This window comes from Massilia sp. TSP1-1-2, assembly GCF_049896185.1.
Taxonomy (GTDB): domain Bacteria; phylum Pseudomonadota; class Gammaproteobacteria; order Burkholderiales; family Burkholderiaceae_D; genus Telluria_A.
Genome location: NZ_JAFCTU010000021.1, coordinates 1 through 56,319 on the forward strand (window position 1 = coordinate 1; position 56,319 = coordinate 56,319).

The window sequence follows — 56,319 nt, forward strand, 5'->3', positions numbered from 1 at the left end:
TGATTTCCCCTCCATATGACAAGGATACATGCATATATATAATAAGTCTTATTATTTATGACGCACTACACTAGGTCGGCAATGTATGGCGCGGCAGGCTGATGGTAAAAACGCAGCCTTGCTGCGGCACATTGCGCACGCTCAGCTCGCCGCCGTTGGCGGCAATGCCCTGCTTGGCGATCGTCAGCCCTAGGCCGACGCCGGTGCGGTCTGTGCCGGATTGGGAAAAGGGCAGGAACATGGTCTCGGCCTCGCCGGGAGCCAGGCCGCCGCAATGGTCCGCCACATCAATATGGATGTGCTCGCCCGACGCATAGGCTGTCAGCTGCACTTCGGAACCGGGTTTGGTGAACTTGAAGGCATTTTGCAGCAGGTTCGCCACGGCAGCGAACAGCACATCGCGCGCCCCGCCCAGGGCCAGGTCGGCATCAACTTGCTGCGAGCGCAAGGTGCACCCGCTGGCAGACGCCGACAGCGACGCGGCCGCGTGGAGTTCGGCGATAAAGTTCGCAAGCGAAAACGCGCCCAGGGCGAGATGGTCCTGGTAATCGGTGCGCACTTCTTCCAGCGAACTTGCAATCAATTTTTCAAGGCTGCTCAGACTGCGTTCGAGGATCGATCCGGTCGCCCCTGCAAGGCCTAGCTGGCCAGCCCTGGCGGCGGCAAACGCGAGCGATGCGGTGCCGAGCAAGTTTCTGACTTCATGCGCGAAAAATCCCATTTTTTTGCCGGACTCCAAGGCATGGGCCTGGGCAGCAAGGGCGTCACGCTGAAAGCTGAACTCGGTGACAGCGTCGCAGATGGCGTTGTCCAGGCAGCGGTTGAGCGTACGAAATTCGTCGACATGGAACGGCACGCCGCGCTCCACGGCCAGGTCGGTGATGGCCTGGCACAGGTCGCCGTAGTCGTGCACGACCTGGTCGACCGTGAGTCCAAGCTCCAGCAAGTCCTTTCCATGCTGGGCAGCCGACACGCTGACCTCCGACAAGGCTGTGCCGCCGCCGGCCGGGCCGGAGACGCGGCGGCTGTCAAGCGGGCGCTGCGTTTGCTCGATCTGCAAAGTACGGATCAGCTGGTCCAGGAACATGGGAATGCCATCCCTGAGCTGGGTTTCGCTGGCCGAGCGGCCAACCCGCTGGCCAACCTTGACCCGGCAGCGCTGCGCCAGCTCTTCGCGGTTGTTGGACAGGAAATCGTGCATCATGCGGGCCTCCTTTGCTCAAGCCCATTGTTGAGCCATACCGCAGAAATGCGTAGCAATCTAAACGATAAATAAGTCTAGCACGACATTTCCTGTTGTAAAACATACAGTTAGTGGCAATAAGGCGAATACCAGATGACGGTCAATGCGCGCGGCCGCGTCAGCCTTGCCACTGCCAGTTCAGAATCGCCGGCATGTCGATGCCGTGCACGGTGATATGACTGCGGTGGGCGGCCAATTGTTCCTCGACAAACAGGCGCGCCTGCGCTTTAAACGGCGCCAGCAGCGGCGTGTGTTCGACCACGGCGGCGTACAGGCGGAAACGGTCGACCCGATTGAGCACCACCATGTCGAATGGCGTCGTGGTCGTGCCTTCTTCCTGGAAACCGTGTACGTGGAAGTTGTCGTGGTTGGCGCGCCGGTAAGTGAGACGGTGGATCAGTGCGGGGTAGCCGTGATAGGCGAACACGACCGGTTTGTCGACCGTAAACAGGTCGTTGAATGCCCGCTCGTCCAGGCCGTGCGGATGGGCGTGCGGCGGTTGCAGCGTCATCAGGTCGACGACGTTCACGAAGCGCAGCTTCAGTTCGGGAAAGTGCGCGCGCAGCAGTTGCACGGCGGCCAGCGCTTCGAGCGTGGGCACGTCGCCGGCGCAGGCGAGCACGGCGTGCGCGTTGTCGTCGCAGTCGTTGCTGGCCCATTCCCACACGCCCGCGCCGGCGTTGCAGTGGGCGATGGCCGCCTCGATGTCCAGCCACTGCGCTTCGGGCTGCTTGCCGGCGACAATCACGTTGATGCGGTTGCGGCTGCGCAGGCAATGGTCGGTGACGGCCAAGAGCGTATTCGCGTCCGGCGGCAAATACACGCGCACGATGTGCGCTTTCTTGTTGAGCACATGGTCGATGAAGCCGGGGTCCTGGTGGCTCGAACCGTTGTGGTCCTGGCGCCAGACGTGCGACGAGAGCAGGTAGTTGAGCGAGGCGACCGGCGCGCGCCAGGCAATCTCGCCGGCCGCCTTGAGCCACTTCGCATGCTGGTTGAACATCGCGTCGATGATGTGGATGAACGCTTCGTAGCACGAAAACATGCCATGCCGCCCGCTGAGCAGGTAGCCCTCCAGCCAGCCTTCGCACTGGTGTTCGCTGAGCATTTCCATCACCCGGCCATCGGGCGCGAGGTGCTCGTCGCCGTCGATGATGGCGCCGGTAAAGCAGCGCGCGCTGACCTCAAACACCGCGTCCCAGCGGTTCGAGGCCGCTTCGTCCGGACTGAGGAGCCGGAAGTTGTGCAGGTTCAGGCGCATCACCTCGCGCAGGAATTTCCCTTGCACGCGCGTCGATTCGGCCACCGTCATGCCCGGCGCTGGCACGGCAACGGCGTGCGCGCGCAGGTCCGGCATGGTCAGGTCGCGCAGCAGTTTGCCGCCGTTGGCGTGGGGGGTTGCGCTCATGCGGCGCGCGCCGGCCGGGGCCAAGGCGCGCAGCGCGGGCAGCAGGCGGCCTGCTTCGTCAAACAGCGTCTCGGGCCGGTAGCTTGCCATCCATTGCGCCAGGATCTCCAGGTGCCCCGGTTTGTCCATCTGCCCCATCGGCACCTGGTGCGCGCGGAAGGTGCCGGCGCTCGGCTTGCCGTCAATCTCAAGCGGGCCGGTCCAGCCCTTGGGCGAGCGCAGCACGATCATCGGCCAGCGAGGCCGTCCGCTAAAACCGTCCGTGCGCGCCGCCTGCTGGATGGCGTGGATGCGCGCGGTGACGGTGTCGAGCGTGTCGGCCATCAGGCGGTGCATGGTAGCCGGATCGTCCCCTTCCACGAAGAACGGCTCGTAGCCGTAACCGGTCATCAGGGCGGCCAGTTCGTCGCGCGGGATGCGCGCCAGGATGGTGGGGCTGGCGATCTTGTAGCCGTTCAGGTGCAGGATCGGCAGCACGGCGCCGTCGTGCACCGGGTTGAGAAATTTGTTCGAGTGCCAGCTGGTGGCCATGGGGCCGGTTTCCGCTTCACCGTCGCCGATCACGCAGGCGACGATCAAGTCCGGGTTGTCGAACGCGGCGCCGTAGGCGTGCGAGAGCGCGTAACCGAGTTCGCCGCCTTCGTGGATCGAGCCTGGCGTGTCTGGCGCCACGTGGCTGGGAATCCCGCCGGGGAACGAGAACTGGCGAAACAGTCGCTGCATGCCGGCGCCGTCTTGCGCAATGCCTGGATAGACTTCGCTGTAAGTGCCGTCCAGGTAGGCGTTGGCGACCATGCCGGGCCCGCCGTGGCCCGGACCGGCGACATACAGCACCGACAGGTCGTGCCGGCAAATGGCGCGGTTCAGGTGCACATAAATGAAGTTCAAACCGGGCGTGGTTCCCCAGTGCCCCAGCAAGCGCGGCTTGATGTGTTCGGGCCGAAGCGGCTCGCGCAGCAGCGGGTTGGCCAGCAGGTAAATCTGGCCCACCGACAGGTAGTTGGCGGCGCGCCACCAGCCATCCATGGCTTGCAGCGTTGCGTCGGAGGTGGTGTCAGTCATGCCGTGCTCCCTTGATGTGGCGCTGCCAGCAGCAGGCGTGCTTCCTCGGCCAGCATCCATTGTTCGTCGGTGCGCATGACGCGCACCAGCACCTGGCTCTGGCCGCCTGAAATGACGGGGCGGTGGGCATTGTTGTGGTCCGGGTCGAGCACGATCCCCAAGTGGTGGAGGCGTGCGCAAATGCGCGCGCGCACTTCGGCGCTGTGTTCGCCCACGCCGCCGGCAAAGACCAGCGTGGCGACGCCGTCGAGCGCGCCGGCCATCGCGCAAATGGCCTTGCGCGTCTGGTAGACGAATAGTTCGACCGCGTCGGCGCAGCCGGTCTCAAGGCCCTGGTGTTCCAGCAGCACTTGCAGGTCGGCGCTGCGGCCCGAGACCCCGAGCAAGCCCGATTCATGGTTGAGCATGTGGTGGAACTGGGCTTCGCTCATTGGTTCTTGGCGCATGCAATGGCGCGCCAGGCCGGGATCGATGTCGCCGGAGCGCGTGCCCATCGGGATGCCGCCGGCCGGCGTCAAGCCCATGGTGGTGTCGCAACTGGCGCCATGTTCGACCGCGGTGACGCTCGCGCCCCCGCCCAGGTGCGCCAGGATGAGCTTGCCGTTGGCCGCGTCCGGCCCGTCCAGGCGCGCCAGTTCGCGCATCATCCATGCACACGACAAGCCGTGGTAGCCGTGGCGGCGCACCCCGGCCGCGCTGAACCGGTGCGGGATGGCGAGCGTGCTGGCCGCCGCCGGCATGCAGGCGTGAAAGCTGCTGTCGAAGCAGGCGACGTGGGTGGCGTCGGGAAAGCGCCGGCGCAGCGTTTCGATCAGGTGTACTTCTTGCGGCAAGTGTTCGGGCTCGTCGCGCACGGCGTCATGCAATTGGCCCAGCAGGGCCGCGTCGATTTCCCGGGTGCTGCTGTGCGCTGCGCCATGCACGATGCGGTGGGCGACGGCGCGCAGGCTGCCTGGCGCGATCCGTTCGCCCAGCCAGTCGAGCAGGACGTTGACGGCGGTGACGCGTTCGGGAATCGGGAAGTGGCGCGTGACGGTGTCGGCCGGGTCACCCTGTACGCGCAAGCAAGCCTGCTTGCCGCCGATGCCGTCGATGCTGCCGGCAAACACCAGGTGCAGCGCCGGCTCGGCGCGGTACAGGGCAAATTTGATGCTGGATGAACCCGCGTTGATGGCGAGGTAATGCGATGCGGTGCTGGCCATATAGTCTCCGTTGCGCTAGTTGCGCTAGTTGCGCTAGTTGCGTTACATGATGGGATGGTCCGATCGCGCGGTGTTGGCTTGCACCACGCTCACGCGCGCCTGGCGCAGGTTCTCGAACACCCTGATGCGCCCCTTCAGGGGCCACCAGTCGTACAAAAAAATTTGCACCGGGCGCCACATGGCCACCCAGCCGATGATGGTCAAGCTTTCATGGGCAATTCTCGCGCTCTGGCCGGGAAGAACGCTGGCCAGCGCCTCGGCCAGCAGCAGGCAGGCGATGACGAACACCAGGCCCACGGCCAGGCTCAGGCGGCCCAGGCGCAGCAGTTGCCGCAGTTCGCCGCGCACCAGCTCAATCTTATAGGCGTAATGGTTGTGGACGGCGCCCGCCACCAGTTCCCGGGCGTCGCCGGTTTCCGGCAACTGCTCGACATGGATGGTCAGGTGCAGGCATCTGTCATGCGGCAGCGACAGGGCCCAGTTTTCGATGAATACTTCGCATGCGCGGTCGAGGTCCTTGTTGAGAAAAGGCGTCGGGTCGAGCGAATTGAACAGCTGGCGCAGTTCGCGCACGCGCAATTCCAGCGTCTCGGTCGGGTGCGCGCCATGCATCTCAAGGCGCCCCAAGCGCCTGCGCCAACTTGTCGTCGCGCTGGTAGATATCGTTGGCGAACAGGGCGCGTCCGCTACGGTCGGTGGCCGCGGTGGCATAAAACAGCACCACCGGAATGGTCTGGCCCAAACGCACGGTGCGGTTGGGGCCGGGCGCCATGGCCGTCGCGATGGCCGCAGGCGACCACTGGGCCTGGTCGGCCAGCACGAAGGCGGCCAGCTCGGCCGGACGCTCGACCCGGATGCAGCCGTGGCTCAAGTCGCGCCGCACCTTGCCGAACAATTCCTGGGCCGACGTGGAGTGCAGGTAAATGTTCATCGTGTTGGGCATGGCGAACTTGACGGCGCCCAGGGCATTTTGCGGGCCCGGGCGCTGGCGCACGCGCACGGCGCCGCTGCGCAGCGCGGCCGCCGAGGCGCCGCCCTGCACCTGCCCGTTGGGGGCAACCAGTTCCATGTTGTTTTGCCTGAGGTAGCCCGGATTGCGCGCTAGCTTGGGTGCAATTTCGGCCACGGCTATACTGCGCGGTACGTTCCAGTAGGGATTGAATTCAAGGTAGCTCATCTGCCCGATGAATAGCGGCGTCTGGGTGCGCGCGGCCTTGCCCACGATCACGCGCATCTCGAGCGGCTCGCCAATGTCGGCGGCGCTGGTGTCGAACGCCCACAGGCGGTAAGCGGCGACGTTGACGACGATGACGCGGCCCGGGCGCAGCGGCGGCAGCCAGCGCATCCGTTCGAGCGTGAGCGCGAGCTGGCGCACGCGATGGCTGAGCGGCACCTTGAGCGCTGCGATGGTGTCGCGGCCCGGCTGCCCCGTTTCATCCAGGCCGTGGCGGGCCTGGAAGTGCTTGATGGCGGTGGCCAGATCGTCGCTGTAGCGGTCGGGTTCAGTGGCCGCATCGCTCCCGTCCAGGTCGCCCAGCAACTGCAGGCGCTGGCGTAGCAAGCCCAGGCCCGGGTAGCGCGATCTCGCGACCAGCTTGCCGTTGGCGGGCAAGGCCGGCGGCGACCAGGCGCCGGTTTGCCCGGCCTGCGCGGCCAGGGTGCGGTACTGCTGCAGCGTGGCCTGGATGCGCTTGTACTGCGGCAAGGCGGACGCTGCGGCACTGACCGCTTCGCTCAGGCGCTGTTCTGCCAGCGCCTGGCGCAAGTACGCGACAGCGTCGAAGCGCGCTGCCCCCGCCGGCGGTGTGGGTACCCGCACATCCGGCTTGACGCGTCCGCCATGCAGGTCGGAGATGAATTGCAGCATGGCCTGGCTGAGCGCGTGGTCAAAAGCGTCGGCGTCGGCCGGGTTGCGCGACGCATAGCGGGCGGCCAGCGCATCGACGTCGTAGTAGGCGCCGTCCAGGCCATGCTCGCTCGCCGTGCGCAGCAAGTCCAGCGCCAGAGCGGCCTGGCCGCTGGCGCTCCACAACAGCGCCGGCTGCTCGCCGTTGTACAGGCGGGGCAGCAACAGCGCGGCATCGACGGCGGGCGTGCCCCGGGGCGCGGCCAAGGCGCAGGGCAGGGCTAGTGCAAGCAGCGCGACGGCCGCCGCCAGGCGCAGGGTAAATGGGCGGCTCATGCAGTCCAAGGGCGCGCGGCCAGACCCGTCGGGGCAAAGAAAATGGGAGAAATCATGTGGTGCTCCAGGGTGGCGATCAGGCTGGCGCCGACGGAATCGGCAAATAGCCATGCTAGGTGGCGAGGTCCTATAAATCGTTGATCCACATCAAAACGCGCGGAATCGGCTACTCTAGGTGCACTAGGTCAATTTTGATGCGCATCAACGTTATGTCACTGCTGTGTTCGTAGACTGGCCCTTTTTAATGCCCTCGCTTCATCAGGAACCACGTGAAATTCAAGGATTATTACCAGACCATGGGCGTTGAGCGCACCGCCAGCGCCGACGACATCAAGCAGGCGTATCGCAAGCTGGCCCGCCAGTTCCACCCGGATGTGTCCAAGGATGCTTTAGGCAAGGAGAAATTCCAGGAGATCGGCGAGGCATATGCCGTGCTCAAGGACCCGGAAAAGCGCGCAGCCTATGACCAGTTCGGCAAAGCGCCAGCGGGCGCCGGCATGTCGCCCCCGCCCGGCTGGCAACGCAACAGGAATCCGAACGGAGCCGGCTTTGACGACCTCGATCTGGGCGACCTGTTTGCCGACTTTGGCCGCGCCGGCAGAGGCGGCGCGCGGCGCAGGCCGTCTGCCGCGCGCGGGCAGGATATCGACATCACCGCCACTGTCTCGCTTGAGCAGATCCATGGCGCCGGTGAAATTGAAGTGCGCGCCAACCTGCCCGAAGTCGATGCGCAAGGCGCACCGCGCCGCGTCAGCCGCACGTTTCGCATTTCGGTGCCGCCCGGCGCGGCCGATGGGCAGCGACTGCGCCTGGCGGGCAAGGGCGGTCCCGGCCAGCACGGCGGCCCGGCCGGTGATTTGTATGTGGTCTTGGCGGTGGAGCCGCACCCGCTGTACCGCGTCAGCGGGCGCGATCTGTACATGGATCTGGCGCTGGCGCCGTGGGAAGCGGTACTGGGCGCCGCAATCCGGGTCCCCACGCTCGACGGTCCGGTGGAGCTGAACGTAAAAGCCGGCTCCAGCGGCGGGCAGCAATTGCGCCTGGCCGGGCGCGGCTTGCGCGCCGCCGACGGCAGCGCCGGTGCGCTGCATGCCGTGATCGTGATCAAGGTGCCAACGGTCGTGAGCGACGCCGAGCGCGCCCTGTACCGGCAATTGGCCGATGCATCGGACTTTCAGCCGCGCGCGCGCGCCGCATGAGGCGCGGACAAGTCACTGTGCAGCTAAGGCATGCCAGGCGCGGCGTCAAGCCAGCCGCCGCGAAAGCCGGCGCGCCGCAAGCCTGAACCGATGTAGGGACAAGCGCGCATCAGGCGCCAGGGCAGGCCGCTGCGGTAGTTTTCAATCATCAGCAAGACCGGCCCCTGGTCGATGCCGAAGTGCCAGGGCGACACCCAGCCGTGCGGCATGGCTTTGCTGCGGAAGGTCGCGTTGAACGTGGTTTTATAGCCATAGCGGCAATGCAGCGCCGGCGTGCGCGCGAACTGCGCGATGGTCGGCAACACGATTTCGGGGGCGAAGGGGAGCGCGGCGATCACCGCCCATGGCGCGATGGTCCCGTCATCCGGGCCGTGCGGCACGCCGCGCGCGACATAGTCGAAGAACCGGCGCTTGACGCCATCGATGACCCGGGTCGCCGGGCCGGGCCCGTCGCTGGCGGTAATGCCCCAGCAGGTTTGGCCGTAGCCGATCAAGCGCTGCGGATTGTCGATCGCGTAGCGTTGCTGGACCAGCGTGGCGCGGCGGCTGTTTTCAAAGTAATCGATGCCGTGAGCGCGCATGAACTGGTCATCGATGCCCCGAAAGTCAATCCAGACATGCGAGAGCTGGTGCGTGAACAGCGACCCGGACTGCAGGTAGGGCACGCCGTAGCAGTGGTCCCAATGGTAGAACGCGCACCATGCCTGGTAGCTGGCAGAAGGCAGCGGGAAGGTGGGTGAACCCAGGCCCAGGATATACAGCAGCAGCGCTTCGTTGTAGCCGGTCCAGCGGTGCTTGAGAAAGCCGCGGCCGCTCTTCCAGCCCATCGTGACGGTGTCGCCCCTGTTTTGCGCCCACTGCCAGTCGGCGCGCCGGTACAGTGCGTCGGCCAGCGTGCAAAGTTCCTGCTCGTCTGCGTCGGGCCGATTGAAATAGCACGCCGCGCCCAGCGCGCCGGCCAGCAGGAATGCGCTGTCGATGGTCGACAGTTCGCACGTACCCGCGCGGCGCCCGCTTTCCATGTCCAGGAAGTGATAGTAAAAGCCGTGGTGGCCGGTGGCGTCGGCCTGCGGTCCTTGCGGGCTGTTCCAGAAAAAGCGCAGCGTGGTCAGCACAACGCGCAGCGCTGCTTCGCGCCCGATGAGTGCACGCTCGACCGCGACCGGATAGGCCAGCAACGCCATGCCAACGGCGGCGATGCTGGCAGGCCAGCCGGGAACGTTTTTGTCGCGCACCAGGCCGTTGGCCGGGTTGGTCTGGTCGATAAAGTAAGCGAACGAGCCGCGCTGCAGGAAATCGAGTTCCGCTTCGTCGGACTGCATGAGCGCAGGGACGTCAATCAGGCGCGCGGGGACGTCGTGCTGATGCGTGGGCATGGTGGATTTTGGCGTTGGTGGAGCATCGTCACAGCGTTGCATACTAGCCTAAACGAAACGCGACGAGACGGTGCGCTACTGAACGGACGGTGTTTTTTTATACTCTTGGTTTCTTTTTCCGCACTACCAAGACCGAACGCGATTTTTCGGTTGCAACAGTGTAAACTGAGCGCAGAGTGACGTTTGATCGCGCAAGCACTGGCAGCGTCACGTTACTGGATTCCTTGGGGTTTTATGCGGCTGTCAAAATTTATCCTGAAAAACATGGAAGTTATTCTGCAAGAGTGGGAAGACTTCGCTGAAACCTTGTATCCGGTGACGTCGGCCAGCAAGGCAGAGTTGCGCGACCATGCGAAAGAGATGTTGAAAGTCATCTGCATCGACCTCGATACGGCGCAGGCGACGCAGGTGGGAATCGAAAAATCGCAGGGACTTGCTCCTGCTGACGAAGCCGAAACAGCGGCCCAGTCCCACGCCGAAGATCGCTTGCTGTCCGGGTTCTCGATCGAACAGTTAATGGCCGAATACCGCGCCGTGCGCGCCAGCGTTTTGCGCCTCTGGCAAGAAAAAATGCAAAAGGCCGATGAGCTCGACTTGCAGGACATGCTGCGCTTTAATGAAGCGATCGATCAATCGTTGACGGAGGCGATCGCCAGGTATTCAGCCATGTTGCGCGATTCGCAGCATATTTTTCTATCCATTCTGGGCCATGATGTACGCAACCCGCTGGGCGCCATCAGCATGGGAACCCAGCTCATCATGCAAGATGAGGCCCTGCCCCAAAAGCACCAGCGCGTCGCATCCCAGGTTCTCAAAAGCGCGCAGCGCGTCTCCGAAATCGTCGCTGACCTGCTTGATTTTTCCACCAGCCACCTGGGCGGCGGCATTCCCGTCACGGCTGCGCCTATGGATTTTCGGGTTGAATGCGAAACCGTGGTCGATGAAATGAGGATTTTCCATCCCGGACGGATGTTCGAACTTGCCATGCATGGCGACTTGCATGTGCATTGGGATCGCGCGCGCATCGCCCAAGCACTCTCTAATCTGGTCGCCAACGCCGTACAGCACGGCGCGGCCACGGAGCCGGTATGGATCACGATCAGCCGCGAGCAAAGCGATGTTGTCTGGGTCGTCCAGAACGCGGGAGCGGTGATCGCACCAGCCCGGCTAAGGACGATGTTCGACCCGGTAAAGACGTTTTCGATCAAGTCAGCGAGCGAACGCAGCGCGAGCCAGACTCACAATCTCGGCCTGGGCCTGTACATCACGCATGAAATCGCCACCGCGCACGGCGGCAAGATCCGGGTAACTTCCACCCCATCGCACGGCACCACTTTCACCTTGCGCATTCCGGCCAACGCCGTGCCGGCAGCATCGGCCCATGCGCGCCTGACCGGCAACGCTTAAGCGCTGGCGCGGTTAGCTTCGTCGGCGCAGGCGCGTGGCGCCAAAGCCGGCCAGGCCCAGGGCAAACAGCAGGGTGCTCCCTGGCTCGGGCACGGCGGCGGCGGCGGGGGCCGTCTCAAAATTAAACACCGTTTTCTGGTTGCCGAAGCCGAAGCCGACATTGTCGACAAAGCCGCCAAAGCTGCCGTTCCAGCCTGAACCGATGCCAAATTCAATGCCGGTGATCGCCGTCGCCGCGCTCAGCTGGTCGGCCGGACCGGCCGGACGCGGACCGTTCATCCATTCGGCCAGCGTGGTGCTGTAATCTTCGACCGTGTTTCCCGGACTGGTTTGGCGCTGCCAAAAATTGCCGTCCACGATATTGCTGCTGTTCCATTGGCCGGTGGCCATGCCGCCACCGTTGTAGACCTGCTCCCACACCAGGTAGCCGCGGTCGGTTGTGGTGCGGCTGTCGCCATCGGTGTCGTAAGCCAGGCGCAAGGCCGGCTGCAGGTGAGCGGGTGCGCCGGCACCGCTGTTGCGGTACCAGTCGTAGCTCAGCGCGTCCAGCGTGCCCAGCGTGCGACCGCCGACAAAGCCCCAGTAGTAGGCAAAGTCTGCCTTGCCGCTGCCATCGGTCAGGCTCATCGCGACCGACCCGTTGCCGCTGCGCGGCGCGCTGGCGGTGATGCCGGCGGCGGTGGTAGAGGTGTAGCCGTTTTGCGTGCCGCGCAGGTTGGTCAGATACCAGGCATTGAGCGCGGGCGAGGCGCTTATGTCGGCCGGCGTCACGGTGATCACGGCTGCATTGGCCTGGCCGGCGAGGGCGGCGGCAAGCGCCAGGCTCTTCAAGACAAAAAATTTCATGGAATCGGTCTCCGTAGTGTATCGGCAAGCGCTGCCCAACCGCGCATCTTAGCGCAACTTGAGGTAATAGAGAGTTCTATATGGAAATAGTTCCGCGCTCGTTCAGGTAGTCGGCGGCGCCGTCGACGCCATCGGCATGTGCGTCAATATCGGCCCGCGCACGCGAACGGAGCGCGCAATGGCGTGTTTCGAGGCGTTGCAGGCCGTCGGCGCAGCAAAACACCGACAAAAATTGCAAATAAACCGGTTTTTGTGAAGTGCGTGCGACTCAGGCTGGCAATGTAGACTTATAATCACGGCAGTTGGTCGCTTGTGCATCGGTCCACGATGCGCATAGTTGGCGCCACACTTTATTATTTTGGAGATAGACATCATGGCATCAGGTATCGTGAAGTGGTTTAATGACGCAAAAGGTTTCGGTTTCATCACGCCGGACGATGGTGGCGAAGACTTGTTCGCGCACTTCTCGGCAATCAATTCCGCCGGTTTCAAATCGCTGGCCGAGAACCAGCGCGTCACGTTCGAAGTAACCGCGGGTCCTAAGGGCAAGCAAGCATCGAACATCCAGCCGCAGTAATTTTGCGCGCAGGACTAAATCAAGCCTCTGTGGAGGCTTTTTTTTCGCCCGTCTTTCCGTGGCGCCGTTTGGCCAGCCAACAGCTTGCAGAACAAGACCTTGCAATAGCGTATGCTGCCATGATCCTCACTTTGCGTTTTCATCCATGAACAATTCAGATTTACAGGCCAAAACCCTCGTTCTGCTGCTCGTTCTCGTCACGCTCGCGTTTTTCTGGATACTGACGCCGTTTCTGGGCGCCATTTTCTGGGGGACGGTCCTGGCGATCATGTTCTCGCCATTCCACCGCTGGGTGCAGCGCAAGCTGGACAAAAAGCCCGTGCTGGCGGCGCTGACCACGCTGGGCATCTGCCTGTTCCTGGTAATTTTGCCGATGATACTGATTGCCGTGAACCTGGCCAGCGAAGGCACGGTCCTGTACAACAAGCTCGAGTCGGGCGAAATCGACGTCCGCGTCAGCCTGCAAAATCTCTTTACCGCGCTGCCGACGTGGATGCACGATTTGATGGCCCGTTTTGGACTGGACAGCATCAGCACGCTGCAAGCCAAGCTATCGCAGGCCGCAGTGCAAGGCAGCAAATTCATCGCCACCAACGTGCTCAACTTCAGCTTGAATGCGTTTGACTTCATCGTCAGTTTTTTTGTGATGCTGTATCTGCTGTTTTTTCTGCTCATGGACGGCCCTGCGCTGGCCGCGCGCATCCAGCGCGCCATTCCGCTCAGTACGGTGCACAAAAAACATTTGTTCGACAAGTTCACCACCGTGATCCGGGCTACGGTCAAAGGCAATTTTCTGGTCGCGGCCGCGCAGGGCGGCCTGGGCGGCCTCGCGTTCTGGGGGCTGGGCGTGCAGGGGCCGCTGCTGTGGGCGGTCGTTATGGCTTTCCTCTCGCTGCTGCCGGCCGTTGGCGCGGCCATCATCTGGGCCCCGGTGGCGCTGTATTTTCTGGTCACGGGCGCGATCTGGAAAGCGGTGATCCTGACCGCCTTCGGCGTGCTGGTGATCGGCATGGTCGACAATGTGCTGCGTCCCATTCTGGTGGGCAAGGACATCAAGATGCCCGATTATCTGGTGCTCATTTCGACCATCGGCGGCATGGCCATTTTCGGGCTGACCGGTTTCGTGGTCGGGCCTGTGGTGGCCGCACTGTTCATTGCGCTGTGGGACTTGTTTTCCATCCAGCATAACGACCAGGTCCAGGGTTGATGCCATGCTGAAACTGCGTGCGCAATTGAGGCGGCTGTACCTGCTTGAGGGCAGTTTGCCGGCAGACCAAGCCGCCGGCCCCGTCCTGCTGACCCATGACGGGCATACCCGCGCCATCGTCATTGACTTTGACAAGCTGCCGGGCGAGGACGACGCCCATTGGCGCCTGTTATGCCTGGTGGCCAATGGTTTGCAAGGCAAACTCGATCTGCCGGCGCCGGCGGTGAGTATCTCGGGCGAACACGGCTTTCGCCTGTGGCTGTCGCTGGCAGCGCCGATTCCCCTCGGCGTGGCGCGGCAATTCGTGACGCTGCTGCGCGAAAAGTATTTTCCAGACTTGCCCGTGCCCCCTGACGCCATCAGCCGGCCGGTGGCGCTGCCGCCTTGCCTGCATCAAGGCAGCGGAAGGTGGGCGGCGTTTATCAACCCTGGTCTGGGCGCCTCGTTCGCCGATGAAGCGGGCCTGGAAATGGCGCCGCCGTTGGCCGGGCAAACTGCGCTGCTGGAACACCTGGCGTGCATCAGCGAGCCGCAATTTATGCACGCCATGGCTTTGCTGCAGCCTGCCCGTGGTGCGCCGCCGGCGCAAACGCGCGCGGCAACGCCTCACGGCTTGCTGCTGAAAGATGCAACTCTGGAAGAGATCGTCAATCATTTGCATGCAATGCAGATCGAACCGACGTTCCGGCACTTGATCGCTCGCCGGCCGGACGCGTAACCGGCAGTTCAGGAAACGGCGAACGGCGTGCCGAATACGCCTACCGCAAGCGCCACCCAGACCAGCAGCACGGCCAGGACCAGGCCGGCGCCAACGAGCGCGCGCTGCCCGGCGCTGCGTAGCTGGCGCGCGACGGCGACATATATCAGGCCGCTGCCGGCGAGCAGCGCTGCCATCACCGAAAAATCGGACAAGCTCCAGTTCACCTCGCTGCTGAACTGCATGGCCACCAGGGGCAGCATCAAAACCGCCGCCGTGCCTGCCAGTAGGCGCAACAGGTTGCTGCCGAGTGTTCGCTGGTCGTTGCCGCTCGTGCTGTTCATGATCTTGCTCCTGGTAGATGGATTGCGCTAAAGATAGCAGCGAAATAGGAACGCACCATGCGTTCCGTGTGAAGTTGCGCTGGACAAACGTGCGGAAACTTTATTGGGAGCAACCGGCGCGATCCGATAGAATGGTTTCAGTCGCATTGAATGAAGCCCAATGGAACTCTTGACCTACTTTCGCTCTGCAAGATCGGCACCGCTCGGGCGGCACATCGTGGCGCTGCTGCTGTGCGCCATTGCAGGCGCTGCTGCCGGCTCCGCTGCGGCGCAGTCGGCCAACCACATGCGCTTTACCCGTCCGCCCAACCTCGTCACCGACGATCCGTCGATCGTCTCCATGCTGCAAGACCGCCAGGGTTTCATCTGGCTGGGCGCGCTCAACGGCGGCCTGTACCGGTACGACGGCGGCGAGGTGGTCAAGTTCCTGAATGACCCCAAGGACGACAAAAGCTTGCCTGGCGAGCGCGTCAATACGCTGTTCGAAGACAAGGCCGGCAGCATCTGGGCCGGCACCACCCATGGACTGGCGCGCTTCAATCCCGAGACGAGCGACTTTACCCGCTTCGTGTCCTCAAACGCGGCCGGCAAGCACCAGGTCATCCGCAAGATCATATCGGACGGCAAGGGCGGCATGTGGCTGGGCACCTGGGGCGGCTTGCAGCACTTCGACAGCGCAACGGGCAAGTTCACGCTGTACCTGCCCAAGCCTGGCGCGCCTGATGCGATTCGCTCCGACAGCGTCGAGGCGCTGGCCTTGGACGCGCGTCTTGGCCTGTGGATCGCCCTGTATCCGAGCGGGCTGGACTACCTGGCCCCCGGCGGCGCCAGCTTCCAGCACTTCCGGGTCGACTCGCCGGAAAAACCGGACAGCGTCGTCGACAAGGTCGAGGCCTTGCAGATGGATGCCCATAACCGCCTGTGGATCGGCACCCGGCGCGGCGCCTACCGCTGGCGCGACGGCAGCGCCTGGGACACGCGCATGCGCATGCCGTCGCCCGACGTCAGGATCAACAATTTTTATCCCGCGCGCGACGGCGGCATGTGGGCCGCCACCATGAACGACGGCGTGCTGCGCTGGTCGGCCACGGCCGACGAGCCGCTCAACTACGGCTACCGGCCCAACGATCCGTATTCGCTGCCCACGCTCAGCTTCCAGTCGGTCATGCAAGACCGCTCGGGCATCTTGTGGGTCGGTTCGTACAACGCCGGCGTGATGGTGGCCAACCCCGCCAGCAAGGGCTTTGCGCGCATCATCCCGCCTGAATTGCCTTTCGGTACCCGCCAACCCAACAACACCACGGTGGCCATCGCCCCCGCGCCGAACGGGCGCATCTGGCTGGGCGGGCTGAACGGCCTGGCCTTGCTGGACCCGGAGACCGGCAAGGTTGACCAGTATCTGCGGGCCGAAGCGGGCCGACCGGGCGCGCTCGGTTCCGATACCGTGGTCAGCTTGTACCAGCAGAGCGATGGCCCACTGTGGGCCGGCACCGTGGCCGGCCTGAACCGGTTCGACCCGGCCAGCGGCAGCTTCTCCGCCATTCCCTTTCCAAATACGAACAATTCGATTACCGCGATCAGGCCCGGCTCTGGCGGCAAGCTGTGGATCACCACCAACGCCAGCGTTATCCATTACGACCCGGCCAGCGGCGAGCATCGCATTTACGCGGCCGAGAAGAACAATCCCAAAGGGCGCACCATGCTGCGCGCTAACTGCGTACTGGAAGACAGGCAAGGCCGCGTCTGGATGGGTTCGGAGTATGCCGACGGGCTCGACATGCTCGAGCTGCGCAGCGGCGTGTTCCGCCATTTTTTGCATGACGATGCCGACCGCGCCAGCATGGCCTCGAACTTCATCACCGCGCTGCACGAGGATGGCGCCGGGCGCCTCTGGGCCGGCACCGCGCAGGGCCTTAATGAAATCGTCACCGCCGCCGACGGCAAGATCAGTTTCAAGGCTTACCCGGCGGCCGGGGGCGACAAGGTGTTTTCGGTCCAGAGCGATGTGCGCGGCCATCTCTGGCTGACCACCTTGTCGGCGCTGATCCGGCTCGATCCCGCCACCGGCCGGGCCAGCAAGTATGGCGCCGCCGATGGTTTGCTGGACAGCTACCGGGTCGGCGCGGGCTATGCCGGAGCGGACGGCAAGCTGTATTTTGCCGGCGGCAGCGGCGTGATCGTGGTGCAGAGCGACGCGGTGCAGGTGGACGAAAGCGCGCCGGGCGTGTCGATTACCGACGTGAGCGTCTTTAACCGCTCGCTGACGCTGGCGCCGCGCCCGGCCGGGGTGCAATTGAGCGGGCCGGTCACCGCACCGCGCAAGCTGGTGCTCACGGCCGAGCAATCGGTGTTTTCCATTGGATTTGCGGCCCTGCAATACAGAAATCCCGGCAAGAGCACGTTCTTGTACAAGCTTGAAGGGTTCGACCGCAACTGGGTGGGCGCCGACGCATCGCACCGCAGTGCAACCTATACCAATCTCGATCCGGGAAACTATGTGTTCAAGGTCAAGGCGGCCAATGAGCGCGGCGTGTGGAGCGAGGAGGCCGCCAGCCTGGTGGTGACGGTGTTGCCGCCGTTCTGGAAAACCTGGTGGTTCCGCCTGCTTGGCGGCGCGCTGGCCGTCGCGGCGCTGGCGCTGGCCTACCGGATTCGGGTGCGCGCGCTGACGGGGTACAAGCGCAAGCTTGAGTCGGTCATTGCGGCGCGTACGGCCGAACTGGCCGAGAGCAACGCCAAGCTGGCGGCGCTGTCGCTGACCGACGGCTTGACGGGCCTGACCAACCGGCGCGGCTTCGACGCCGCCCTTGCCGACGAATGGGCGCGCGCTTGTCGCAGCGGCACGCCGGTGGCGCTGGCGATGCTCGACGTTGACCATTTCAAGTTGTACAACGATGCGTATGGCCACCAGGCCGGCGACCAGTGCCTGCGCGCGATCGCCGACGTGATCGCCGCGCACGCGCGCCGTCCCGGCGACGTGGCGGCGCGCTACGGCGGCGAAGAATTCGCGCTGCTTACGCCTGCCACTGACGGCGCGGACGCGACCGCGATTGCGCACATGGTGTGCGAGCGCATTGCCGCGCTGGGGCTGGTGCATGCCGGGTCGTCGTACGGGATCGTCACCGTCAGCATCGGCATCGGCTCGCTCATTCCCGATGCGGGCAATGGCCCTGAAATGCTGATCCGGCTGGCCGACGACGCGCTGTACCGGGCCAAGCGCGAGGGGCGCAGCCGGGCGCTATTGAACCTGGCGACCGGCGAGACCGAGTTGCCTGACGTGCCTGACGTAATCCGCTAGCGCCGGCTGGCGCGCATCACCCGCACCAGCATCTTGACGCGTTCATCCATGGCAGCTTCGTCCACCTGCGAATACCCAAGCACCAGGCCATTCCAGCCATGCTGGCGCAGGCCGGTGGCATGCGCGCTCAAGGCGCGCGCGACGATGCCCTGTTCCAGCGCGGCGGCGGTGACATCGGCGTCCACCAGCGCCGCATCGTTGAACTGCAGCGACAGATGGATCCCGGCCGAGCTGCCATGCACCGAGACCGCCTCGCCCGCGTGGCGCGCCAGCGCGGCGAGCAGCAGGTCGCGCCGGCCCAGGTACAGCCTGCGCATGCGGCGCAGGTGCATGCCGAACTGGCCGCTGCGCATGAAGTCGGCCAGGGCCAGCTGGTCGGCCACGCGCCCGTGCGGCGCCATGCGCGCCAGCACCGCGCGCAGCGGCGCCGCCAGGTTCGCCGGCACCACCATGAAACCGGTGCGAAGGGCCGGGAACATGGTCTTGCTGAAGGTGCCCAGGTAAATCACCGGTGCGTCCGGCGTCAAGCCCTGCATTGCGGGCAAAGGCGGGCCCTCGTAGCGAAATTCGCTGTCGTAGTCATCCTCGATGATCAGGGCGCCGGCCGCCTTGGCCTGCTGGAGCAAGGCCAGCCGGCGCGGCATGTCGAGCACCGTCCCGGTGGGATACTGGTGCGAGGGCGTGGTGTAGATCAGTTTGGGCTTGTACTGCTGCCAGTCGTGCGCGGTCGGCGCGATGCCGCCCGCGTCCACCGCGATGCCGATGGTGCGCAGCTGCGCGGCGCGAAACGCCCCCAGCGCGCCTACGTAGCCCGGGTTCTCGATCCACGCCGTGGCGCCGGCGTCGGCAAACGTGGCGGCGCATATTTCCAGGCTGGACTGGGTGCCGTTGGTGATAAACACCTGGCCGGCGTCGCAGCGCACCGCGCGCGAGGCGCCGAGGTAGGCGCTGATTTCCTCGCGCAGCGACAGTTCGCCCGCCACGTCGGCGTAGTTCAGTTCATGCTCGCCCACGCCGCGCCAGGCGCGTTCGAGCGTGCGGCGCCACAAGGGCACGGGAAAGGCGGCCAGCGCCGGCACGCCCGGCGCAAAAGCACCCACTTCGGCTCCCGATGCGGGCAGGGCGCGCACACCCTGCATGCGGCGCGCGATGGCGCCACTGGCCGGCGCAGCGGCGCTGCTGCGTGTCTTGGGCAGCGCCAGCGGCGCGACGACGGTGCCGCGCGGGGTGGCCAGGATCAGTCCTTCGGTCGCCAACTGGTCGTACGCATAGAGCACGGTATTGCGCGCGATGCCCAGATCGGTGGCCAGGGCGCGGCTGGCCAGCAGGCGCGTGCCGGCGGCCAGGCTGCCGTTGACAATCGCCGCGCGCAGGCAAGCGTGGATGATGCGCTGGCGCGGCCAGGCGTGCATGTTCTGGGTGTGCTCGAAACTGGTCAACAGGACCTTGTAATCCATGTGGGAGTTCGTCGAATGGCTGGAGGGGGCGAGTGTAGCGCGTTTTCGCGGCGGCCGGTGGTTCTAAAAAATGCGCACTAGTTGGCTCTATCCGTGGGCCAGCTCGCGCCGCCATCTTGCGACATGGGGAGCGCATCGGCGGCGCGCGGCCAATTGAGGTAAAGTGGTCTTTTTCATCACGAAGGCCGCCATGCGCTTAATCGGTATGCTCGACTCGCCCTATGTGCGGCGCGTTGCAATTTCCCTGGACCTGCTCGGCGTCGCGTTCGAGCACGAATCGGTCTCCGTGTTCAGCACCTTTGCGCAGTTCCAGGCCATCAATCCGGTCGTCAAGGCGCCCACGCTGGTGTGCGACGATGGCGGCATGGTCATGGATTCGTCGCTCATCTTGCAGTTCGTCGAGGCGGGCGCGGGCCGCTCGCTCTGGTCCGCCAATCCGCGTGACCTGCAGCAGGAGTTTGGCGCCGTCAGCCTGGCGCTGGCTGGTTGCGAAAAAGGCGCGCAGATCGTCTATGAACGCAGCCTGCGCCCGGCGCAAGCCCAGTATGAACCGTGGGTGGAACGTATCACCGGCCAGATGCTGGCCGCATTCGGCGCGCTGGAGCAGCAAGTGCAGCGCCGGCCGGCCGTGTTTGACGACCCGGCAAAGCAGGCCGCCATCACTGCCGCCGTAGTGTGGGATTTTACGCGGACCATGCTGGCGCCGCTGCTGCCCGCCGCCCACTACCCGGGCCTCGCGCGACTGAGCGAACGCCTCGAGCAGACAGCGCCGTTTTTAAAGTATCCGTCGGCCGGGCCGGGGGTTGCAGGCCTATGAAACGAGCCGCTTGTTAAACGAGCAGATTGTTAAACGAGCAGATTGTTAAACCAGCGGCATCTTGGCGAGCAGCTTTTCCAGCGTCAGCGGATAGTCGCGCACGCGGATGCCGGTGGCGTTGTAGACGGCGTTGGCAACGGCCGCGCCAACGCCGCACAGGCCCAGTTCACCCACACCTTTCGCCTTCATGGGCGAAGACATCGGGTCCGTTTCGTCTAGAAAAATGACTTCCTGGTGCGGGATGTCGGCATGCACCGGTACTTCATAGCCGGCCAGGTCGTGATTGACGAAAAAGCCGCTGCGCTTGTCGACGACCAGGTGCTCCATCAGCGCGCCGCCCACCCCCATCGTCATGGCGCCGATGACCTGGCTGCGGGCTGACTTGGGGTTCAGGATGCGGCCGGCGGCGCACACCGCGAGCATGCGCCGCACCCGCGTTTCGGCCGTGTAAAGATCGACGCCCACTTCCACGAAATGCGCGGCGAATGTCGACTGCTGGAACTTTTTGTCCAGGTCGCCGTATTCCATTTTGTCTTCGGCCACCAGTTCGCCCGCCTCGGCGGCCTGGCCCAGGGGCAGCGTGCGCCCGCCGGCGCTGACCTGGCCCGCCGCGAACTGCGCGTCGGCTGGCATGCCGAGTTTTTGCGCCACCGCTTCGCGCAGCTTGATGCAGGCGGCGTACACGCCGGCGGTGGCGCTGTTGGCGCCCCACTGGCCGCCGGAGCCGGCCGAGACGGGAAAATCGGAGTCGCCCAGGCGCACGACGACCTTGTCCATCGTCACGCCCATCATTTCGGCTGCGGTCTGGGCGATGATGGTATAGCTGCCGGTGCCGATATCGGTCATGTCGGTTTCGACCGTGACAACGCCTTTCTTGTCCAGGCGCACGCGCGCTGCCGACTTCATCACCAGGTTGTTCCTGAACCCGGCCGCCATGCCCATCCCGACCAGATAGCGCCCGTCGCGCGTGACGCCCGGCATGCTGCTGCGCTTGTCCCAGCCAAAGCGCTGGGCGCCGCTGCGCAGGCAGTCGATCAGGCGCCGCTGCGAAAAGCGCCGGTCCGGTTTTTCCGGGTCGACCTTGGTGTCGTTGAGGATGCGAAAGGCAACCGGGTCCATCTTGAGTTTCTCGGCCATTTCATCCATGGCGATTTCCAGCGCCATCAGGCCCGGCGCCTCGCCTGGCGCCCGCATCGCGTTGCCTTCAGGCAGGTCGAGCACGGCCAGGCGGACCGCCGTCATGCGATGCGCGCCGGCGTACAGCAATTTGGTCTGCTGCACCGCGTTTTCGGGTTGGCCGCCGGCCAGGTCGCCAGACCACGATTCGTGGCCGATGGCGCTGATCTTGCCGTCGCGCGTGGCGCCGATGCGGATGCGCTGGAGGGTGGCGGGGCGGTGCGTGGTGTTGTTGAAGATGAGCGGACGCGCCAGCGCCACCTTGACCGGGCGCTTGGCCGCGCGCGCGCCGAGCGCGGCGAGCAGTGCTTCGGCGCGCAGGAACAGCTTGCCGCCAAAGCCGCCGCCGACATACGGCGAAATCAGGCGCACCTTGTCCTTGGCGATGCCGAGCGTCTTGGCCAGGTCGCCGCGGCTCCAGTCGACCATCTGGTTCGAGGTCCACAGCGTGAGCTTGTCGCCGTTCCAGGAAGCGGTGGACGCGTGCGGCTCCAGCATCGCGTGGCTCTGGTCCGGGGTGCTGTATTCGGCGTCGAGCTTGACGGGGGCGGCGGCAAAGGCGGCGTTAAAGTCGCCCGTGGCATGGTCCGGGTTTTCCTTGTGCTTGGCTACGGCGCCGCTGTGCCGGGCGGCGGCCAGGTCAAACGCGCCGTCCGCCTTGTTGTACTTGACGTCGATCAGTTTGGCCGCCGCGCGCGCCTGCTCGAACGTGTCGGCCACCACCAGCGCGATGGCCTGGTGGTAGTGCTCGATGCCCGGGCCGCCGAGCAGCGTGGCGGTATTGAATTTGCCTTTGCCCAGCTTGCCCGCGTTCTCGGCGGTGACGATGGTGATCACCCCGGGCGCGCGCTTGGCGTGGCTGACATTGATCGACGCGATGGTCCCCTTGGCGATTGCCGCGCCCAGCACGTAGCCATGCGCGGCGTTGGGGGCAGCCTGGTGCTGCTCGTACGCGTAGGGCGCGGTGCCGGTGGTCTTGAGCGGGCCGTCGATCCGGTCATGCGCGCGGCCGACGACCTTCAACTGGTCGATCGGGTTGGTGGTGGCGGGAGTGTCGAATTTCATGGGTCAGCCTTTCTTCGCGTCGGCGAGCACCGCGGCAAGCGTGCGTTGGACCAGGGTTATCTTGAACACGTTGTCGCGCGTGGGCTTGGCGCCGGCCAGCAACTGGTCGGTCACGGCCTTGGCGCCGCCCGGCAGTTGTTGTTCCGCAGCCTCGCTGCGCCACGGCTGGTGGGCCACGCCGCCCAGGGCCACCCGGCCGCTGCCGTTGGGCTGGACGATGGCCGCCACCGAGACCAGCGCAAACGCGTACGACGAGCGGTCGCGCACCTTGCGGTAAAAGTGCTTGCCGCCCACTGGCGGGGGCAGGGTGACGCTGGTGATCAGTTCACCCGGCTCCAGCGCATGTTCAAGGTGCGGCGTATTGCCCGGAAGGCGATGGAACGATGCGATGGGAATGACGCGCACGGAACCGTCGGGCCGTACCGTGTCGACCTGGGCGTCGAGCACGCGCATGGCGACCGCCATGTCGCTCGGATGGGTGGCGATGCAGGCGTCGCTGGCGCCGATGATCGCGTGCTGGCGGCTGAAACCGCCCAGCGCCGAGCAACCGCTGCCGGGCACGCGCTTGTTGCACGGCTGGTTGGTATCGTAAAAGTAGGCGCAGCGCGTGCGCTGCAGCAGGTTGCCCGCCGTGGTGGCCTTGTTGCGCAGCTGGACCGAGGCGCCCGACAGCAGGGCGCGCGCCAGCACGCCGTAGTGGCGGCGCACGTTGGCGTCGGCCGCCAGGTCGGTATTGCGCACCAGCGCGCCCACCCGCAGCGCGCCCGAAGGCAGCTGCTCGATCTTGTCGAGGGCCAGGCCATTCACATCGATCAGGTGCAGCGGCGTTTCAATTTCCAGCTTCATCAGGTCGAGCAGATTGGTGCCGCCGGCGATGAACCTGGCGCCGGGCGTGCGCAGCGCCGCGGCCGCTGCTTCGGCCGGACTTTGCGCGCGCTGGTAGGTGAAGGCCCTCATGCTGTTCCCCCGGCCACTTCGGTGATGGCGTCGATGATGTTCGAGTAGGCGCCGCAGCGGCACAGGTTGCCGCTCATGCGCTCGCGGATTTCCTCGGCCGTCACGCGCGGGCTCTGGTTCAGGTCGGCGCTGACATGGCTCGGAATGCCTTGCTTGATTTCGTCCAGCACCGACACGGCCGAGCAGATCTGCCCCGGCGTGCAATAGCCGCACTGGAAGCCGTCGTGCTTGATGAAGGCAGCCTGCATCGGGTGCAGCTTGTCCGGCGTGCCCAGGCCTTCGATGGTGGTGATGGCCGCGCCCTCGTGCATCACGGCCAGGCTCAGGCAGGCATTGATGCGCCGGCCGTCAACGATGACGGTGCAGGCGCCGCATTGCCCGTGGTCGCACCCTTTCTTGGTGCCCGACAGGTGCAGGTGTTCGCGCAGCGCGTCGAGCAGCGTGGTGCGGGTGTCCAGTTCGAGCGCGTGGCGCTGGCCGTTCACCTGCAACGTGACCTTCGCCATGACCGGCGGTGCTGCAGCGGTAGGTGCTGCGGTAGGTGCTGCGGTAGGTGCTGCGGTAGGTGCGGCGCCATCCGACGCCAATCCGACCGTGGGCACGGCTGCCGCCGTTGCGCCCAATGCGCCTGCAATCAGCAGGCCGCGCCGGGAGATTCTGGTTTCAATGAAGTCGTCCATGTGGTGCGCATCCTTTGGCTGATGTATTGACGGCCCATGCGAGGCTTGTGGGCTGCAGTGTCCACGATTCTAGAATACATTTGGTATTTGCCTGGCACGCCTGGACTGGCGCCTCGTGGCCGAACCAGTGCGGCGCACATTCAAGCGCTCGCAACGGGCCCGTCAGTCTTCAAGGACGCCATGTCGATCACAAAGCGGTACTTGACGTCGCTCTTCAGCAGCCGTTCGTAAGCCTCGTTGATCTGGCCGATATCGATCATTTCGATGTCCGACGTGATGCCATGCTGGGCGCAGAAGTCGAGCATTTCCTGGGTCTCGGCAATGCCGCCGATGAGCGAACCGGCCACCGACTTGCGGCCCATGACCAGCGGGGCCGAATTGAGCATTGGTTCGAGCGGCCCCAGGTAGCCGACCAGCACCAGCGTGCCGTCCACGGCCAGGGTGGGGAGATAGGCGTTCAAGTCGTGCACGTAAGGGACGGTATCGATGACCAGGTCGAACTGGCCGCGCAGCGAGGCCATCTGCGCCTTGTCGGTCGACAGTGCCACCCGGTGCGCGCCCAGGCGGCGCGCGTCGTCTTCCTTGCCGGGCGAGCGGGTCAACAGCGTGACGTCGGCGCCGAGCGCCTTGGCCAGTTTCAGCGCCATGTGGCCCAGGCCGCCCAGGCCGACCACCGCCACCTTGCTGCCCGCGCCAACGTTCCAGTGGCGCAGCGGCGACCAGGTGGTGATGCCGGCGCACAGCAGGGGCGCGGCGCCTTTCAGGTCCAGGCCAGCGGGCACCTTCAGCACGAATTTTTCGGCCACGACGATGTTTTCGGAGTAGCCGCCGAAAGTGGGGCGCGCATCTTGCCGGTCGACGCCGTTGTAGGTGTAGGTCGAGCCTTCTTCGCAGTATTGCTCGTAGCCTTGTGCGCACGGCTTGCAGTGCCGGCACGAGTCCACCATGCAGCCCACGCCGACATGGTCGCCTTGCTTGAAGCGCGTGACGGCCTCGCCCACGCGCGCCACGCGCCCGATGATCTCATGGCCGGGCACCATGGGGTAGGTGGCATTGCCCCAGTCGTTGCGGGCATTGTGCAGGTCGGAGTGGCACACGCCGCAGTACAAAATGTCGATCAGCACGTCGTCAAGGCGCAGGTCGCGCCGTTCGACGCGCAGCGGGGCCAGGTCGACATCGGCCGCCGTGGCTGCGTAGGCAAGTACTTGGTTTGTCATGCTGATCCCTTTCATGTGTTCACAGGTCTTGTTGCGAATAGGAATGGCTATCGCAGCAGGGCATGGCAATAGTGTACTCGCGATAAATGCCATGATTAGGGGTGCAATCGGCATGAGCCTATGAGCTGGGCGCATGAATGGCGGGCGCCGGCAGCGCACTGACCCCTTGCGCAAGTGCCGCCGCCACTTCCGCCGCGCAGGCCCGTTGATAGCCATCGCGTTGCTGCAACCGTTCCCAGTAGCGCCGCACGGGTGCTGGAAACTCAGCTTCAACATCAAGAAACTGCGCCAGCCGCAGTGCATAGCCGACCGAGATATCGGCCATCGTGAAGCGGCCGGCGCACAGGTAATCGTGCTGCGCCAGCAAAGGCTCGAGCGTGCGCAGGCGGCCCAAAAACCAGCGCCGGTAGTCTTGCGCGGCCTGCGGCAGGCGCCGCTCGGCCGGCTCGAAGCGCTCGTAGCGCAGCACGATCGTCTGCGGAAACGTCAGCGTCGCTTCCCCGAAATGCAGCCAGTTCAAAAAGGCGCCGAAATCGGTTTCGTCGGCGCCGACCACCAGCGGCGACGGCCCGTACTTCACGCCCAGGTAATGGCAAATGGCCGCCGATTCGGTCATGCGGGTGGCGCCGTCGAAAAAGGCCGGCACCGTCCCCAGCGGATTAATTGCCAGAAAACTGCGCTCGTGCACCCGGGGCGGAAAGGCGAGCACCGTCAGCTGGTACGGCAGCTGCAATTCTTCCAGCGCCCACAAGGGGCGGAACGAACGCGCCGCCACGCTGTGGTACAGCGCGATCATCGCGCCGGCCGGCCCAGGAAGGTGCGCACTTCGGCCTGAAACTGTTCCGGCTGGTCCCACATCATGAAGTGTGCGCTGGCGGCAATGCGCTCGAGCGTGACGTTCCTGATGGGCGCATACGCTTGCCGGTAGCCGGCGTCGATGGCCGCGTCGCTCATGCCCGGTCCCTTGGACGTGACGTACAGCACCGTCACCGGAACCCCGATGCGCGGCAATTCGCCGCGCAGGTCGGTGACGACCAGCTCGTGCATGGCGCGCGCGACCAGCTCCTGGTCGCTCGTCATCGAGTCGTCCAGCGCGCCCTCGCGCATGGCGACGTTATCGATCATGCCGGCCAGCGTGGCGCTCGAGCGCACTTGGCGCGCCACGGGATCAGGCGTGTTCATCGTAGCCTTGATCGCATCGGCCACGGGCCGGATACTGTCGGCGGTGGTGCCGGGCGGCCCGAACAACGCGCCCAGGAAGGGCACCATGTCGAGCACCATCAATTTGGACAGGGCGTCCGGATGCCTTGCCGCGATCATCAAGCCAATGGTGCCGCCCATCGAGTGGCCGATCACGGCCGGGCGCACCAGGGCGCGCTCGGCGATGTAGCGCGCCACTTCCTCGGCCACGGGCGCGGCCACGAAGCCTTGCGTATTTTGCTCCGGGGCCCGCCCGGCAAAGCCGGCGACATGGACGATGTGGTAGCGGTAGCCCGGCACGGCGCGCACCATTTCGCGCCACACGCGCGGCGACGAACCCAGGCCTGGAATGAGGACTACGTCACTGCCTTGGCCCTCGGTGGTGACGCTGATGCGCCCGGAAGTAAAATCGGCGCCGAAGGCGGGCGCCAGTGTGGCGAGCGCGGCGCCAAAGACGGTGGCGAGGAAAACGCGGCGACTGAAAGTTGACATGGTGACTCCTGATTGGACCAGGACATACTCGACCAAAATGTTCCAGACTGTCAAGTTCTGCCTGAGATATCATGCAGAGCAGACGAACCATAAGGAAACACGATGACCGAAGATACGCAGCGGACCCACGCGCCCGGCTGGCTGGCCCACGAGCTGACGATGACGGTCTTGATGACGCCGGACATGGCGAACTTCTCCGGCAATGTGCACGGCGGCACCATCCTGAAATACCTCGACAGCGTGGCCTATGCCTGCGCCAGCCGGTATTCGGGCAGCTATGTGGTGACCTTGTCGGTCGACCAGGTCATGTTCCTGCAGCCGATCCATGTCGGCGAGCTGGTCACCTTCCTCGCGTGTATCAATTACACGGGCAACAGTTCGATGGAAGTGGGCATTCGCGTGGTCACTGAAAACATCCAGCAACGCGTCGTTCGCCATGCCAACAGCTGCTACTTCACGATGGTGGCGGTCGATGCCGAGCGCAAACCGGTGCGCGTGCCCACGCTCGAACCTGCCAACGACGAACAGCGCGCGCGCTGGGTCAGAGCCGAGCAGCGCAAATTGTCGCGCCAGGCGCTGCACGGGCAGCATCGGAAAATAGGGACCGGGCATGAGCGAGCGCACCAGCGTGATCTGCGCGATGCCGGCGATGCTGGCGGCGGCCTTGGCGTGCCCGGCCGCGGCCGCAACGGCGCCGATGGCTGTGACTGCCGTCGCCCCGGTCAGGCTGGTGGCGGACGACTGGTGCCCCCAGCATTGTGAAGGCGACACGCTGCGCAAGGGTTATATCGTCGATATTGTCGGGCATGCGCCTCGCTTACCTGAAGGAAGCGGGCTTTGGCGACCTTGAAAAATATATTGCGGCGAACAGGCACCGGATCCGAACCGAAGAGTTCATAGGTTCACGCGGCATGACCAAGCGCATTTTCCAGTTCCTGGCGGCCGGGCGCGCCGATGCCGTGCTCATGACGTCCGACGTGTACGACATGGGCGTGCGCGACAGCAAGGAGCCGCTCCAGTTCCGGGAGGCGGGCTGCCTGCCCAATCAGAAGCTGGCGGTCGGCTTGTCGACAGCGAACCCGCAGCGCGCGCCTGATCGCCGATAAGCTCGACAGCGGGATCAGGAAGCTGCGCCGGTCGGGACAGCTCAACGCTATCCTGGCCCGTTATGGCATTGCCCAGTGGCCTAAGGCAGAGGGGAGAGGAAGCAATTGATGCCCCGCAGCGCTTGGCGTCACTTCAGGTTGCTGTACGGATCGCTACTTTTGCGCGCGACGTACAACTCGTAATCGCGCATGCGCAGGTCGCGTTCGGCTTTGTCATATACGCTCGGTTTGGCTGCGGGCTTGGCCGCCACCAGCGGCGCGTTCACCACCGCCTGGGCGCGCGCTTCGTCGGACGGTAGCAGCACCAGCCAGTCCGCCTTGGGGTAGTTGCCGGGCGACTTGGCCACCGGCTCCGCTTTTGCCGTCAGGCGTGCAGTCTCGGCCACCGGCTCGGCCTTGGCAACGACACGCGCTGCCGCGGCCACCGGTGCGGCCTTTGCCACCATGCGCGGCGCTTTTAGTGCAGGCTGGACGGGAGATTGTTCAATTTTTGCCATGATGCGCGGTGCCTGGGGTGCCGCCTGAACCTTGGCAACCATGGGTGGCACCGGGGCCGCAGCCTTGAGTGCGATGCGCTGCGGTTTTGGCGCCGTGTCCACCTTGGCCAGGTTGACTACGTGATCCACGACGCGCGCGCTCTTGAGTGCTGGCACGGCCTTCGCCACCAGGCGCGGCTGCGGCACCGCTGCCCTGGCCGCAAGGCGCGTGAAGGGTGCAGTCTTTACGGCGATGCGTGACGTCACTGCCGCTACCGGCTTGACCATCGGATGCGCCCTGGCCGCCATGCGTGGTGCCACGACCGGGACCGGCTTGGCCACCGGTAGCGCCTTGGCCGCCAAGCGCGGCGCGCTCATCACGAGGGCTGCCTTGACGGGCACCTGCGGCGGCTTGGCCACCGGTAGCGCCTGGGCCACCATGCGCGGCGCCTTGGCCACCGGTACTGCCCTGGTCACGCTGCGCGGCGCCAGTGGCGCCAGTGGCGCCGGCGGCTCCAGTGGCGCCGGCTCTTCGTACTGCACAAATTGAGCAGGCTCGGCGCTTTGCTGGTCGCGGTAGTCGGGGTAGCGCCGTTCCCGAGGTTCAAGGTCCGGATACTGCCGCGCGTCGCGGTAGCGCCGGCCCGCATCGCCGTCGCCCCGGCAGCGGCGCCGCTCCACCAGTTCGCCATCGCGATTGACCCGCTGCTCAATCCTGCAGTGTCCATCCCAATACACTTGCCTGGGCGCGCGGTCGTAGCGCTCGTCCGCAAAGGCATGCGGGGCGGCAAACGGCGCCGCAAGCAAGGCGATCGGTAGCAAGAAGCGTTTCAGGCTGGTCATGGCGGACTCCTCCGGGTTAGGCCGACGATCCTACGCCAGTCGGTCCGGCCAGGCCGTGGCCAGTCTGTATCACTCGTAAGCAAAGGTTTCAAAACCTCGATATAGGCTTGTCGCGTCGCGCTTTACCGTCAAGCGCAGGCGTTGTTAACTATTCTGCTACGGCGCGTAAATCTTCCACCGGGTGCCGGCCAAATGCGGCGCTGAGCAAATAGTCGACCAATCGCGTGGCGCATGCTTGCGGCGTGCTGAGCTGCCCGCTGCGCTCCAAGTCGATAAAGCGCTGGCGGTTGGGGAAATGCTCGACCGGCGTGGCCCGAATTTCCGCCTGCATGGCGGTGTCGATCACGCCCGGCGCCAGGCTGCACACGCGCAGGCCAGGCACCTCGTCGAGCGCGGCGCAGCGCGCATGGTGGTCGAGCGCGGCCTTGGTGGCGCCATACACGCTCCAGCCCGGGTAGCCGCTGGAGCCGGCCCCGCTTGATACATGCAGCACGCGCCGGACCGCCAGCGGCGTGGCGGCCACGACGGCGGCCGCCAGCATCAGCGGCGCGGCCACATTGAGCGCCACCGCGCGGCCTACCGCCAGCGGATCTTGCTCGTGCAGCGGCCCGACCGGCTGCACGGTTCCCGCGTTGTTGACCAGCAGCGCCAGGGAGGCATCCTCAAAAAAATCCTTGAGCGCGCCGCCGGCGATCCAGTAGGCAAGGGCGGTACTGTCGCCAAGGTCAATCTCGACCTGGTCGAACAGTGCCGGAAATTGCTCATCGAGTTCAGCAGACTTTCCGCGCGCCAAGCCGAGCACGGCCACGCCCCGGTTCAGCAGTTCGCCGGCGATGGCAGCGCCCAGGCCGCGCGTATGTCCGGTGACGATCGCTTTCATCTTCATGCGTCTTCCTTTCAAGAGAAAACTGCATGGTACATTTTTCCCTCGCCCCAGCTTACGCCTTCGCCAACCGTGCCAGGAGCGCGTACAGGGCGCCGATGGTGGCGCACGCAATCCACATCGACCACAGTGTATGGGTCAGGAAGTGCGCGCCGCGCATCTGCTGCATCCAGCCCACCAAAAAACCGGCGCCGAGCAAGATCACGGCGGCCATGGCGGCGGCGCGCGGTCGGGCGGGCAACAGGAACACAGCCAGCGACACCATCCACAGCGCCGTCGATGCGTGGCCGGCGGGCATGCAGTTGCCGGCAATGATTCCATGCGGCATGGCGTCAAGCAGTCGCACATAGGGCTCGACGCCGCCGTAGCGCTGCAAGTCCCAAGGGCAATGCGACTTGCTCATGTGCTTGAGCAGCGAAATGGCGGTCGGCACCAGGATCGCCGACAGCGCCACCAGCCGCATCTGCAGGCGGCGCTGGGCGCTCCAGGCGCGCGGCCAGATCAGGTCCCACGCCGCGGCCAGGATGAAGAGGACGCCGAGCACGGTCAGCGCGCGCTTGAGCGCCACGTGGGCAAATACTTCGGTCAGCCACGCGTGGCGCCATGGAAACGCCATCGCCGTCCGGTCGAAGGCAGCGTCGGCAAGTGTCAGGTCGATGTCGGTAAAAGCGCCAATCCACACAATGACCAGCGCGGCGGCCAGCAGCGCGCCCAGCGCCGGCAGCCACCCGTTGGCCGTGGCGCCGGGCGCGTCGAGCAGCGGGTCAGCGTGCATGGGTGCACGCATTGAACAGGTCCAGTTTCGGGTTGTAGATCGCGGTATTTATATCGAGCATGCCCAGCGCCGAGTGGAAGATATTGTCGTGAGAAAACTCCTGGTCGGCGCGCGCGGCCAGGCATTGGCCGTCAAGCTTGAAGCGCTCGCGAAAGCCGTCCGACAACCACAGCATGAAGGGCACGTGGCGCTGTTCCTGCGGCGCGATCACGTACGGGGCGCCGTGCAGGTACAGATTGTTTTCGCCGAGCGACTCGCCATGGTCCGAGAAATACATCAGCGAAGTGTCGACGTCGTCGCGTATTGCGCTGTCCCTGAGCAGATCGATCGTCTTGCTCAGCACGAAGTCGGTGTACAAAATGGTGTTGTCGTAGGCGGCCACGATCGCTTCGCGCGTGCATTTGGACAAGTCGTTGGTTTCGCACTGGGGACCGAAAACCTTGAAGCGGTCGGGATAGCGCTTCCAGTAGGCAGGCCCGTGGCTTCCCTTTTGGTGCAGCACGATCACCAGGTCCTGGCGCGCGTTGTGTATGATTTCCGGCAAGTCGCGCAGCAATCGCTCGTCGAAGCACTCCTCGCTGTTGCACAGCGGGTCGCCCTTGACCGGCACCGACACGTCTTGCTTGCGGACCCGGTCGCACACGCCCTTGCAGCCGGAATTGTTATCCAGCCACAATACATCGAGGCCGGCGTGCTTGAAGACATCGAGCAAGCCTTCCTGGCTGCGCGCCCGGGTGTCCGTATAATTGTGGCGCCCCAGCGCGGAAAAGACGCAAGGGACCGAGACTGCGGTGGCTGTGCCGCACGACTGCATATTGCTGAAATTAACCAGTCCCGCCTGCTTGGCCAACAGCGGGTTGGTTGGGCGGGCATACTTGTTGAGCGAAAAATTGGCGGCGCGCGCCGTTTCACCAACCACGATGACGGTGACGGTGCGCCGCGTCTGGCCGCTCCAAAGCGGCCCTTTGCGGGCATCGGTGCCCAGCGCCGCGACCACCACCGGCGCCGTGAATTTGCGCTGCGCGTAGCCGTTGACCGCCTGGATGACATTGGTTGGCGTGAGCAAGAAACGCAACTCGCGATGTTCGCGCAGCGCCGGGGCCAGCGACTTGAACATCAGCATCAGGAGCAGCAGTGCCACCACCGCTGCCCCGGCCAGCGTGCCCAGGTTGACGGCGATCTGGCGCCGCACACTGCCGTAGCGCAGCGGCGCCAGGCACAGCAGGACCGCCGGCAGTACGCCCAGCAGCAGAACCGACAGGACCATTTGCCAGCTAAATAGTTCGACGCTCTCGCGCGTGTCGGTCTCCATGATGTTTTGCACCATTGACCAGTCGATCGGGGTGCCATAGTGGTTCATGAAGTAACTGGCCACCGACGTGACGATCAGCAGCAGCACCAGCACTGGTTTGAGGACGTAGCGAAAGTTGATCAGCGCCAGGAAAGCAGTAAAGGTGAGCACCAGCAGCAAGAACATGCCCACTTGCACCGGCACGCCAGCGAGCGGGCCGCCGGCGGTGGCGCCGATAAAACTCTTCCAAAAGGCAAAGTTGTCGACGGCGACCAGGAACAGGGAAGCGATCAGCGGCAGGAAATCGGCAAGAGTGTGACGGGTGAGGCGAAGCTTCAAAGCGGCATTCCAGAGTGACCGGAGGGCCCCGAACACCGCGCTGGCATGCGCAAGCCCACTCCTTGGGGCGCAGCCTACGCCTTACCGCGTCAACACAGTGTGATGGCGGCGTTAAGATTGCGTTAACTGTGAGTAAGAACTACATCTCCGAGGCAAATGCAGGATGGATTGATTCAGGCGGAAAGCGTAGCGTAAAGACAGTGCCGCAAGCAGCCGGATTGTCCACCCGCAACGTCACGTTCAGCTGACGGCAAATGCGCATCACCAGCGCCAGGCCGATACCGGTGCCTTCCGAACCGTGCAGCGGGGCGGCGTCGGGCTCGCCGTTCAGCATGGCGCGGATGGCAGAGGGCAAGCCCTTGCCGGTGTCATGCACGATGATGGCGCGCTCGGCCAGCGCGACGCTGACGGCGCCGTCACTGGTATACAGGCAGGCATTGCGGATCAGGTTGCCGAGTAGCGCCGACACCAACTGGGCCGGCGCGCGCACGGTAAAGTCAAGGCCGCCGGCGTGCTGCAGGACGACCGGCTTGCCGGCGACCAGCGCCTGGTGGCGCGCTACTTCCTCGCGCACCACCGCGCTCATCGACAATTCTTGCGAGGCGATCAGTTCGGGCGACCTGGCCAGCAGCAGCAGGATTGCCACGCTCTCGCTGGCGTCGCGGGCGGCGCGCGCAATGCGCTCGAGCGGGCCTTGCCAGGCCGGATCGGCACCGGTGTGCAGCGCGAGGATCTCGGCGGCGCCGCCGATGATGGTCAGCGGCGTGCGCAGTTCGTGGCTGACGTCGCCGGTAAAATAACGTTCGCGGTCGAGAAAGGCTTGCAGTTCCCGGGTGTGGCTGGCAAAGGCGCGCGCCAGGATTCCCAGTTCATCGTTGCGCTCTTGCAGCGGCAGGTCCGCGCTGCCGTCGCTCACGGCCGTCGACAGCGCCTCGATCGGGGCGACGACCTGGCGTGCCATGAAGCGGCCCAAAAAGACCGACATGGCAATAAAACCCAAAAAGCCCACGCCCAGCAGCGAATAGACGGCGATTTCGACTTTTCCGTAATCGCTTGCGTGGTCCACTACCACGTAGGGGCCGGAGGCCGTGTGGCCGGCGTACACCGGCAGCTGCACGCCATCGACCGCCACTTCCTGCACCCCCTCGGGCAAGTTGCGCAGCGACAGCGGGATCGCCTCGCCGTGGTGAAATATCAAGCCGCTGGGCATGGCCACCGACAGCTTGGCTTCGTGGCGCGGCGCGGCCCACGCGGCCACATCCCGCAGGCGCTCGTGCACCATCTTGAAGTCGATGCCTTCCACCACGAAGCCGGCCACACTCGCAAAGAACAGCGAACAGCCCAGGGCGAACAACAGGTAAGCGCGGACAATCCGGCTGCCCAGCGAACTGACAGGTTTCATGGTTTGTATCCTTTCCATAGACGGCGCGGCGGCAGGCCGCTTATTGTGTCCATTGTGTTCGTCGGGTTCCTTGTGCGGAGCATGCGACGCGATCATTGGTCAGCGCAGGTAAGATTTCTCGATCCGGGCCGCTGCGCCGCTTTTGTGGAGCGCCAAGATGGCTGCGTTCATCCTGGCGATGAAAGCGGCCTTGTAGGGGGGATTGTTGGCGGCGCTGTAGCCGATGTACGTGTTCTCGCCGGACAGCTCGACCGCTTCGCGCAACATGAAAGGGCCCAGCTCGCCGGCCGCATGGAGTCGCTTGAGCGAATACAGCGCCGCGCCGCGATCGGACGCGTAGCAGTCGATGCGGCCCAGAGCGAGTTTTTTAAGATTCGCTTCATTGCCGCTGGCAGGCGCCAGTCGCAGCAAGCCCTTGTTGGCCGCATCGATCAGGCGACCCGACAGCAAAAAGCCCGCATTCACGCCGATAGTCAGGGCCGTGAAGTCGGTGGGGAACGCGGCGCGCGGCGACTTCATGATGGTGTCGTTGCAGAACAGGACCACGGTTTCGCGGTACATCGGCAGTGAATAAACGCTGATGTACGGCCGTTCCTTCTTTTGTCCGGGTGGAAACAAGCCGAAAGCGCGGCCGCTTTCCATGTCCGCCAAGCCGCGTTTCCAGGGCAATGGCTGCAATTGCACGTTGAATTGCGGCCCCATCGTGTCAGCGGCGCGCTTGATCAGGTCCACGTAGATGCCGGTGAAGCGCCCATGGTCGACGTAGGAATAGGGCGGATAGTCGGCGTCGCCGTACAAAACGACGGTGTCGGCCGCGCGGCCGGGCGCAGCGGCGGCCAGGCAAAGGCAGAGCAGGAATGGACGCAATCGGTCAATGGGCATGGTCAAGTGGGTAAGCGGTAGAAAAAGCCCGCTTACGATAGCAGAGTTTGCTCCGATGGATCGGCGCGCCTGCGCCGGGAAGATGTTGTCAAGCGCGAGCCGATACTTGTGCCTGGGTATGCCGGCATGACTTCCGGCCCTGCCCCACCATGGTGTTCACCGGGTTTAACTGCGCCGGCGCCTTCGCCGGCGCCGCCTGGATCGAACCGGACGTCAACCCAACGCCGACCGATCGGGAAAAATGCAAACGATAATGATGACTGAACAGATGACTGTTTCGCCTACACCCGGCGCGCTACTGTCCATGCTTGCGTTGGTGGCAGGTGTCGCCGGATGCGGCGGCGGGCACCCCGCGCAACCTGTTGTGCCCGCTGCGCCGAGCACGCACGAGATCGTCGGAACAGTTTTTCGAGGTAATCATTTCGATGCCAATCTGCAGGGTGCCTGGCGCGTGTCGGGCGAGGGAAGCATGCTGGAGATTACAGAAAATGCTGTCACGCAGTTTCAGGAAACGAGGTCGTTTTGCTATTCCGACATGGTGACAGCGCCCGGCGATGTGTTCAGGGAAATGACATTTCCCCGCACCGCCAATGCCGAGCGGGTGAGTGCCAATCTCTATTTATCCGCGGAGTTGCCCGCCACTTACTCCCTTGAGCGTAGTGCGCAGATACCGGCCAACTGCCGCCTGCCGGTCGCCACCGACGCGCTCACCAGCATCAAGGCGATGGCGGAAATTTTCAGTCTCGACTATGCCTTTTTCAAGGAACGCAATATTGACTGGGCCGCGCGGATTGCGGCGCGAAATGGACCGCGCGCTGTTGGCCTTGGGCGACAGCAAGGCCATGATCGTCGACATCGCGCTCAATGACGGCCGATACGACCGGGTAAGCGCCGAGGTGGCAGGCAGTTTTGCCGACACACGCCGTCTTGCCTTCACGGTGCGCCAGCAGCAGCCCCAGGGTAACGAAACGAAATCTTATTTTGTCGCGCCCAAAGGCAGCAAGCAATTGGGGTGCAAAGCGTCGTATAAACCTGAAAGCCGAACGGACCAATTTCGTTTAAAGCCACGGTTGCGAGCGCCGCTTTTCCATTGATTTTGGCTTGTCTGATGTGCAAGCGCGCCATACCATATCGGCTTCTATTGCCCTAAGAGCGAGCCACATGACAGCAGCAGCAAACAGCAATATGCCCCCCATCGGTAGGCCGGGCGACTTCGATTTTTTGTCGGGGCAGTGGAAAATCGCCCATCGACAGCTGCAAGCTGGCAGCGTCGATGTGTGGGACAGTTTCGACGGTGAAGCGACCTGCTGGTCGATCCTGGACGGCGCGGCGAGCGTGGAGGAATTGCGCATTCCATCCCGCAACTTCAGCGGCATGGGATTGCGCCTGCTGAACAAGGAAAATCAGGTCTGGTCCGATTTTTGGGTGAATGCGAAAAGCGGCGTGCTGCTCACGCCGGGGAGCGAAGGGTATTTTGAACAGGGGGTGGGCGTGTTCACTTCGCACGGGATGGATGGCGAACACCCCGTCGAAGTGCGTGGCATGTGGGACAACATCAGCGCTGCCGCGTGCCGCTGGCAGCAGGCCAGTTCGCGCGATGCCGGCGCGAGCTGGCAAACAAACTGGGTGATGGACTGGGTGCGCGTCGCGTAACCGGCGCTTATTCCTTATCCCAGCCGGGCAGTGAGTTGGGCAAAGGTATCTTGCGCTCCCATCGTCTGGGCCAGCGTCAGCGCCGTCATGGCGCGGCTGTCGACGGCATCGATGGCCGCGCCATGCGCCAGGAACAGCTCGACGATCGCCGGCCGGTTGAACATGGCCGCCATCATCAAAGGCGTCTTGCCGTCGGGACTGGCGCCCTCGATCCAGGCGCCGTGCGCGAGCAATAGTTCCGCGATCTCGAGATAGCCCTTGTAGGCCACGCCCGCCAGCGGCGTTTGTCCCTGGTCGTTGGCAGCGTTCGGATCGGCGCCCGCTTCGAGCAATAAACGCACCGTGTCCAGGTGGCCGTGATAGCTGGCCAGCATGATCAGGCTGTCACCCTTGTCATTGCGAAAGTTGACCGGCGTACCCTTGTCGATCAGCGATCCCAGGCGCGCTGCATCGCCCGCGCGCACCAGCGCGAACACGCCGCGGATGAAGTCGAGCGTCTCGGCATCCATGGCCGGACGGCTGCTTGAGGTGGTTTCAGCTTGCATCGCTTGCCCCTTTCTTGTGTGCAAATTGTTGTGCGGATTGATGTATTCATTGTTGGGTTGGAATCCAACCCTAGTATGCCCGTGGCGCCGGGCTTCTTGTGTGCGCTGGCGCACGGCGGTGGCAAGCTGGCGCCGCATCGCGTATTGGGTGGCGGCAATCTGACGCATACCGCATAATGGTCGCAGCTCTCCGTCGACGACTATTTATGGCAAAACTGCGTGCTTCCCGTAATGCAAGTATGGACCAGGTTCCCGTCGCGCGGCGCATGCGGGGTCGGCGTACGCCATTGATCCTGGCGCTGCTGGTGGGCGCCTTGTCGCTGGCGGTGACGTTTGGCGCCTGGCGCGTGGCCCAGTTCGAGGTCGCCAGCAACACCCAATCCGAGTTCGACTACCAGGTTCGCCAGGCAGTGCGCCGCATCGAGCAGCGCATGGCCACCTACGAACAGGTGGAACGCGGCACCCAGGCTTACCTGATGGGATCGATGAAGGTGCGCAGGGAAGACTTCCAGCTGTACGTCGCTGCGCTCCGTCTCAGTGAAAAGTTTCCCGGCATTCAGGGCATTGCGCTGGCCGCGCTGGCCGCGCCCGGACGGCAGGGCGGCGCCAGCGCCATCACCCATATCGAACCGTTCACCGGCTTGAACCCGCGCGCGCTCGGCTTCGACATGCTGACCGAGCCGACCCGGCGCGAGGCAATGGAACGCGCGCGCGACAGCGGCGAGGCGGCCGCCTCGGGCAAAGTGCGGCTGATCCAGGAAATTGGGCGCCACGAGCAGGTCGGCCTGGTCATGTACCTGCCCGTGTACGGCCGCGGTCTGCCGGCGGCCACGCCCGAGGAGCGCCGCGCCAGCCTGGTGGGGTGGGTGGGCGCGCCGTTCCGGATGGACGACCTGATGGCGGGCATCGGTGGCGAGCGTGGCAGCGACATCGTGCTGACCATTTACGACGGACTCTCGCTGGCGCCCGAAAGCCTGCTGTACGTCGCCCCGGCGGCGGCCGCCGCCACGCACCGGCCGCTGTACCAGGCAACGCGCAAGATTGCCGTCGGCGGACGGCCATGGAACCTGAAATTTCGCTCCGCGCCCTTGTTCGAAGCGCGCATGCGCTCGGACCGGCCCACCGTCATTGCCGTCGTCGGCCTGGCCATCAGCACGCTGTTCGCGCTGCTGGTCTGGTCGCTCGCTTCCGGCCGCGGACGCGCCATGGCGCTGGCCAGCGCCACCACGGCGCAGTTGCGCGAGAGCGAATTTCGCTGGAAATACGCGCTCGAAGGCGCCGGCGACGGGGTATGGGACTGGAACAGCGGCACCGGCGAAGCGCTTTATTCGCGGCGCTGGAAGGAAATGCTCGGCTACAGCGAAGAGGACATCGCCGACACGCCGGCCGCGTGGGAGTTGCTGCTCCATCCGGACGACGCGCCGGCGGTGCTGGCCATTGTCGACGCCTTTGCGCGCAGCACCTCGCAGACCTATGAGGCCGAATACCGGATGCGCTGCAAGGATGGCAGCTGGAAGTGGATCCGCGGGCGCGGCATGGCCGTCACGCGCGACGAGGCCGGCCTGCCCATGCGTACCATCGGCACCCATACCGACATTACCCGCCTGAAGGAAAGCGAATCGGCGCTGCGCGTGACGGTCGAGCAGCTGGCAAGCGAACAGCAGCGCGTCAAGGTCATCCTGGAACACGCGCACGACGCCTTTATCGCCGTCGCGCCCGACGGCGTCGTGACCGACTGGAGCGGCAAGGCTGAAACGCTGCTCGGCTGGAGCGCCCGGGATGCGGTCGGGCGCGACCTGGCCAAGCTGATCGTCCCGCCCGCCCTGCGCGCGGCGCACAACGCCGGCTTTCGGCGCTTCGTGGAAACCGGGCAGGGCACGCTGGCGCGCAATGTGATCGAGGTGAACGCGCAGCATCGGGACGGCGCCTTGATTCCGGTCGAGCTGGCGCTGGCCGGCTTCCCCCAGGCCGGCGGCTACGCGGTCAGCGCATTTATCCGCGACATTTCGGAGCGCAAAGTGGCGCAGCGCCTGGAAGTGCAGCGTACGCAGGCGCTGGACGAAGCGCGCAGCGCGCTGCAGCATGCGCAGCGCCTGGAAGCGGTCGGCAAGCTGACCGGCGGCATCGCCCACGATTTCAATAACGTGCTGCATATTATCAGCGGTAACGTGCAATTGATGCAGTCGATGAGCGCGGGCGATGAGCGCTTGCAAAAGCGCTTGAAAAGCATGCAGTCGGCGGTCGAGCGGGGCGCCAAGCTGTCCTCGCAGCTGCTCTCGTTCGCGCGCCGCCAACCCTTGCAGCCCGTGGTCGTCAACCTGCAGCGCACGCTGCTCGACATGGACGACCTGCTGCAGCGCGCACTGGGCGGCGCGGTGCAGATCCGGTTCGACACTGCCGATGGCTTGTGGAACACCCAGGTCGACCGTGGCCAGCTGGAAAACGTGGTCTTGAATCTGGTCATTAATGCGCGCGACGCCATGCCGGGCGGTGGCACCGTGACGGTGGCGCTGGCAAACGCCACGGTGGACCCGGAACACGCGCGCCGCATGGTCGACTTGCCTGCTGGCGACTATGTGCGCCTGAGCGTGGCCGATACGGGCACCGGCATGAATGCCGAAGTGCGCGCGGTCGCTTTTGAACCCTTTTTTACCACCAAGCCGGTGGGGCAGGGTACGGGGCTGGGCTTGAGCATGGCGTACGGCTTCGTCAAGCAAAGCGGCGGGCACATCGAGCTTGACAGCGAGCCCGGCAAGGGGACGACGGTCGTGATTTACCTGCCCCGTTCGCAGCTGGCCGAAGCGCCCGGCCGGGTAGTGAGGGAAGCGCCGGCGCAGGGCGGCAGCGAGACCATCCTGGTGGTGGAGGACGATCCGGACGTGCGCGCCACGGCCGTCAATATGCTGGGCGAACTCGGTTACCAGGTGCTGCATGCCGAAGACGGCGAGAGCGCCTTGCGTATCATCAGCGGCGCAGTGGCCATCGATGTGTTGTTTACCGATGTGGTGATGCCGGGGCCGGTGACCAGCACCGAGCTGGCCGCGCGCGCGCGGGTGCTGCTGCCGCAGCTGTGCGTGCTGTTCACCTCGGGCTATACGCGCAATGCCCTCACCACCGACGGGCGGCTCGATGTTGGCGTCAAGCTGCTGGGTAAGCCATACCGGCGCGAGGAACTGGCCAACAAAATTCGCGAAGTGCTGGTCGAGGCCCCAGCCGGTCAGTCGTCGTAGCCGCCGCCGCCGCTAAATTCCTCGGGATACGTAAGACTGCCGAGGGCGACGATTTGTTTGAAATGCTTGGCGACCATCTCGATGTCGCCTTCCTTGAGCAGCTTTTCGGCCAGCTTGACGGCAATGGCGCCCGCCTTGGCGAGAAAGCCGGAATAGGTGCGCAGCCGTTCGCACTGCAGCGCCATTTCCTTGGGGTCGCTTGAGCGCGCGATATTTTCCTTGATCTTGCAGAAATCCTCGGCCGCCACCGACTTCCCCACTTCGCCCCCCATCCGGGTAATTTCCACATACAGATAGGCGCGCAGCGTGACGTGCATCCGGATATCCATCGCCATAAAGCTCTTCAGGTCGGCGTAGCCCGCCTGCTGCACCGCCGTTGTAAGCCGGGCCCGGCATGGACCGCAGGTAAACAGCGAGACGGCCTGGTTCTCGCTCTTGAGCTTTTCCAGTTCAGGCGTGGCCGCGGAAATGTTCTTGTAGGCTTGGATATAGGTCGCGACATCCTTGTCGGTCAGCGCGCCGGACAAGACGTTGCAGGCGCACAGCAGCAGGGGGAGGAACAGGGGGAGGAACAGGAACAGGGGCAGGAACAGGGGCAGGAAGCGTTTTTTCATGCGCCATCATACCGATATATTCGGCAAGAATGTAAATAATGCAATTTCTCGTCGCAGCTGTGGAGGGCGGCGGCAAGCTACAATGCAGGCCCGCCATCTCGCCTGTCCCCATGCCAGACTCCACCGTCACCATTTGCGCCATTGCGCCCACGCGCGACGACATGCGGCACCTGATCGGGCAGGCCAAGGGGCCGCTGGTGTTCGAGGCATGCGACTTCAACGGCGCCGATTTGTCGCGGCTGGACTTGCAGGAAGCGCGGTTTCACAATTGCACGTTCCTGGAAACGTCCCTATACGCGGCCAGCCTGGCGCGCACGCAGTGGCAGCGCTGCCGCGCTGGCCAGGCCGATTTCGAGTCGGCCGACCTGGTCGACGCGCACTTCACCAGCTGCGACCTGAACAACACCGTTTGGCGCCGCGCGCGCATGGCCTCGGCCAGCTTTAAGGAGTGCAAGCTGACCGGCGCCCATTTCGAGGAAGTGGGCCAGCTCGGCCTGGTCTTCACGCAGTCGCTGATGGCCGGCGCCTATTGCTGCCGGATGTCGTTCAAGAAGGCGCATCTGGTGGGACTTGATTTCCAGGATGCCGACTTGTCCGGGTGCGACTTTCGGGAAACCGTGTTCGAGGAGTGCAGCCTGCGCAACGCGCACCTGAAGGATACGCGCTTCGAGGGCGCCGACCTGCGCGGCGCCGACATCGCCGGCATCAAGCTTTCCAACGCCAAACTGTTCAAGGGTGCGCTCATCTCAACCCGGCAAGCGGCCGAATTGATGCTCGAGCTGGGTCTGCTGGTGGGCTAGGCGCACTGTTGGCAATACCGGGAAAATTGCTTAGTCGCGTCGCTGCGGCAAATCCGAAGGCGTGTCGATATCCTGAAAAATGCCTGGGTCTCGGACCGCGATCTCGGTCACGGCGTGCTGCTGCAAGATGGCGCGCGCGCCCTGGTCGCCTTCGAGGGCGAGCAGCGCGGCCAGGTGGGTGAGGCCAAAGGCGACCGGGTTGCCGCGCCGCCCGCCCTGCACGGGCGCGGCAATGGCAGCGCCAGCGTCGAGCGCGTCGCGCAGGGCGGCGATGGTGGCGCGCTGCACGTAGGGCATGTCGGCCAGCGCAATGATCCACGCCTCTCCCGCGGGCAGCGAATGGCGCACTGCGTGCACCAGCGAGGCGGCCATGCCGCGTTCGGTGTCGCCGCCGGCGGCCCCGTTTCCGATGACGGCGGTGACCTCGCAGCCGATGGCGCGCAGGGCCGCAGCCAGGCTGCCGTCGGCCGACGGGACCACGGCCACGACCCTGGGCAGCACGGCCAGCATGGTGCGCGCGCTGGCCAGCGCCACCGGTTCGCCGCCGGCGAGCGGGGCGAGCAGCTTGTTGCGCGCGCCCGTTGGATCGAAGCGCCGTCCGCGCCCGGCCGCCAGCAGTATGCCAACCACGTCCATGAGCGCCTTGCCGACCGTTGAAAAGCCCCATTTTACGCATCGAACCGGCATTTCGACTACGATGCGACCTTCTACCGAGGCGAGGCCGCAATGAACAGCATGGACAGGGAAGTATTGACAACCGTTGACGGCTGGCTGGACGCCGGCTTTGGCTGCCAGCTCGTCACCGTCGTGCAGACCTGGGGGTCGAGCCCGCGCGCGCAAGGCGCCATGATGGCGATCCGGGCCGATGGCGTTGTCGTCGGGTCGGTGTCGGGCGGCTGCATCGAGGACGACCTGATCGCGCGCGCCAGGGAAGGCGGCTTTGCGGCCGCGCCCGAACTGCTGACCTATGGCGTCGAGGCCGGCGATGCGCACCGTTTCGGCTTGCCGTGCGGGGGCACGATTCGCCTTGCCTGCGAACCGCTATCGGGGGCGAGCGGCATCAAGGACGTGCTCGCGCGCCTGGAGCGCAAGCACATGGTGGCGCGCAGCGTGCATCTGGCATCGGGGCGGGTTGAAATTTGCGAGGCGGCGCCGGAACAGGGCCTGGCCTTGCAGGACGGCGTGCTGACCAACACGTTTGGGCCGCGCTGGCGCTTGCTGGTGATCGGCGCCGGGCCCTTGTCACAGTTTCTCGCGCAGGTGGCCGTGGGCCTGGACTATCACGTCATCGTGTGCGACCCGCGCGAAGAGGTGCGCGCCGGCTGGAACGTGGCCGGCGTGGAAGTGGTGCACGCCATGCCGGACGACCTGGTGCTCGCGCTCAAGCTGGACCGGCGCAGCGCCGTGGTGGCTCTCACGCACGACCCCAAACTCGACGACCTGGCGCTGATGGAAGCGCTGCGTTCGGACGCGTTTTACGTAGGCGCGATCGGTTCGCGCCTGAACACGGCGCGGCGGCGCGAACGGCTGCTGCAGTTCGACGTCAGCGCCGCGCAGCTCGACCGCCTGCACGCGCCCATCGGCTTGTACATCGGCAGCAAGACGCCGCCGGAAATCGCCATTTCCATCCTGGCGCAACTGACGGCGGTACGCAACGGCCTCGGCGTGCCGCCGGCCCAGCCGTGAGTCCCCCCGCCAACAAATAGCTACCGACAGCGAACCCAGCGATTGGGTTTTTCTTGGCAAACCGAGGAGTGGTTCTAATCCATGGACGGGCGATGGACATTCTTGGTGCCATGCACCATCATTGCGCCGTCTCCTCCACTTTCTACCAAGAATTTGGATTTAGCCCACCCTTCGTGGTGGGCTTTTTTTGTGCGGGCCACACCACATGCCCCGGCTGGGACGCTCGTGTTTCTCCTGATCCATGGATTTTAGTGTAGGCTGAGCAAAGCCACCAGGTCCATTGAAAGGTTCTGCCGTCCATGAAACTGTCGAAGCGTGCCACCTTCCTGCTCTGCACGGTTGCGGCCCTTGCCATCGGCGCGCTGCTGTTCGGCCTGCAGCGCAAGCGGCCTGCAGCGCCCTTGCTGCTGGTGCGGGTGGCGATCCCGGTGCAACTGGCAGCCGGCTCCATGTTCACCGCCAGCGAGCAAAAGCTGTTTGCGCAGCAAGGCTTGCAGGTCGAATTGAAGCGCTTCTTGCTGGGCAAACAGGCACTGCAAGCTGTGCTGGACGGCAGTGCCGACCTGGCGCTGGTGGCCGATACGCCCTTCATGCACGCCGTGCTGCGCGGCGAACGCATTGCCGCGCTGGCTACGGTATTCGAGTCGCGCAAGACGATGGCCATCGTGGCCCGGCGCGACGCGGGGATTACCACTGCCGCAGCGCTCAAGGGCAAGCGGGTGGGGACGGTGGTTGGCACCAATGCCGAATTTTTCCTCGATACGCTGCTCGACGTGAACGATATCGCGCGCGCCGACGTCGACGTCCAGAGCCTGGGTCCCGGGCAGTTGGTCGCTGCGCTGGAGGCGGGCAAGGTCGATGCCGTCACGGTCTGGCATCCGGACCTGGCGCACCTGAACAACACATTCGGCGCCAAGGCGGTCACCTTGTACGGAGAGGATATATTTGTCTACCGCGTCCTGCTCGTAGGAAAATTGACCTACATCGCCCAGCACCAGGCCGAGCTGCGCTCCCTGCTGGCCGCGATCAAGGCCAGCAATAGCTATATTGCAGAGCAGCCCGAGCAAGCGCGTGCGGCAGTGGGGGCGGCGATCGGGGTGCCGCCGGCGCAACTGGCCCAGGCGTTCAATCCGGCCGACTACACGCTGGTGCTCGACCAGTCGCTGCTCATTGCCCTGTCCGCCCAGGAACGCTGGGCGATTGCCAAGGGCGCGGTCCCCGCCGTGGTGCCGACCTACCTGGATTTCATCCGGCCCGAACCGTTGCGCGCGGTCGTGCCCGACGCCGACCGGATCATCCGCTAGCCATGCTGCTCAATCACCAACGCACGCTGCTGACGGTGCTCGCTTCGCTGGCCTTTGCCGCCACGCTGGCTGTAACGGCGCTGGCCGCGCGCCAAGTGCGCAGCAAGACTGAACAAATCAGCATGGCCCAGGAAACGGTGCGCGCCGTAACCACGCTGCGTTACCTGTCGATGGAGGTGGCCCTGTATGGCGAAGTACGGGCGCGCACGCAGTGGGCTAGTCGCTACGCAAGTTTTCAGCAGGCGCTGGCGGGTCACCATTACAGTGGTGCCGTCGAGCGTACCCTGCTCGAGCGTGAAAAAACCAATCTGGCCACGCTCGATCGCCTGTTCCAGCGCATTGCCCGCGATCCGCCGGGCACCAGCGACGTGGGGCGCAGGAAAACCGGCGCGGTCGTCAGCGCCCTGTTCCTGACAGCGCAGGACATGCTCGACGACGGCTTTGAATTGATGCAGCTGAACCGGCTGGCGCTCGAGGCGGCGCAGCAGCGCGCCACCGTCGCCGCCATCGCCAGCCTGGCCGTGCTGGTGGTGCTGATTGCCATTGCCAGCATGGTGATCCGGCGCCGCGTGCTGCAGCCCGTGGCCGCGCTGCAGCGCATGACGGAACAAGTCATCGAAGGCAACCTGGACCTGCGTCTGAATTTGCTCGAAACGAATGAGATCGGCATCCTGGGCCATACTTTCGACGCGATGACGCTGCAGTTGCAGCAGTCGCGCCAGGACATGCTGCACGAAAATGCCGAACGGCGGCGCGCCCAGGGCAATTTGGAAACCAGCCTGGCGGAACTGGCGCACAAAAGCGAAGAACTAGGCCACGCGCAAGCGGCGCTGCAACAGTTTATCGATTACACGCCCGCGCTGGTGGTGTACTGGGACAAGGAGTTGCGCAACCGCTTCGCCAATCACGCTTACTTCGAATGGTTCGGCAAGTCGCCGCAGGCCATTCGCGGGCAGCATATCAGCGAGGTGCTCGGCAGCACCCGCTTTGCCGAGATCGAGGCCCGCCTGCGCTCGGCGCTGGCGGGCAACCGCGAAATCTTTGAACGGCGCGTGACCCTCGCCTCAGGCGAGGTGCGCGACGCGTTGCTGTCGTACATTCCCGATATCCAGGACGGCCAGGTGTGCGGCCTGTACGGTTTTGTCAGCGATATTTCCTCGCTCAAGCGGGCCGAAGCTGGCAAGGCAGTCGCGCTGCGCCAATTGCAAGGCGTGGTCAACGCCGCCAGCGATTTTTCGATCATCCAGACCGATGAGCAAGGCACCATTGAACTGTTCAGCCCCGGCGCCGAACGCATGCTCGGCTACAGTGCAGCCGAACTGATTGGCAAGGCCACGCCAACGCTGTTTCACGATGCCGATGAAGTGCGCCGCCGTGGCGTTACGCTGGGGCACGGATCGGGCCGCGCGCTTGACGGCTTCGAGGTATTCATCGCCACTGCGCGCGCGGGCGGTTCGGAGTCGCTCGACTGGACCTATGTGCGCAAGGATGGCAGCAGTTTGCCGGTCAACCTGACGGTGACGGCGGTGCGCGACAGCGAAGCGGGCATCGTCGGTTACCTGGGCATTGCCAAGGATATCGGCGCCGAGCGCGAAGTGCGGCGCGTGCTGGCCGACGCGCGCGACCAGGCCGAGCAAGCCAATCTCGCCAAGAGCCAGTTCCTGGCCAACATGAGCCATGAAATCCGCACTCCCATGAACGCAGTGCTGGGCATGCTTGAACTGCTGCAGCACACGGCCATGACGCCGCTGCAGCGCGACTACGCGGTCAAGTCCGACTCGGCGGCGCGCTCGCTGCTTGGCCTGCTCAACGATATCCTCGATTTTTCGCAGGTGGAAGCGGGCAAGCTGGCCCTGGAAAGCGCGGCGTTCCGGGTCGACACCTTGCTGCGCGACCTGTCGACCATCCTCTCGGCGCTGCTCGGCCCCAAGGATGTGGAGCTGATCTTCGTCATTGCCCCGGACTTGCCGGCCACGCTGGTGGGCGACGTTACGCGCTTGCGTCAGGTGCTCATCAACCTGGCCAGCAACGCGATCAAGTTTACCGAGCACGGCGAAGTGACCGTTACGCTGGCGCTGGCCGGCAGTGCGCCCGACGGCCACGACATCGTTTTTTCGGTGCAGGACAGCGGCATTGGCATTGCCTCCGACAAGCTGGGCAGCATCTTTGAAGGCTTTACCCAGGCCGAAGCGTCGACCGCGCGCCGTTTCGGCGGCACCGGGCTGGGACTGACGATCAGCCAGCGTCTGGTCGAGCTGATGGGCGGCAAGCTGGCGGTGCGCAGCACGCTGGGACAGGGCAGCTGTTTTTCGTTTTCGGCCCGTTTTGGACGCTGCGGCGCCGAGCTGCACACAGGTGGCGCGCCGCCGTTGCCGCCGTTGCCGCAGTTACCGCAATTACCAGTGGCGCAGCTCAGCGTGCTGGTGGTCGACGACCATGCCCTGTCACGCCGCAGCCTGGTGAGCATGGCCACTTCGTTCGGCTGGCTGGCGCTGGACGCGGCCAGCGGCCAAGAAGCGCTGGCGGTACTGGCAGCGCATCCCGCCTTCGACGTGGTGCTGCTCGACTGGCGCATGCCGCGCATGGACGGGTGGGAACTGGCGCGCCGCATCCGCATCGACAATCCGACGCCGATCGTGGTGATGGTGACCGCGCACGGGCGCGGGTCGCTCGCCGCGCGGCCCCAGGGCGAACGCGCGCTGCTCAACGGCTTTCTGACCAAGCCGGTTACGCCCCAGATGCTGCTCGAGGCGGTGACCAGCGCGCGCGCCGGGCATGGCATCGAGGCGCTGCCCGCCGCGGCACCGGCCGCAGCGGCAGAATCTGCAAACGCTGCAAACGCTGCAAACGCTACAAACGCACAGGCGCCTCTTGGTGGCCTGTGCGTGCTGGTGGTGGACGACAACCTGTTGAACCAGCAAATCGCGTGTGGCCTGCTGGCGCACGCCGGCGCGCAAGTCGACGTGGCCGGCGGGGGCGCGCTGGCGCTGGAGATGGTGCTCGCGCGGCGCTACGACGCCATCCTGATGGACGTGCAGATGCCCGACATGGACGGCTACGACTGCACGCGCGCGCTGCGCCGCCTGCCCGCCTGCCGCAGCCTGCCCGTCATTGCCATGACAGCGAACGTGATGCCCAGCGACCGCGAAGCCTGCCTGGCCGCCGGCATGGACGACCATGTCGGAAAACCGGTCGATATCGCCACGCTGGTGGCGGTGCTGCTCAAGCATTGCCGCAGCGCGGGCAGCGCGCCGGCACCGGCGGCCAGTGGAACGACTGCGTCCAGTGGAACGACTGCGGCCAGTGGAACGACTGCAGCACCCGCGGCCCAGCCACGAGCCTCGTCGATCGAGCGCGAGCAGGCGCTGCTGCGCCTGGGCGGCAACGAAGAATTGTTCATTGCGCTGGCCGGCACCTATGCGCTTGAAGCGGCCCAGTTCCTTATCGAGCTGAGCCCCGCGCTGGCGCTTCCCGGGCACGACGGCGCGCCGAATATCCTGCACACCTTTAAAAGCGCGGCCGGTATTGTCGGGGCGGCCGAGTTGCAAGACTACACCGGCGCACTGGAAAGCTTGCTGCGGCGGGGCGATCCGGTTGATGTCGGCCTTGCCTTGCGCACGGTGCAACGCTTGGTGGACGCCAGCGTTGCCGACCTGGCGCTGGAAGTGGCCGCCCTGGTGCCGCCGGTAGCGCTGCCGCCGGGACCGCAGGCGGCGCCGCTGGCAAGCGTGCTGGAGCAACTTGAGCAGCTGCTCGCCGGGCACAACATGGGCGCCTGCGACGTGTTTTCGCAGCTGCGCGAAGGCCATGGCGCGGTCCTGGGTGCGCGCCTGACGACGCTTGACGAGCGCATGCAGGCGCTCGACTTCAAGGGGGCCAGCCGCGCGTGCCGCGCCCTGCTGCGGGAGCTGGCATGACGGCGCCGCGATCAGCGCAGGCCCGGCCGCTGGTGTTGCTGGTCGACGACCAGCCGGTCAACATCCAGGTCTTGTACGCGATGCTGAAAGACGAGTACGAAGTATGCATGGCCTTGAACGGGGCCGACGCGCTGGCGATCTGCCGCGAGCAGGCGCCGGCCGTGCTGCTGCTCGATATTGAAATGCCAGGCATGGACGGCTATGAAGTGTGCCGCCAGCTCAAGGGCGACGCCGCGTTGTGCGCCATTCCCGTGATTTTCGTCAGCGGCCACCTGGACCCCGAACTGCATGCGCGCGCGCTGGCGTTAGGCGGCGCCGACTTTCTCGTCAAGCCGTTCAGCGCCGACCTGGTACAAGACAGCGTGCGCCGGCACGTGCCACGCTGCGCGCCGCCTACATGAACTGTTCGTTGCCCACGATGCCGATGTTCAGCAGGCCGGCACGCTGGGCCGTCGCCATGATGCCGGCTACCGTCTTGTAGGGCGCCAGCTTGTTGGGCCGCAGTTGCAGTTGCGGCGGCACGGCCGCGCGCGATGCCGCCAGCAGCTTGCTCTCGAGCGCCGCGCGGCTTTGCAGCACCAGCCCGTTCCACAGCACGGTGCCGTCAAAATCAACATCGATCGATACCACCACCGGTTGCTCCGCTTGCGCCGAGGTGGTGGGCATGGCCAGCGTGGTGGCGTGTTGTTGCCGGGGAATGGTGATGATCAGCATGATGATCAAGACCAGCATGACGTCGATCAGCGGCGTCATGTTCATGTCGATCATCGGTTCGGCGAGGGGGGCGGGGGAGGCATTTGGCGCGGCGGCATGCTTGCTCATGGTGTGCTCCAGTCAAAAGGTGGATGCTGCGGTCGGGATCAGCACCTTTAGCATACCGTCTTTTGCTATTTAGTTGCACATTATTTGCCATGAGCTAGCAAGAATAAGTGCGCAGACTAATCCCAGCCATTTTTCTGTTCGTTTTCCGTCGCTTCCGCGTCCAGCGAAAACATGGCTTCGAGCTCGTCGCGCGCCTGCTTGGCCATCGACACCAGCTGTTCCTGGTCCTTGTAGAAGGGATAGACCTTGTCCAGGTTTTCAATGTTCATCTTCTTGAATTTCTGCGCCGCCTGGCGTGCGCGGTAAGCGCCAAAGCCAAGTTCGCACAGCACGGCGCGTCCGAGCAGCAGCGCCGATTCGAACGTTTCGCGCTCGATGATCGTCACGCCGCGGTCCATCAGGTCGTAGTAATGCGTCACGTTGCGCGCGCGCGCCATGATGGTCAGGTCGGGAAAGGCGTGCCGCACCGCCTCCACCAGCTTCAAGCTGTCGTCGATGTCGTCGATGGCCACCACCAGCGCGCGCGCATGGGCGGCGCCGGCTGCGTGCAGCAGGTCGATGCGGGTGGCGTCGCCATAGAACACCTTGGAGCCGAAGCGGCGCACCAGGTCGATCTGGTCCGGGTCGTGGTCAAGCACCGTCAGCTTGATGCGGTTGACCGTCAGCAGGCGGCCGACGATCTGGCCGAAGCGCCCGAAGCCGGCGATGATCACGTGGTGCTCGTTGTGTTCGATCGCGTCGTCGGGTCGCGCCTTGCGGTCGTTGAAACGGGGGGCGATCAGCTTGTCGTAGACGATCAGCAGCAGCGGCGTGGCCACCATCGACAGGGCGACGACCACGATCAGGATCGAGGCCACGTTGGCCGACAGCACCCGCGCCGCCTGCGCCGCGCCGAACACGACAAAGGCGAACTCGCCGCCCTGGGAAAGCAGAAAGGCAAACAGCGCGCGCTGGCTGCGCGCGATGCCAAAGAGCTTGGCCAGGCCGTACAGCACCAGCGTTTTCAGCACCAGGAAGGCGCCAACGATGCCTAAAATAAGCCATGGCTGGGCCATGAAGACGCCGAAGTCGACCGACATGCCAACCGCGATGAAAAACAGCCCCAGCAGCAGACCCTTGAACGGCTCGAGGTCGGTTTCGAGCGCGTGCCGGTATTCTGAATCGGCCAGCAGCACGCCGGCCATGAAGGCGCCCAGCGCCATCGACAGGCCGACCCACTGCATCAGCAGCGCGATGGCGATCACCAGCAGCAGCGCAAAAGCGGTGAAGATTTCGCGCAGGTCGCTCTTGGCGATCATGCGCAGGGCAGGGCGTACCAGGTGGCGGCCGCTGAAGATGATGGCCACGATCACGCCGACGATGCGCAGCGCATCGACCCAGTTGGCGCCCTCGCCGGTGGCGGCGGCCACCCCCAGCAGCGGCACCACGGCGATCATGGGTATGGCGGCGATATCCTGGAACAGCAGGATCGAAAAAGCGGAGGAACCGGTCGGCGTGCCCTTCAAATTGCGCTCGTCGAGCGTGGCCAGGGCGATGGCGGTGGACGAGAGCGACAGGCCGAGCGCGCCGATCAGCGCCACCTTCCACGCCACCCCGGCCAAGAGGGCTGCCGCGCACAGCGCCGCCGCCACGCCCAGCACCTGCGCCGCACCGCTGCCAAAGATGGGGCGGCGCATGGCCCACAGGCGCTTGGGCTCGAGTTCCAGGCCGATCAAAAACAGCAGCAGCACGACGCCAAACTCGGAAAAATGCAAGATGACGTCGACTTCGCCGATCAGGCGCAAACCCCACGGGCCGATGGCAACGCCGGCCAGCAGGTAGCCGAGCACGGCGCCCAGTCCCAGTCGCTTGGCGATTGGTACCGCCACCACGGCGGCCGCCAGGTAGACCAGTGCGTTGATCAGGATTGCATGTTCCATGTCAGCTCAGCTTGTGTTTAATTATGTGCGGGAAGGGCGGAAAACGCGGCCAGGCGCGCCGTGAACGCGTCCACGTGCGCCTGCACTTGCGCCTCGCTCGCGTGATGCGCGCCATGCAGGATGTGCGGCAGTTCCCAGCGCATGCCGCACACGGCGGCGGTTTGCGCGAACGGCGCCAGATAGGCATCGAACGAGCGTCCATGAGGGCCGGCTGCGCTGTAGGCATCGGCTGCGCTGCCGGTGGTGGCCACCAGCCAGTACAGCTTGCCGTCGAGTGCATGGCCGCCGGCGCCGTAGGCCCAGCCGGGCAGCAGCACGGCGTCGACCCACTCCTTGAGCAGCGACGGCATGCTGTACCACTGGATGGGATGCAGGAAGACGACGATATCGGCGGCGGCCACGAGTGTCTGCTCGCGCGCCACGTCAATATAAAAGTCGGGATAGGTGTCGTACAGTGCGTGCACCTGCACGCCTTCGACGGCGCGCGCCGCCTCGGCCAGGCGCGCGTTTACGCGCGACAGGTGGGCGCTGGGATGGGCGTACAGGACGAGAATATTTTTGCGCATACCGGCGTTATAGCATACCTGCGCAGGCGCGCGCCGGCCGGCAGTCGCCGGCGGCGCGTAGCGGAAAAGCCCCCGCTTTCCGCTACCGCGCCGCCGGGATTGCTCACGCCTTGGCGCTGGTGCGCGCTTTGCGGCGCAGCGCCAGGCCGGCCAGTGCCAGGCCGATCAGCGCCGGCGTCGCCGGTTCGGGAACATCGGTGTAGCCTTCGAGGACATCGTTCTGGCACGTCTCGCCCCAATGCAGGGCGATGTCGCCAAAGCCGGCCAGCGCGCTGCCGCCGATGTTGATGTTAAACAGCAGAGCCTTGTCGGCGGACACGGTCCAGGTGCCCGTCATGCCGGTATTGCGCACCGTTTTGGAGGCGGTGTTGACGGCGGTCGCCTGGCCGTCGCGGTAGTAGCACTGGGTGCCCAGGGCGCACGTGAGGAAGTTTTGCGACATTAATACGTTGGCGGCATTCGTGGCGCCGTTCAGTTCGTAGAGCGTGAAGGTGCCGCCGGTGTTGCTCCAGCGATTGTCCAGGTTCAGGCCGTACGTCCATTTGGTGCCGGTGGCCGCGTTGTCGTTGACGTGATGCGCATCGGTGCCGAACGGGTTCCAGTTGGCGGCGAGGAACACGTCGCCGTAGCCGATGCCCTTGGCTGCGGCCCAGGTGTCGCTGCCCGCGTGGCCGGCGAAACTGGTGTCGATCGACACGGTCAGCTTGCTGCCCGCGCGGGTGACGGTAGCGCCCTTGACGTCGTACATCGCGCCACCGATCACGTCGCCGTAATGGTGGTCGTTGCCGCCCCAGTAGCCGGTGTTGCCCAGATCGGAGATGACGCCGGCGTGGGCCGAAGCGGTAGTGGCGAAGAGGGCGGCGAAAGCGAGGGGAATTGCAAATTTCATCATGAACATTTCTAATAATTAATTGACCTGGCACTAATAGCAATACTTGTGCCAGGAAATTAATATTGATAATTATCAAGGATTTAGCGGAAATCCCTGGTTCATGCTTGCCGCGACTGTAAATTTTCTCGACAACTATAGTTTCTTACAATCAGCTTTTATCCGTGCGAGCGCTGCCGGGATCATCGCAAGAACCCGGATTGATGCGGACGAGAACAGCAGAAGAATATTCTGGCGATGGCGCCTCAAGCCCCATCTTTCTTTTTAATCAGGCCGGCCAGCGCGGCAAAGGGATTGTGCGTTGCCGGCTGCACAGTGTCAGACAGCAAGCCGGCGCCACGGTCGGCTTCGAGGTAGCGCGAGTGTTCGTTATCGTGGCAGTACAGGCACAATAGTTCCCAATTGCTGCCGTCGGGCGGATTATTGTTATGGTTATGGTCGCGGTGGTGGACCGTCAGCTGCGACACGTTAGTGTGGGTAAATTCGCGCATGCAGCGCCCGCAGATCCACGGATACATCTTGAGCGAGCGTTCGCGGTAGCCCAGCTCGCGCGTATCGGCGGCGCGGCGGGCGTCGGCGACGATCTTGTCCAGCCGCGCCGCATCGGGTTTCTTGCCAACTACCATGATGTATACCTTTTTGCGTTGTCAAATCAAACGGGGTCAGTTCCCCCATTGCGACACGAGCTCGACCGCTATTGGCTGAGCTCGTGTCGCAATGGGGGAACTGACCCCGGGTGTGGGGTTTCTATGAGGAAGAATACTTTACACGAAGCCCAGCTTGCGCGTGCTGGGATTGTAGTTCGACAGGTTGGGCAGCAGGGCGAGCAGTTCGCTGTCGCCCACGCCCAGCCAGGCGCCCAGGGTGGCGGCATGCTGTTCAATCGAGGTGCTCGGCAGCAGCCGGCCCATGCCAATATCGTCGGGGCCGTCGTTGGCGATCAAGGGCGGCGTGCCGTAGTAGCGCCCGCCTTTTACCGCTCCGCCGAGCACAAAGTGGGTGCTGCCCCAGCCGTGATTCGACCCATCGGCGTCGCCCGTCAACGCGCGTCCGAATTCGGAGGCGGTAAACGTGGTGACTTGCTCGGAGACGCCCAGTTCGACGGTCGCCGCGTGAAATGCGGCCAGCGCCTCGGCCAGCCTGGTCATCAACACCGGATGGGTGGCGCTGATGCCGTCGTGGGTATCAAAGCCGCCCAGGCCGACAAAGAACACCTGGCGCCTGGCGCCGAGTGCCGGGGCGGCGGCGATCAGGCGCGCCACCATGCGCAACTCGTCACCCAGGCTGTTGGACGCGGGGAATCCGGTGCGCAGTGCGGGTGCGGCGGTCAGCGCCCCGGCGAGAACTTCGTGAGCTTCGATCGCACGTTTGCTGACGCGGCAATATTCATTTTCCAACAGATGCACGCGCGGCTCGGTGATCAAGTTGCGTAGTGCTGCCGACGCCGCAGCCGATCCAAAGAGTGGACTGCCTACACCTGCAAGGGGAATCGCACCGGCAGTCGTGATCCTGAATTGGATTGCTGTGTTTCCCGAAAGAAATATCGAGTTATCAGACAGGTTGATGCAGCTGAAAGGGGTGTTGCCGCTCGCTGAGAGAAACTGATCGGCCAGGCGGCCACCCCAGCCCGATGGGGCGCCACCCTGGGAGCCGCACAGCCACAGCGCATGTTGGTCAGCGTGGGAAAGTAATTTGGGCGGCAGTTTGACGGTATTGTTCTTGAATTGCTGTTTCGTCGTCGGCTCCACCAGCGGGCCGATATTGAGCACGATGCCCAGCTTGCCCTCATTAAACAGCGGAACCAATGGCGCGAGGGTGGGCGCGAGCGCGTACTGGCGCGCAAAGCCGGCCGAGTCTGTCGGGCTGACCGCGCTCGACAGTGCGGTGGCGGCCAGGCTGTCGCGGCTGTACGCGAAACTTGGCCGCGCCTGCTGGTACAGCGCATGGCTGGAAATGTCGTAGGGAACGACGGTGTTGGCGTAATCGTTGCCGCCGTGTAGGAACACGCACACCAGCGCCTTGTAATCTGTCGCGCTGGCAGCGCTTGCTTCGGCCATGGCGGCCAGGTTGAGCGCCCAGGGCGCCGCCACGCCAACGAGCGACATGCTCGCCGCGCGTTTTAAAAAAGTGCGCCGTGAGGCGCTCGCGCCATTCTCGGTGTCCATTGTCCGCTCCTATTTTTGTACGATGAATTCGGGGGCCGCCATCACCATGACCAGGGCGGCACGCACCCGGTTCAGGCGCGCCGCGTCGTCACCCGCCGGCATGCCGTCAAGGCAACTGACGACGAGCGCCACTGTGGTCGCGGAAAGCTGGCCGGCGGCAAGTACCAGGTTGACTTCATCGACCAGGGCCCGCGCCGTCTCGGCCAGTGGCAACAGGGTGCTGTAGTCAGGCACCAGGTCGCCAATGCCGCTACCGATGACGTTTTGCATGAAGTTGACATAGCCGACCACGGTCGACTCGTTGGTGATCTGGAACTCCGGCGCCACCAGTCCTGCGCGTGCGATGGCCGTGTTGGGCGGCACGTAATCTGGGCGGAAGAAATTAAAGACCGACGGCGCGCGCAGCGGGCTTTGCCCCAGCCGCGTGGCCGGATCGGAAGTATTACCAATACCCCAGGTGTCGCCGGGCGAGGTGACCTTGAAGGCGCGCGCCCACGCTGCCAGGCGCAAGATGGGTTCGCGCAGTTTGCCGAAACCGGGTGCACTCTGGTAAGCGCTGTTGCGCGCCTCGTCGTCGAGCAGGATGGCGCGGATCACGGCTGTCAAATTGCCCTTGGTGCCGCTCCCGTCGTTATTGAACACCGCCGCCACGCGCGCAACGTAGGCTGCGCTGGGGTTGCTGGTGACCAGGCGCTGGATCAACTGGCTACTGATGAAAGGGGCAACGTTTCGGTGGGCGAAGATGGCGTCGAGTGCCTGCGAGAGGCTGGCCACGCCGTCCGTTCCCGCTGCAATGGTGGTGCCGAGGAAGGTCTTGCTGCCGCTTTCGTGCTGCGCCGCGTTCTGGATCAAGGGCATGCGCTTGAAACCGGGGACCTCGATACCACCAGCGGCCCAGTCATAGGTCCACCCCGTAAACACGCGCGCCAGGCCCATGATGTCGTCCTGGGTGTAAGTTTCGCGCGCCAGGCCAGTGCGCAGTTTGAGCGTACCGTCAAGGTTCAGCTCAACTACGCCGATGGTGTAGAGCTGCAATAGTTCGCGCGCATAGTTTTCATCAGGGATGGTGCCGGCAGCAGGGTCGGCCTTGACATTGTCGATGT

48 protein-coding genes and 1 pseudogene (1 of these 49 only partly in view) are annotated in these 56,319 nt (G+C 64.7%); 18 read left to right on the top strand and 31 right to left on the bottom strand.

Features of this window, described 5'->3' with window-relative positions:
* Positions 1 to 70: 70 nt before the first annotated feature.
* The 5 genes from ACP7BV_RS17580 to ACP7BV_RS17600 form a co-directional block, all read right to left on the bottom strand.
* Positions 71 to 1,204 carry a sensor histidine kinase gene (locus ACP7BV_RS17580; protein ID WP_426105649.1) on the bottom strand — a complete coding sequence of 378 codons (1,134 nt, stop codon included), beginning with the start codon at positions 1,202 to 1,204 and terminating at the stop codon, positions 71 to 73.
* Between the two features lie 157 nt (positions 1,205 to 1,361).
* On the bottom strand, positions 1,362 to 3,713 hold the full coding sequence (locus tag ACP7BV_RS17585) for a phosphoketolase family protein (protein WP_426105651.1): 2,352 nt from the start codon (positions 3,711 to 3,713) through the stop codon (positions 1,362 to 1,364).
* Complete coding sequence (locus tag ACP7BV_RS17590; RefSeq protein WP_426105653.1) at positions 3,710 to 4,915, bottom strand: acetate/propionate family kinase; 1,206 nt, start codon at positions 4,913 to 4,915, stop codon at positions 3,710 to 3,712. Before ACP7BV_RS17590 ends, ACP7BV_RS17585 begins: the two co-directional genes overlap by 4 nt.
* Before the next feature lie 42 nt (positions 4,916 to 4,957).
* Positions 4,958 to 5,542, bottom strand: coding sequence for a hypothetical protein (locus tag ACP7BV_RS17595; protein WP_426105654.1), 585 nt, complete (start codon positions 5,540 to 5,542; stop codon positions 4,958 to 4,960).
* Positions 5,529 to 7,097 carry a L,D-transpeptidase family protein gene (locus ACP7BV_RS17600; protein ID WP_426105655.1) on the bottom strand — a complete coding sequence of 523 codons (1,569 nt, stop codon included), beginning with the start codon at positions 7,095 to 7,097 and terminating at the stop codon, positions 5,529 to 5,531. Before ACP7BV_RS17600 ends, ACP7BV_RS17595 begins: the two co-directional genes overlap by 14 nt.
* A 269-nt stretch (positions 7,098 to 7,366) precedes the next feature.
* Here ACP7BV_RS17600 and ACP7BV_RS17605 point away from each other — a divergent pair, with 269 nt between their 5' ends.
* Positions 7,367 to 8,296 (top strand): DnaJ C-terminal domain-containing protein, encoded by a 930-nt coding sequence (locus tag ACP7BV_RS17605; RefSeq protein WP_426105656.1) that lies wholly within the window; start codon positions 7,367 to 7,369, stop codon positions 8,294 to 8,296.
* A gap of 23 nt (positions 8,297 to 8,319) precedes the next feature.
* On the opposite strand, the gene ACP7BV_RS17610 is transcribed toward ACP7BV_RS17605, so the two are convergent.
* Positions 8,320 to 9,672, bottom strand: a complete 1,353-nt coding sequence (locus ACP7BV_RS17610) for a glucoamylase family protein (RefSeq protein WP_426105657.1) — start codon at positions 9,670 to 9,672, stop codon at positions 8,320 to 8,322.
* Between the two features lie 264 nt (positions 9,673 to 9,936).
* Here ACP7BV_RS17610 and ACP7BV_RS17615 point away from each other — a divergent pair, with 264 nt between their 5' ends.
* Entirely contained in the window at positions 9,937 to 11,079 is a 1,143-nt protein-coding gene (locus ACP7BV_RS17615) for a sensor histidine kinase (RefSeq protein ID WP_426105658.1), read from the top strand.
* A gap of 12 nt (positions 11,080 to 11,091) precedes the next feature.
* On the opposite strand, the gene ACP7BV_RS17620 is transcribed toward ACP7BV_RS17615, so the two are convergent.
* Positions 11,092 to 11,925: a PEP-CTERM sorting domain-containing protein gene (locus ACP7BV_RS17620; RefSeq protein WP_426105660.1), complete on the bottom strand. Its 834-nt coding sequence runs from the start codon at positions 11,923 to 11,925 to the stop codon at positions 11,092 to 11,094.
* Between the two features lie 373 nt (positions 11,926 to 12,298).
* Here ACP7BV_RS17620 and ACP7BV_RS17625 point away from each other — a divergent pair, with 373 nt between their 5' ends.
* The 3 genes from ACP7BV_RS17625 (at position 12,299) to ACP7BV_RS17635 (ending at position 14,427) form a co-directional block, all read left to right on the top strand.
* Complete coding sequence (locus tag ACP7BV_RS17625) at positions 12,299 to 12,502, top strand: cold-shock protein (protein WP_426105661.1); 204 nt, start codon at positions 12,299 to 12,301, stop codon at positions 12,500 to 12,502.
* A gap of 145 nt (positions 12,503 to 12,647) precedes the next feature.
* Positions 12,648 to 13,709: an AI-2E family transporter gene (locus ACP7BV_RS17630; RefSeq protein WP_426105662.1), complete on the top strand. Its 1,062-nt coding sequence runs from the start codon at positions 12,648 to 12,650 to the stop codon at positions 13,707 to 13,709.
* A gap of 4 nt (positions 13,710 to 13,713) precedes the next feature.
* Complete coding sequence (locus ACP7BV_RS17635; protein WP_426105663.1) at positions 13,714 to 14,427, top strand: hypothetical protein; 714 nt, start codon at positions 13,714 to 13,716, stop codon at positions 14,425 to 14,427.
* An 8-nt stretch (positions 14,428 to 14,435) separates the two neighbouring features.
* Here ACP7BV_RS17635 and ACP7BV_RS17640 read toward each other — a convergent pair whose 3' ends face one another.
* On the bottom strand, positions 14,436 to 14,750 hold the full coding sequence (locus ACP7BV_RS17640; RefSeq protein WP_426105665.1) for a hypothetical protein: 315 nt from the start codon (positions 14,748 to 14,750) through the stop codon (positions 14,436 to 14,438).
* Between the two features lie 160 nt (positions 14,751 to 14,910).
* Between ACP7BV_RS17640 and ACP7BV_RS17645 the strand changes: the two genes are divergently transcribed.
* Entirely contained in the window at positions 14,911 to 18,048 is a 3,138-nt protein-coding gene (locus tag ACP7BV_RS17645) for a diguanylate cyclase domain-containing protein (protein ID WP_426105666.1), read from the top strand.
* Here the strand turns inward: ACP7BV_RS17645 and ACP7BV_RS17650 are convergent.
* On the bottom strand, positions 18,045 to 19,505 hold the full coding sequence (locus tag ACP7BV_RS17650) for a PLP-dependent aminotransferase family protein (protein WP_426105668.1): 1,461 nt from the start codon (positions 19,503 to 19,505) through the stop codon (positions 18,045 to 18,047). The two genes, ACP7BV_RS17645 and ACP7BV_RS17650, sit on opposite strands and share 4 nt — an antisense overlap.
* 190 nt (positions 19,506 to 19,695) lie before the next feature.
* Here ACP7BV_RS17650 and ACP7BV_RS17655 point away from each other — a divergent pair, with 190 nt between their 5' ends.
* Positions 19,696 to 20,322: a glutathione S-transferase gene (locus ACP7BV_RS17655; protein ID WP_426105669.1), complete on the top strand. Its 627-nt coding sequence runs from the start codon at positions 19,696 to 19,698 to the stop codon at positions 20,320 to 20,322.
* Between the two features lie 45 nt (positions 20,323 to 20,367).
* Here ACP7BV_RS17655 and paoC read toward each other — a convergent pair whose 3' ends face one another.
* The 6 genes from paoC to ACP7BV_RS17685 form a co-directional block, all read right to left on the bottom strand.
* Positions 20,368 to 22,563 (bottom strand): aldehyde oxidoreductase molybdenum-binding subunit PaoC, encoded by a 2,196-nt coding sequence (paoC, locus tag ACP7BV_RS17660; RefSeq protein ID WP_426105670.1) that lies wholly within the window; start codon positions 22,561 to 22,563, stop codon positions 20,368 to 20,370.
* Between the two features lie 3 nt (positions 22,564 to 22,566).
* Positions 22,567 to 23,520 (bottom strand): FAD binding domain-containing protein, encoded by a 954-nt coding sequence (locus ACP7BV_RS17665; protein ID WP_426105672.1) that lies wholly within the window; start codon positions 23,518 to 23,520, stop codon positions 22,567 to 22,569.
* A complete protein-coding gene (paoA, locus tag ACP7BV_RS17670) occupies positions 23,517 to 24,200 on the bottom strand; it encodes an aldehyde dehydrogenase iron-sulfur subunit PaoA (protein WP_426105674.1) in 684 nt (227 codons plus the stop codon). The genes ACP7BV_RS17665 and paoA overlap by 4 nt, the downstream gene beginning before the upstream one ends.
* 140 nt (positions 24,201 to 24,340) lie before the next feature.
* Entirely contained in the window at positions 24,341 to 25,417 is a 1,077-nt protein-coding gene (locus ACP7BV_RS17675) for an NAD(P)-dependent alcohol dehydrogenase (protein WP_426105675.1), read from the bottom strand.
* Positions 25,418 to 25,535: 118 nt separating this feature from the next.
* Entirely contained in the window at positions 25,536 to 26,213 is a 678-nt protein-coding gene (locus ACP7BV_RS17680; protein ID WP_426105677.1) for a glutathione S-transferase family protein, read from the bottom strand.
* Positions 26,210 to 27,109, bottom strand: coding sequence for an alpha/beta fold hydrolase (locus tag ACP7BV_RS17685; RefSeq protein WP_426105678.1), 900 nt, complete (start codon positions 27,107 to 27,109; stop codon positions 26,210 to 26,212). The genes ACP7BV_RS17680 and ACP7BV_RS17685 overlap by 4 nt, the downstream gene beginning before the upstream one ends.
* Positions 27,110 to 27,211: 102 nt before the next feature.
* Here ACP7BV_RS17685 and ACP7BV_RS17690 point away from each other — a divergent pair.
* Together ACP7BV_RS17690 and ACP7BV_RS17695 are read left to right on the top strand one after the other, a co-directional pair.
* Positions 27,212 to 27,706, top strand: a pseudogene (locus ACP7BV_RS17690) (acyl-CoA thioesterase); the annotation flags it as partial.
* Between the two features lie 314 nt (positions 27,707 to 28,020).
* Positions 28,021 to 28,215 carry a hypothetical protein gene (locus tag ACP7BV_RS17695; RefSeq protein ID WP_426105680.1) on the top strand — a complete coding sequence of 65 codons (195 nt, stop codon included), beginning with the start codon at positions 28,021 to 28,023 and terminating at the stop codon, positions 28,213 to 28,215.
* Positions 28,216 to 28,343: 128 nt separating this feature from the next.
* On the opposite strand, the gene ACP7BV_RS17700 is transcribed toward ACP7BV_RS17695, so the two are convergent.
* From ACP7BV_RS17700 to ACP7BV_RS17725, 6 genes are all read right to left on the bottom strand, one after another.
* The gene (locus ACP7BV_RS17700; RefSeq protein WP_426105681.1) at positions 28,344 to 29,534 is read right to left on the bottom strand and encodes a hypothetical protein; all 1,191 of its coding nucleotides are present in this window, start codon (positions 29,532 to 29,534) and stop codon (positions 28,344 to 28,346) included.
* A gap of 148 nt (positions 29,535 to 29,682) precedes the next feature.
* Positions 29,683 to 30,420, bottom strand: coding sequence for an SDR family oxidoreductase (locus tag ACP7BV_RS17705; protein WP_426105682.1), 738 nt, complete (start codon positions 30,418 to 30,420; stop codon positions 29,683 to 29,685).
* Positions 30,421 to 30,472: 52 nt separating this feature from the next.
* A complete protein-coding gene (locus ACP7BV_RS17710) occupies positions 30,473 to 31,204 on the bottom strand; it encodes a phosphatase PAP2 family protein (RefSeq protein ID WP_426105683.1) in 732 nt (243 codons plus the stop codon).
* Positions 31,182 to 32,822: a phosphoethanolamine transferase gene (locus tag ACP7BV_RS17715; RefSeq protein WP_426105684.1), complete on the bottom strand. Its 1,641-nt coding sequence runs from the start codon at positions 32,820 to 32,822 to the stop codon at positions 31,182 to 31,184. Before ACP7BV_RS17715 ends, ACP7BV_RS17710 begins: the two co-directional genes overlap by 23 nt.
* Positions 32,823 to 32,961: 139 nt before the next feature.
* Positions 32,962 to 34,224, bottom strand: coding sequence for a sensor histidine kinase (locus tag ACP7BV_RS17720; RefSeq protein ID WP_426105686.1), 1,263 nt, complete (start codon positions 34,222 to 34,224; stop codon positions 32,962 to 32,964).
* A gap of 99 nt (positions 34,225 to 34,323) precedes the next feature.
* A complete protein-coding gene (locus ACP7BV_RS17725) occupies positions 34,324 to 35,106 on the bottom strand; it encodes a substrate-binding periplasmic protein (protein ID WP_426105688.1) in 783 nt (260 codons plus the stop codon).
* A gap of 253 nt (positions 35,107 to 35,359) precedes the next feature.
* Here ACP7BV_RS17725 and ACP7BV_RS17730 point away from each other — a divergent pair, with 253 nt between their 5' ends.
* From ACP7BV_RS17730 to ACP7BV_RS17740, 3 genes are all read left to right on the top strand, one after another.
* Positions 35,360 to 35,974 carry a hypothetical protein gene (locus tag ACP7BV_RS17730; protein ID WP_426105689.1) on the top strand — a complete coding sequence of 205 codons (615 nt, stop codon included), beginning with the start codon at positions 35,360 to 35,362 and terminating at the stop codon, positions 35,972 to 35,974.
* Complete coding sequence (locus tag ACP7BV_RS17735; protein WP_426105690.1) at positions 35,949 to 36,200, top strand: hypothetical protein; 252 nt, start codon at positions 35,949 to 35,951, stop codon at positions 36,198 to 36,200. The genes ACP7BV_RS17730 and ACP7BV_RS17735 overlap by 26 nt, the downstream gene beginning before the upstream one ends.
* 67 nt (positions 36,201 to 36,267) lie before the next feature.
* Entirely contained in the window at positions 36,268 to 36,759 is a 492-nt protein-coding gene (locus ACP7BV_RS17740; RefSeq protein WP_426105692.1) for a hypothetical protein, read from the top strand.
* A 14-nt stretch (positions 36,760 to 36,773) separates the two neighbouring features.
* On the opposite strand, the gene ACP7BV_RS17745 is transcribed toward ACP7BV_RS17740, so the two are convergent.
* The gene (locus tag ACP7BV_RS17745) at positions 36,774 to 37,304 is read right to left on the bottom strand and encodes an ankyrin repeat domain-containing protein (protein ID WP_426105693.1); all 531 of its coding nucleotides are present in this window, start codon (positions 37,302 to 37,304) and stop codon (positions 36,774 to 36,776) included.
* Positions 37,305 to 37,570: 266 nt separating this feature from the next.
* On the opposite strand from ACP7BV_RS17745, the gene ACP7BV_RS17750 reads away from it, so the two are divergent.
* The gene (locus tag ACP7BV_RS17750; protein WP_426105695.1) at positions 37,571 to 40,534 is read left to right on the top strand and encodes a CHASE domain-containing protein; all 2,964 of its coding nucleotides are present in this window, start codon (positions 37,571 to 37,573) and stop codon (positions 40,532 to 40,534) included.
* Here ACP7BV_RS17750 and ACP7BV_RS17755 read toward each other — a convergent pair.
* Complete coding sequence (locus ACP7BV_RS17755) at positions 40,522 to 41,148, bottom strand: hypothetical protein (RefSeq protein ID WP_426105697.1); 627 nt, start codon at positions 41,146 to 41,148, stop codon at positions 40,522 to 40,524. The genes ACP7BV_RS17750 and ACP7BV_RS17755 overlap by 13 nt on opposite strands.
* Before the next feature lie 110 nt (positions 41,149 to 41,258).
* Between ACP7BV_RS17755 and ACP7BV_RS17760 the strand changes: the two genes are divergently transcribed.
* Positions 41,259 to 41,948, top strand: a complete 690-nt coding sequence (locus ACP7BV_RS17760; protein ID WP_426105698.1) for a pentapeptide repeat-containing protein — start codon at positions 41,259 to 41,261, stop codon at positions 41,946 to 41,948.
* 30 nt (positions 41,949 to 41,978) lie between these two features.
* Here ACP7BV_RS17760 and ACP7BV_RS17765 read toward each other — a convergent pair whose 3' ends face one another.
* The gene (locus ACP7BV_RS17765) at positions 41,979 to 42,584 is read right to left on the bottom strand and encodes a nucleotidyltransferase family protein (RefSeq protein ID WP_426105699.1); all 606 of its coding nucleotides are present in this window, start codon (positions 42,582 to 42,584) and stop codon (positions 41,979 to 41,981) included.
* A 90-nt stretch (positions 42,585 to 42,674) separates the two neighbouring features.
* Between ACP7BV_RS17765 and ACP7BV_RS17770 the strand changes: the two genes are divergently transcribed.
* From ACP7BV_RS17770 to ACP7BV_RS17785, 4 genes are all read left to right on the top strand, one after another.
* Positions 42,675 to 43,634 (top strand): XdhC family protein, encoded by a 960-nt coding sequence (locus ACP7BV_RS17770; RefSeq protein ID WP_426105701.1) that lies wholly within the window; start codon positions 42,675 to 42,677, stop codon positions 43,632 to 43,634.
* Positions 43,635 to 43,933: 299 nt separating this feature from the next.
* Positions 43,934 to 44,938 (top strand): ABC transporter substrate-binding protein, encoded by a 1,005-nt coding sequence (locus ACP7BV_RS17775; RefSeq protein WP_426105702.1) that lies wholly within the window; start codon positions 43,934 to 43,936, stop codon positions 44,936 to 44,938.
* Positions 44,939 to 44,940: 2 nt separating this feature from the next.
* Positions 44,941 to 48,855 carry a response regulator gene (locus ACP7BV_RS17780; protein ID WP_426105703.1) on the top strand — a complete coding sequence of 1,305 codons (3,915 nt, stop codon included), beginning with the start codon at positions 44,941 to 44,943 and terminating at the stop codon, positions 48,853 to 48,855.
* Positions 48,852 to 49,256 (top strand): response regulator, encoded by a 405-nt coding sequence (locus tag ACP7BV_RS17785; RefSeq protein ID WP_426105704.1) that lies wholly within the window; start codon positions 48,852 to 48,854, stop codon positions 49,254 to 49,256. The genes ACP7BV_RS17780 and ACP7BV_RS17785 overlap by 4 nt, the downstream gene beginning before the upstream one ends.
* On the opposite strand, the gene ACP7BV_RS17790 is transcribed toward ACP7BV_RS17785, so the two are convergent.
* The 7 genes from ACP7BV_RS17790 to ACP7BV_RS17820 form a co-directional block, all read right to left on the bottom strand.
* Positions 49,249 to 49,677, bottom strand: coding sequence for an ExbD/TolR family protein (locus ACP7BV_RS17790; RefSeq protein ID WP_426105705.1), 429 nt, complete (start codon positions 49,675 to 49,677; stop codon positions 49,249 to 49,251). The two genes, ACP7BV_RS17785 and ACP7BV_RS17790, sit on opposite strands and share 8 nt — an antisense overlap.
* Positions 49,678 to 49,793: 116 nt before the next feature.
* Complete coding sequence (gene kefC / locus ACP7BV_RS17795; RefSeq protein WP_426105706.1) at positions 49,794 to 51,596, bottom strand: glutathione-regulated potassium-efflux system protein KefC; 1,803 nt, start codon at positions 51,594 to 51,596, stop codon at positions 49,794 to 49,796.
* Between the two features lie 17 nt (positions 51,597 to 51,613).
* Positions 51,614 to 52,162, bottom strand: coding sequence for an NAD(P)H-dependent oxidoreductase (locus ACP7BV_RS17800; protein WP_426105708.1), 549 nt, complete (start codon positions 52,160 to 52,162; stop codon positions 51,614 to 51,616).
* Positions 52,163 to 52,265: 103 nt separating this feature from the next.
* Positions 52,266 to 53,054 (bottom strand): PEP-CTERM sorting domain-containing protein, encoded by a 789-nt coding sequence (locus ACP7BV_RS17805; RefSeq protein WP_426105709.1) that lies wholly within the window; start codon positions 53,052 to 53,054, stop codon positions 52,266 to 52,268.
* Positions 53,055 to 53,296: 242 nt separating this feature from the next.
* The gene (locus ACP7BV_RS17810; RefSeq protein WP_426105710.1) at positions 53,297 to 53,677 is read right to left on the bottom strand and encodes a YajD family HNH nuclease; all 381 of its coding nucleotides are present in this window, start codon (positions 53,675 to 53,677) and stop codon (positions 53,297 to 53,299) included.
* Between the two features lie 138 nt (positions 53,678 to 53,815).
* Complete coding sequence (locus tag ACP7BV_RS17815) at positions 53,816 to 55,216, bottom strand: DUF1501 domain-containing protein (protein WP_426105711.1); 1,401 nt, start codon at positions 55,214 to 55,216, stop codon at positions 53,816 to 53,818.
* A 9-nt stretch (positions 55,217 to 55,225) separates the two neighbouring features.
* Positions 55,226 to 56,319, bottom strand: the 3' portion of a protein-coding gene (locus ACP7BV_RS17820; protein WP_426105712.1) for a DUF1800 domain-containing protein. 601 nt of this gene lie beyond the right edge of the window; only the last 1,094 of its 1,695 coding nucleotides appear in the window; its start codon lies off the right edge, out of view; it ends in the stop codon at positions 55,226 to 55,228.

Bases quoted from the DNA above. Each gene is read 5' to 3' on its own strand.
- ACP7BV_RS17610 (WP_426105657.1), bottom strand. From the start codon at position 9,672: ATGCCCACGCATCAGCACGACGTCCCCGCGCGCCTGATTGACGTCCCT.
- ACP7BV_RS17810 (WP_426105710.1), bottom strand. From the start codon at position 53,677: ATGGTAGTTGGCAAGAAACCCGATGCGGCGCGGCTGGACAAGATCGTC.
- ACP7BV_RS17645 (WP_426105666.1), top strand. From the start codon at position 14,911: ATGGAACTCTTGACCTACTTTCGCTCTGCAAGATCGGCACCGCTCGGG.
- ACP7BV_RS17730 (WP_426105689.1), top strand. From the start codon at position 35,360: ATGATGACTGAACAGATGACTGTTTCGCCTACACCCGGCGCGCTACTG.
- ACP7BV_RS17615 (WP_426105658.1), top strand. From the start codon at position 9,937: ATGGAAGTTATTCTGCAAGAGTGGGAAGACTTCGCTGAAACCTTGTAT.
- ACP7BV_RS17755 (WP_426105697.1), bottom strand. From the start codon at position 41,148: ATGAAAAAACGCTTCCTGCCCCTGTTCCTGCCCCTGTTCCTGTTCCTC.
- ACP7BV_RS17590 (WP_426105653.1), bottom strand. From the start codon at position 4,915: ATGGCCAGCACCGCATCGCATTACCTCGCCATCAACGCGGGTTCATCC.
- ACP7BV_RS17650 (WP_426105668.1), bottom strand. From the start codon at position 19,505: ATGGATTACAAGGTCCTGTTGACCAGTTTCGAGCACACCCAGAACATG.
- ACP7BV_RS17695 (WP_426105680.1), top strand. From the start codon at position 28,021: ATGACCAAGCGCATTTTCCAGTTCCTGGCGGCCGGGCGCGCCGATGCC.
- ACP7BV_RS17675 (WP_426105675.1), bottom strand. From the start codon at position 25,417: ATGACAAACCAAGTACTTGCCTACGCAGCCACGGCGGCCGATGTCGAC.
- ACP7BV_RS17700 (WP_426105681.1), bottom strand. From the start codon at position 29,534: ATGACCAGCCTGAAACGCTTCTTGCTACCGATCGCCTTGCTTGCGGCG.
- ACP7BV_RS17585 (WP_426105651.1), bottom strand. From the start codon at position 3,713: ATGACTGACACCACCTCCGACGCAACGCTGCAAGCCATGGATGGCTGG.
- ACP7BV_RS17680 (WP_426105677.1), bottom strand. From the start codon at position 26,213: ATGATCGCGCTGTACCACAGCGTGGCGGCGCGTTCGTTCCGCCCCTTG.
- ACP7BV_RS17720 (WP_426105686.1), bottom strand. From the start codon at position 34,224: ATGAAACCTGTCAGTTCGCTGGGCAGCCGGATTGTCCGCGCTTACCTG.
- ACP7BV_RS17630 (WP_426105662.1), top strand. From the start codon at position 12,648: ATGAACAATTCAGATTTACAGGCCAAAACCCTCGTTCTGCTGCTCGTT.
- ACP7BV_RS17800 (WP_426105708.1), bottom strand. From the start codon at position 52,162: ATGCGCAAAAATATTCTCGTCCTGTACGCCCATCCCAGCGCCCACCTG.
- ACP7BV_RS17635 (WP_426105663.1), top strand. From the start codon at position 13,714: ATGCTGAAACTGCGTGCGCAATTGAGGCGGCTGTACCTGCTTGAGGGC.
- ACP7BV_RS17655 (WP_426105669.1), top strand. From the start codon at position 19,696: ATGCGCTTAATCGGTATGCTCGACTCGCCCTATGTGCGGCGCGTTGCA.
- ACP7BV_RS17785 (WP_426105704.1), top strand. From the start codon at position 48,852: ATGACGGCGCCGCGATCAGCGCAGGCCCGGCCGCTGGTGTTGCTGGTC.
- ACP7BV_RS17790 (WP_426105705.1), bottom strand. From the start codon at position 49,677: ATGAGCAAGCATGCCGCCGCGCCAAATGCCTCCCCCGCCCCCCTCGCC.
- ACP7BV_RS17705 (WP_426105682.1), bottom strand. From the start codon at position 30,420: ATGAAGATGAAAGCGATCGTCACCGGACATACGCGCGGCCTGGGCGCT.
- ACP7BV_RS17740 (WP_426105692.1), top strand. From the start codon at position 36,268: ATGACAGCAGCAGCAAACAGCAATATGCCCCCCATCGGTAGGCCGGGC.
- ACP7BV_RS17775 (WP_426105702.1), top strand. From the start codon at position 43,934: ATGAAACTGTCGAAGCGTGCCACCTTCCTGCTCTGCACGGTTGCGGCC.
- ACP7BV_RS17725 (WP_426105688.1), bottom strand. From the start codon at position 35,106: ATGCCCATTGACCGATTGCGTCCATTCCTGCTCTGCCTTTGCCTGGCC.
- ACP7BV_RS17625 (WP_426105661.1), top strand. From the start codon at position 12,299: ATGGCATCAGGTATCGTGAAGTGGTTTAATGACGCAAAAGGTTTCGGT.
- ACP7BV_RS17710 (WP_426105683.1), bottom strand. From the start codon at position 31,204: ATGCGTGCACCCATGCACGCTGACCCGCTGCTCGACGCGCCCGGCGCC.
- ACP7BV_RS17780 (WP_426105703.1), top strand. From the start codon at position 44,941: ATGCTGCTCAATCACCAACGCACGCTGCTGACGGTGCTCGCTTCGCTG.
- ACP7BV_RS17750 (WP_426105695.1), top strand. From the start codon at position 37,571: ATGCGGGGTCGGCGTACGCCATTGATCCTGGCGCTGCTGGTGGGCGCC.
- ACP7BV_RS17745 (WP_426105693.1), bottom strand. From the start codon at position 37,304: ATGCAAGCTGAAACCACCTCAAGCAGCCGTCCGGCCATGGATGCCGAG.
- kefC (WP_426105706.1), bottom strand. From the start codon at position 51,596: ATGGAACATGCAATCCTGATCAACGCACTGGTCTACCTGGCGGCCGCC.
- ACP7BV_RS17815 (WP_426105711.1), bottom strand. From the start codon at position 55,216: ATGGACACCGAGAATGGCGCGAGCGCCTCACGGCGCACTTTTTTAAAA.
- ACP7BV_RS17665 (WP_426105672.1), bottom strand. From the start codon at position 23,520: ATGAGGGCCTTCACCTACCAGCGCGCGCAAAGTCCGGCCGAAGCAGCG.
- ACP7BV_RS17620 (WP_426105660.1), bottom strand. From the start codon at position 11,925: ATGAAATTTTTTGTCTTGAAGAGCCTGGCGCTTGCCGCCGCCCTCGCC.
- ACP7BV_RS17580 (WP_426105649.1), bottom strand. From the start codon at position 1,204: ATGATGCACGATTTCCTGTCCAACAACCGCGAAGAGCTGGCGCAGCGC.
- ACP7BV_RS17765 (WP_426105699.1), bottom strand. From the start codon at position 42,584: ATGGACGTGGTTGGCATACTGCTGGCGGCCGGGCGCGGACGGCGCTTC.
- ACP7BV_RS17735 (WP_426105690.1), top strand. From the start codon at position 35,949: ATGATCGTCGACATCGCGCTCAATGACGGCCGATACGACCGGGTAAGC.
- ACP7BV_RS17685 (WP_426105678.1), bottom strand. From the start codon at position 27,109: ATGTCAACTTTCAGTCGCCGCGTTTTCCTCGCCACCGTCTTTGGCGCC.
- ACP7BV_RS17805 (WP_426105709.1), bottom strand. From the start codon at position 53,054: ATGATGAAATTTGCAATTCCCCTCGCTTTCGCCGCCCTCTTCGCCACT.
- ACP7BV_RS17770 (WP_426105701.1), top strand. From the start codon at position 42,675: ATGAACAGCATGGACAGGGAAGTATTGACAACCGTTGACGGCTGGCTG.
- ACP7BV_RS17600 (WP_426105655.1), bottom strand. From the start codon at position 7,097: ATGAGCCGCCCATTTACCCTGCGCCTGGCGGCGGCCGTCGCGCTGCTT.
- ACP7BV_RS17760 (WP_426105698.1), top strand. From the start codon at position 41,259: ATGCCAGACTCCACCGTCACCATTTGCGCCATTGCGCCCACGCGCGAC.
- paoC (WP_426105670.1), bottom strand. From the start codon at position 22,563: ATGAAATTCGACACTCCCGCCACCACCAACCCGATCGACCAGTTGAAG.
- ACP7BV_RS17640 (WP_426105665.1), bottom strand. From the start codon at position 14,750: ATGAACAGCACGAGCGGCAACGACCAGCGAACACTCGGCAGCAACCTG.
- paoA (WP_426105674.1), bottom strand. From the start codon at position 24,200: ATGGACGACTTCATTGAAACCAGAATCTCCCGGCGCGGCCTGCTGATT.